At 40.7% G+C, this 45,120-nt stretch carries 40 protein-coding genes and 1 tRNA gene; 22 read left to right on the forward strand and 19 right to left on the reverse strand.

What is annotated here, in order from left to right; translation table 11 throughout:
* Positions 1-67: 67 nt before the first annotated feature.
* A complete protein-coding gene (locus A4S05_RS09895; protein WP_069069662.1) occupies positions 68-409 on the reverse strand; it encodes a hypothetical protein in 342 nt (113 codons plus the stop codon).
* A gap of 238 nt (positions 410-647) precedes the next feature.
* Here A4S05_RS09895 and A4S05_RS38750 point away from each other — a divergent pair, with 238 nt between their 5' ends.
* From A4S05_RS38750 to A4S05_RS41450, 3 genes are all read left to right on the forward strand, one after another.
* The gene (locus A4S05_RS38750; RefSeq protein ID WP_084227062.1) at positions 648-1,754 is read left to right on the forward strand and encodes an ATP-binding protein; all 1,107 of its coding nucleotides are present in this window, start codon (positions 648-650) and stop codon (positions 1,752-1,754) included.
* A 292-nt stretch (positions 1,755-2,046) separates the two neighbouring features.
* Positions 2,047-4,578 (forward strand): AAA family ATPase, encoded by a 2,532-nt coding sequence (locus tag A4S05_RS09910; RefSeq protein WP_069069664.1) that lies wholly within the window; start codon positions 2,047-2,049, stop codon positions 4,576-4,578.
* Positions 4,579-4,767: 189 nt separating this feature from the next.
* A complete protein-coding gene (locus A4S05_RS41450; RefSeq protein WP_176726961.1) occupies positions 4,768-4,947 on the forward strand; it encodes a hypothetical protein in 180 nt (59 codons plus the stop codon).
* A gap of 4 nt (positions 4,948-4,951) precedes the next feature.
* Here A4S05_RS41450 and A4S05_RS09915 read toward each other — a convergent pair whose 3' ends face one another.
* Positions 4,952-6,067 carry an ABC transporter permease gene (locus tag A4S05_RS09915; protein WP_069069665.1) on the reverse strand — a complete coding sequence of 372 codons (1,116 nt, stop codon included), beginning with the start codon at positions 6,065-6,067 and terminating at the stop codon, positions 4,952-4,954.
* Between the two features lie 120 nt (positions 6,068-6,187).
* On the reverse strand, positions 6,188-7,069 hold the full coding sequence (locus A4S05_RS09920; RefSeq protein ID WP_069069666.1) for an Npun_R2479 family HD domain-containing metalloprotein: 882 nt from the start codon (positions 7,067-7,069) through the stop codon (positions 6,188-6,190).
* Between the two features lie 546 nt (positions 7,070-7,615).
* Between A4S05_RS09920 and A4S05_RS43130 the strand changes: the two genes are divergently transcribed.
* Positions 7,616-7,738 carry a hypothetical protein gene (locus A4S05_RS43130; RefSeq protein WP_256090911.1) on the forward strand — a complete coding sequence of 41 codons (123 nt, stop codon included), beginning with the start codon at positions 7,616-7,618 and terminating at the stop codon, positions 7,736-7,738.
* A gap of 175 nt (positions 7,739-7,913) precedes the next feature.
* Here the strand turns inward: A4S05_RS43130 and A4S05_RS09925 are convergent, their stop codons facing one another.
* Positions 7,914-9,425 carry a calcium-binding protein gene (locus tag A4S05_RS09925; RefSeq protein ID WP_069069667.1) on the reverse strand — a complete coding sequence of 504 codons (1,512 nt, stop codon included), beginning with the start codon at positions 9,423-9,425 and terminating at the stop codon, positions 7,914-7,916.
* A 1,084-nt stretch (positions 9,426-10,509) separates the two neighbouring features.
* Here A4S05_RS09925 and A4S05_RS09930 point away from each other — a divergent pair.
* Positions 10,510-12,180 (forward strand): MBL fold metallo-hydrolase, encoded by a 1,671-nt coding sequence (locus A4S05_RS09930; protein ID WP_069069668.1) that lies wholly within the window; start codon positions 10,510-10,512, stop codon positions 12,178-12,180.
* A 64-nt stretch (positions 12,181-12,244) separates the two neighbouring features.
* Here the strand turns inward: A4S05_RS09930 and A4S05_RS09935 are convergent, their stop codons facing one another.
* From A4S05_RS09935 to A4S05_RS09985, 10 genes are all read right to left on the reverse strand, one after another.
* Entirely contained in the window at positions 12,245-12,556 is a 312-nt protein-coding gene (locus A4S05_RS09935) for a DUF6679 family protein (RefSeq protein ID WP_012408115.1), read from the reverse strand.
* Positions 12,557-13,389: 833 nt separating this feature from the next.
* Complete coding sequence (locus tag A4S05_RS09945) at positions 13,390-13,626, reverse strand: hypothetical protein (protein WP_069069670.1); 237 nt, start codon at positions 13,624-13,626, stop codon at positions 13,390-13,392.
* Positions 13,627-14,026: 400 nt separating this feature from the next.
* Entirely contained in the window at positions 14,027-14,815 is a 789-nt protein-coding gene (locus tag A4S05_RS09950) for a Nif3-like dinuclear metal center hexameric protein (RefSeq protein WP_069069671.1), read from the reverse strand.
* 32 nt (positions 14,816-14,847) lie between these two features.
* Positions 14,848-15,597: a hypothetical protein gene (locus A4S05_RS09955; RefSeq protein WP_069069672.1), complete on the reverse strand. Its 750-nt coding sequence runs from the start codon at positions 15,595-15,597 to the stop codon at positions 14,848-14,850.
* 285 nt (positions 15,598-15,882) lie between these two features.
* Positions 15,883-16,296, reverse strand: a complete 414-nt coding sequence (locus A4S05_RS09960) for a secondary thiamine-phosphate synthase enzyme YjbQ (protein ID WP_069069673.1) — start codon at positions 16,294-16,296, stop codon at positions 15,883-15,885.
* 43 nt (positions 16,297-16,339) lie between these two features.
* Positions 16,340-16,564, reverse strand: coding sequence for a hypothetical protein (locus A4S05_RS09965; RefSeq protein ID WP_069069674.1), 225 nt, complete (start codon positions 16,562-16,564; stop codon positions 16,340-16,342).
* On the reverse strand, positions 16,561-17,058 hold the full coding sequence (locus A4S05_RS09970; protein ID WP_069069675.1) for a hypothetical protein: 498 nt from the start codon (positions 17,056-17,058) through the stop codon (positions 16,561-16,563). Before A4S05_RS09970 ends, A4S05_RS09965 begins: the two co-directional genes overlap by 4 nt.
* Before the next feature lie 27 nt (positions 17,059-17,085).
* Positions 17,086-18,168, reverse strand: coding sequence for a glycosyltransferase family protein (locus A4S05_RS09975; protein ID WP_069069676.1), 1,083 nt, complete (start codon positions 18,166-18,168; stop codon positions 17,086-17,088).
* A gap of 137 nt (positions 18,169-18,305) precedes the next feature.
* A complete protein-coding gene (locus tag A4S05_RS09980; protein ID WP_069069677.1) occupies positions 18,306-19,499 on the reverse strand; it encodes an aminotransferase class V-fold PLP-dependent enzyme in 1,194 nt (397 codons plus the stop codon).
* Positions 19,500-19,602: 103 nt separating this feature from the next.
* A complete protein-coding gene (locus A4S05_RS09985) occupies positions 19,603-20,061 on the reverse strand; it encodes an HIT family protein (protein ID WP_141699684.1) in 459 nt (152 codons plus the stop codon).
* Positions 20,062-20,293: 232 nt separating this feature from the next.
* On the opposite strand from A4S05_RS09985, the gene A4S05_RS09990 reads away from it, so the two are divergent.
* The 8 genes from A4S05_RS09990 to ftsH2 all read left to right on the forward strand — a co-directional run bounded on the left by A4S05_RS09990 (position 20,294) and on the right by ftsH2 (position 31,667).
* Positions 20,294-21,754, forward strand: a complete 1,461-nt coding sequence (locus tag A4S05_RS09990) for a TM0106 family RecB-like putative nuclease (RefSeq protein ID WP_069069679.1) — start codon at positions 20,294-20,296, stop codon at positions 21,752-21,754.
* Between the two features lie 171 nt (positions 21,755-21,925).
* Complete coding sequence (locus tag A4S05_RS09995; protein WP_069069680.1) at positions 21,926-23,110, forward strand: esterase-like activity of phytase family protein; 1,185 nt, start codon at positions 21,926-21,928, stop codon at positions 23,108-23,110.
* 511 nt (positions 23,111-23,621) lie between these two features.
* A complete protein-coding gene (locus A4S05_RS10000) occupies positions 23,622-25,244 on the forward strand; it encodes a serine/threonine protein kinase (RefSeq protein ID WP_069069681.1) in 1,623 nt (540 codons plus the stop codon).
* Positions 25,245-25,345: 101 nt separating this feature from the next.
* The gene (locus A4S05_RS10005) at positions 25,346-26,869 is read left to right on the forward strand and encodes a serine/threonine protein kinase (protein ID WP_069069697.1); all 1,524 of its coding nucleotides are present in this window, start codon (positions 25,346-25,348) and stop codon (positions 26,867-26,869) included.
* Positions 26,870-26,979: 110 nt separating this feature from the next.
* A tRNA-Asp gene (locus A4S05_RS10010) sits at positions 26,980-27,053 on the forward strand.
* A 138-nt stretch (positions 27,054-27,191) separates the two neighbouring features.
* Positions 27,192-28,637 carry a glutamate--tRNA ligase gene (gene gltX, locus A4S05_RS10015; protein ID WP_069069682.1) on the forward strand — a complete coding sequence of 482 codons (1,446 nt, stop codon included), beginning with the start codon at positions 27,192-27,194 and terminating at the stop codon, positions 28,635-28,637.
* Between the two features lie 223 nt (positions 28,638-28,860).
* Complete coding sequence (locus A4S05_RS10020) at positions 28,861-29,361, forward strand: hypothetical protein (protein WP_084227064.1); 501 nt, start codon at positions 28,861-28,863, stop codon at positions 29,359-29,361.
* A 419-nt stretch (positions 29,362-29,780) separates the two neighbouring features.
* The gene (gene ftsH2 / locus A4S05_RS10025; RefSeq protein WP_069069684.1) at positions 29,781-31,667 is read left to right on the forward strand and encodes an ATP-dependent zinc metalloprotease FtsH2; all 1,887 of its coding nucleotides are present in this window, start codon (positions 29,781-29,783) and stop codon (positions 31,665-31,667) included.
* 149 nt (positions 31,668-31,816) lie between these two features.
* Here the strand turns inward: ftsH2 and rnc are convergent, their stop codons facing one another.
* From rnc to A4S05_RS10040, 3 genes are all read right to left on the reverse strand, one after another.
* Complete coding sequence (gene rnc, locus A4S05_RS44190) at positions 31,817-32,989, reverse strand: ribonuclease III (protein WP_176726962.1); 1,173 nt, start codon at positions 32,987-32,989, stop codon at positions 31,817-31,819.
* Between the two features lie 97 nt (positions 32,990-33,086).
* On the reverse strand, positions 33,087-33,695 hold the full coding sequence (locus A4S05_RS10035; RefSeq protein WP_069069685.1) for a hypothetical protein: 609 nt from the start codon (positions 33,693-33,695) through the stop codon (positions 33,087-33,089).
* 43 nt (positions 33,696-33,738) lie between these two features.
* Positions 33,739-34,326, reverse strand: coding sequence for a Uma2 family endonuclease (locus A4S05_RS10040; RefSeq protein ID WP_069069686.1), 588 nt, complete (start codon positions 34,324-34,326; stop codon positions 33,739-33,741).
* A gap of 91 nt (positions 34,327-34,417) precedes the next feature.
* On the opposite strand from A4S05_RS10040, the gene bchD reads away from it, so the two are divergent.
* Positions 34,418-36,451 (forward strand): magnesium chelatase ATPase subunit D, encoded by a 2,034-nt coding sequence (bchD, locus tag A4S05_RS10045; protein ID WP_069069687.1) that lies wholly within the window; start codon positions 34,418-34,420, stop codon positions 36,449-36,451.
* 61 nt (positions 36,452-36,512) lie between these two features.
* Here the strand turns inward: bchD and A4S05_RS10050 are convergent, their stop codons facing one another.
* Positions 36,513-37,298, reverse strand: coding sequence for an RNA polymerase sigma factor SigF (locus tag A4S05_RS10050; protein ID WP_069069688.1), 786 nt, complete (start codon positions 37,296-37,298; stop codon positions 36,513-36,515).
* Positions 37,299-37,856: 558 nt separating this feature from the next.
* Here A4S05_RS10050 and A4S05_RS10055 point away from each other — a divergent pair.
* A complete protein-coding gene (locus tag A4S05_RS10055; RefSeq protein ID WP_069069689.1) occupies positions 37,857-38,585 on the forward strand; it encodes a Bax inhibitor-1/YccA family protein in 729 nt (242 codons plus the stop codon).
* Between the two features lie 107 nt (positions 38,586-38,692).
* Here A4S05_RS10055 and A4S05_RS10060 read toward each other — a convergent pair whose 3' ends face one another.
* Positions 38,693-39,292 carry a DUF1802 family protein gene (locus A4S05_RS10060; RefSeq protein ID WP_069069690.1) on the reverse strand — a complete coding sequence of 200 codons (600 nt, stop codon included), beginning with the start codon at positions 39,290-39,292 and terminating at the stop codon, positions 38,693-38,695.
* A gap of 263 nt (positions 39,293-39,555) precedes the next feature.
* Here A4S05_RS10060 and A4S05_RS10065 point away from each other — a divergent pair, with 263 nt between their 5' ends.
* The 7 genes from A4S05_RS10065 (at position 39,556) to A4S05_RS10095 (ending at position 45,014) form a co-directional block, all read left to right on the forward strand.
* On the forward strand, positions 39,556-39,813 hold the full coding sequence (locus A4S05_RS10065) for a hypothetical protein (protein ID WP_370684419.1): 258 nt from the start codon (positions 39,556-39,558) through the stop codon (positions 39,811-39,813).
* 665 nt (positions 39,814-40,478) lie between these two features.
* The gene (locus A4S05_RS10070) at positions 40,479-41,192 is read left to right on the forward strand and encodes a hypothetical protein (protein WP_069069699.1); all 714 of its coding nucleotides are present in this window, start codon (positions 40,479-40,481) and stop codon (positions 41,190-41,192) included.
* A gap of 230 nt (positions 41,193-41,422) precedes the next feature.
* A complete protein-coding gene (locus A4S05_RS41460; protein WP_176726963.1) occupies positions 41,423-41,569 on the forward strand; it encodes a hypothetical protein in 147 nt (48 codons plus the stop codon).
* An 845-nt stretch (positions 41,570-42,414) separates the two neighbouring features.
* Positions 42,415-42,600 (forward strand): TLTLP motif-containing protein, encoded by a 186-nt coding sequence (locus tag A4S05_RS10075; protein WP_069069692.1) that lies wholly within the window; start codon positions 42,415-42,417, stop codon positions 42,598-42,600.
* Positions 42,601-43,071: 471 nt separating this feature from the next.
* Positions 43,072-43,584, forward strand: a complete 513-nt coding sequence (locus A4S05_RS10085) for an inorganic diphosphatase (protein WP_069069694.1) — start codon at positions 43,072-43,074, stop codon at positions 43,582-43,584.
* A gap of 132 nt (positions 43,585-43,716) precedes the next feature.
* Complete coding sequence (gene panD / locus A4S05_RS10090; protein WP_069069695.1) at positions 43,717-44,100, forward strand: aspartate 1-decarboxylase; 384 nt, start codon at positions 43,717-43,719, stop codon at positions 44,098-44,100.
* A gap of 11 nt (positions 44,101-44,111) precedes the next feature.
* Complete coding sequence (locus A4S05_RS10095; protein WP_069069696.1) at positions 44,112-45,014, forward strand: MBL fold metallo-hydrolase; 903 nt, start codon at positions 44,112-44,114, stop codon at positions 45,012-45,014.
* Positions 45,015-45,120 lie beyond the last annotated feature (106 nt).

A 45,120-nucleotide genomic window follows, 5' to 3' on the forward strand; every position in this document is an offset into this window, starting at 1 on the left:
TTTTAGTCCAAACTCCAGAAATAAAATGTAGGTTGGGTTAAGCAAATCGCAACCCAACACAAAACTATCATTTTGTCTGGGAACTATTATGGATTGGAGTTATATGACCCAGAGATACCTTTACAGCTAAGATTGGTATAGCCGTAGCTGCAATAAGAACAGCAGTAGCCAGGATAATTGCAACTGGTTTACCACCATATTGAACTAAGACTTTAAAAATATTTTCTGCTGTTTGACCTCCAGCTTGAACTAATTCTACTGTCTCTGATTTGTTTAAAGCAGCAGTAATGTTTTCAGCAATATCGAGAAGTTGTTCTGTATTGTTTGTCTGGCTGGGAATATCTAGAGATTTATCTGTTGGCTGTTGCTGCACGGGTAAATTTTCATTTTCAGCATAGTAAGTAGACATCGTTTTGCACTCCTCTCTTGTTGGGATGTCTCTATACTCGCCTGTAGTCCATAGTTATACGTAGGATGTAGGTAAATGTAGGATTAGGTCATAAATACAAAGAATGTCTACATAGACGTAGGATTACGTCATAAATACAAAGAATGTCTACATAGACGTAGGATTACGTAGGTTTTGCTGTAAAATACTAAGCTTATATCCAGGTTTTAACTTTACTCTACCAACTTAACCAGATTAAATGGAAGCTGAAGAAGCATTAGAATCTATTAAGCAAATATTTGAGGAGAGGAAAAGAAAAGTAGTATCGCTGAGTAAGTTAGAAGAAAAAGTTTTTCTCCTAAGTTGGAAAGGTATGAATTATGGTCAAATGCCTTCTAAAATAGATAAGTCTAATCCTACTTCCAAACCATATACAGAACAGTATTTAAAAGAAATAGGCAAAAAATTAATTGATAAGATTAAAACAGTTTTAGATATATACGATCTTGATAAAAGAAATTTGAGGGAAGAACTTGAAAACTTTTTTGAGAGAAATTACAATTATCATACTAAAAAACTATCTTATACCACTGCGACAGAACCAAATTATACTACTTCTCCAGAGTTACCTAATAATACTGTATCTGGGCTAAATAAAAATCCCTTCATTCCTTTTAGTGGCAGAGTAGAAGAAAAGGATCTATTCTTTGACCGAGAGCGCGAGATCTGGCGAGTATTTGAGGTACTGAATAGTGGTAGTAGTATCGTTTTAATTGGGGAAGAGGGAATCGGCAAATCTTCGCTGCTATGGATGATTAACCAACAGGCTAAAAATTTTCTCAAAAGTGAACGTCAGCCAGTTTTCTTAGACCTGAATTTACTTCATAATGAAAGTCAATTTTATAGTGAATTGTGCCACGAGATCGGTATACCTGACAGTAAAGACTATCAGTTAACCCGCAATTTGCGAAGTTGTAAAATACTACTGGCTATAGACAATGTAGGAAAGCTTACAAGCGAAGGTTTTACTCGCAATATAAGGGATTATTTGCGCGGTTTAGCCGAAGGAAGTAATGCTCCGTTGAAGCTGATTTTAGCTGCCACCGAACCTTTGAACGACCTTTTTAAGGATAGTCAGGAGCAAGGTAATACTTCTCCGTTGGCAGGTATTTGCCAAGAGGAACACATTCATCCTTGGGATGAAGCTACTATGCGTGCTTTTATTACCAACCGTTTGGCTAGAACTTCTATGAGTTTTACTGAAGAAGAAATCATCCAACTCATCCAAGAAAGTGGCGGACATCCTCGCAAACTGATGCAATTGTGTTATCGAACTTATTCGCGGTATGTGGAGAGTTTGCAATGAATGACACCGCTTTGACCTCTCCCCTACAAGGGGCTACGGTGTACACACAAGTTATCGAATTACCCCACCCTAACCCTCCCCTTGGAAAGGGGAGGGAACTAGATTTTCTTGTTTCCCCCCTTTATAAGGGGGGATTAAGGGGGGTAAAACCCGGATCTCAAAGTAACTCCGATTTGTATGTACGCCTTAGCCTCGGAGGGGAGGGGAATAAGATTACTCCTACTCTCCCTTCCGTCATAAACAAGGGGGCTGGGGAATTAGGTTCTTCAGAGGTGATAATGGAGGTTGAATAATGACCCCTGTACCCCGCCTAGACTTAGCGCCCAAGTTGAAGCGTCCCCTCTCTTTGTGGAACCCCTTAGATTATCTGCGCCTTTTGTATTGGGTGTTTTTCTTTCCGCAAGCTTTGCGGTGGTATGTGGACAGATTCGGGGGTGGGTATATTCCTGAAGGGGAAATGAATTGGCGGAATGGATGGGAGTTATTGCGTCAAAATGCTATCCAAGGTCAGTTACTTTTTCAAGGATTAGTTTTAACAGTAATTACACCTGTAGCTATAAATTTAATTTTTCAGCCAATAAACATTCCCGTTGACTGGTTCAGCGTGGCGTTCAGCGTGGCGTTCTTCGTGGCGTTTTGCGTGGCGTTTGGCGTAGCGGTAGGCGTAGTGGTAGGCGTGGTGGGAGGTGTGGTGGGAGGCGTGGCGGTAGGCGTGGCGGGAGGCGTGGCGCTAGGCGTGGCGTTCGGCGTGGCGGGAGGCGTGGTGGGAGGCGTGGCGGTGGCGTCGTTCGGCGTGGCGCTAGGCGTGGCTTTCGGCGTGGCAGTACTGCGTCCAGAAACTTGGCTTATTGGCTCACCTTTAAACTTGCGAATAATTCAAAACAATAGTTGGCTACTCCCCCGCATTACTCCGCTTCCCCTTCCTAATCTTGTTTGGCGCTTGCAAAATTGGTTGCAAAATGATTGGGAAATAGGTTTACATAATATCAATGAACTGCTGGCATATACCCTACAATTCATTCCTGTTGTCCAAGCAGTCAATAGAGTACTTGCCAAAATCCCCTTAGAGCAACTTATTTGGACTGTCTCTCGACTGGCGGCAAATCCTTTTGATTGGAATATAGTACGTTTTGCTTCAGCTTCTCTAGATGAAACCCTAAAGTCAAAATTTATCGAAGATTTTTTCTCCCTTTACTTTTTCTTCCCTCGTTCTTGGGAAGAAGGTTTACAGGCTCGTCTTAACACAGATACTCGCTTAAATACTCCTGCTCGTGCTGCTGCCGCTGGCTTCTGGTATCTGCATGAATATGAGCCAGAGAAAGCAATGGAGGCTTTTACTGTAGTGCGTTCTCTTCTCTATGGCGACGAAATGTATACCCTTGCTCAAACTCTAGCGACGTTTGATCAAGCTCAAAAACCAGCTTATATTGCAGCTATCCAAGTTCCTCCTTTTCCTCAGGAACCGCTTTTACGTCCAATTACTTGGAAAGTCCTTGCTAATCTGCGTCGAGTTGTTGAAGATGTGCAGTTTGTTAACCGCAGCGTCTCACGTTCAGCCAGGTCTTTAGCTCTCAATCGAGCATTAGGCGAACTGACAAAAATCCTAAATCAAGCCGACACCTTGCCGCAAGCAGAGCAAGGGTTAATCATAGATATCGCTCAAACTTGGAAAGAAAGCCTTTTACAAATCACTGGTGAAGTGGGAGAAATTTCCATCACCAAGCCTGTGGTTAATCCTTATGTTGTAGGCGACCCCGTTCAAGGTCATCTCTTTGTTGGGCGAGAAGATATCATCAGACAGTTAGAAGAACTCTGGGTGATGGGTCATCAACTCCAGTCTATAGTTCTCTACGGTCACAGGCGCATGGGCAAAACTTCTATTCTGCTTAATGCTGCTAACTGTTTAGGCTCACAAATTCAGCTAGCATACGTCAACTTGCTACGTTTGGGAGATAGCCCCCAAGGTGTAGGTGAGGTGCTGATGGCAATTTGTGATGAAATTTCTCAAACTGTAAAACTTCCACCACCAGCTGACGCTGATTTACTTAATCTTCCCTACCGGACTTTTGAACGCTATTTAAAACAGGTGGAAGCAAAGCTAGACGGTGGCTTGATCATCGCCTTAGACGAATTTGAGAAAATTGAAGATTTAATTGAAGCGAAAAAAATCCCTATCGATTTTATGGGTTTTCTGCGCGGTTTGGTGCAAATGAGTTCTAAAATCGCCTTTGCCTTTGCTGGTTTGCACACTTTAGAAGAAATGACAGCAGATTATTTTCAACCCTTCTTTGCCAGCGTCATTCCTATTCATGTAGGCTTTCAAGAACGTGCAGCTACTCGCCAAATTCTTGCTAACCCAGATAATGAAGACTTCCTCCTCGACTACATCCCGGAAGCTTTAGATGAAATTTATGCTTTGACACACGGCCAACCATATTTAGTGCAACTACTGGGTTTTCAGCTAGTGCGTGGCTACAATGACTTTGTTTTTGAGCAAGGGCGATCGCGTGACCCAGTTTTCACAATAAAAGATGTGGAAGCAGTTATCAATGACCCTGAGTTTTTCAAGCGGGGACGCTACTACTTTGATGGGGTTTGGGGTCAGGCGGCGCGGGGTGCTGAGGGTCAACAAGCAATAATACAACTACTTGCACCTCACCCAGAAGGGCTAAGTCTGGATGCCTTAGCTCAGTCTACAGGGATGAATGACGCTGATTTACAGGAAGCGCTGAATACTCTGAAGCGTCATGATGTCGTTGAGGAAATTCAGGGAAGTTGGCGGATTATGGTAGAACTTTTTCGCAGTTGGGTTTTGCAGCAGTAGATTAGAGCGATGCCTACGCATTTGTTATTTCGGAGTTCGCATTTGTTATTTCGGAGTTCGCATTTGCTACTTCTGCGATCGCATTTGTTACTTCGGAGTACGCATTTGCTATTTCGGGGTTCGCATTTGCTATTTCAGCGATCGCATTCGTTATTTTAGCGATCGCATTTGTTATTTCGGAGTTCGCATTTGCTATATCGGGGTTCGCATTTGCTATATCGGCGATCGCATTTGTTACTTCGGCGATCGCATTTGCTATTTCGGAGTTCGCATTTGCTATTTTGGCGATCGCATTTGTTATTTTGGCGATCGCATTTGCTATTTTGGCGATCGCATTTGCTATTTTGGCGATCGCATTTGCTATTCTAAACGCTTATCTCCTCAAACTGCGCGGGTCAAGTGCATCTCTCAGCCCATCACCGAGTAAGTTGAATGCCAGCACTGTGAGAATAATCAGCACAGCCGGCGGCCAGATTAACCAAGGTTGCAATACCAAAATGGAAGCATTGCTAGCCAGAGAAAGCATATTTCCCCAAGATGGGTCTGGTTGCTGAATGCCCAAGCCGATGAGACTCAATATCGCCTCTGCACCAATAAAGCTGGGAATTGCAAGAGTCGCAGAGATAACTACATAACTAGCTGTTTGCGGCAAAACGTGGCGGAGGATGATATAAAGTGGGTTCGCACCCATTGCCCGCGCTGCTTGGACAAATTCTCGCTCTTTAAGTGATAATACCTGTCCGCGAATGACCCGTGCTAAACCAGCCCAGCTAATAACCGAAGTAATCACCACAATTAGCAAAAAGCGCTGGGTACTACTTAAACCCGCTGGTAAGACTGCGCCCAATGTCACCAAAAGATAAATACTAGGGAAAGTCATTAGCACTTCTGCCAAGCGCATAATCAGGCTATCAGTTACACCGCCGAAATAGCCAGAAATTCCCCCGATGAGCAAACCAAGGGGATAGGTAATGATAATGCCAAAAATCCCGATAAACATACTGATGCGACCGCCATGCAGGAGGCGACTGAATTGGTCACGCCCTTGGTCATCAGTGCCCAATATGTTGACTTTTGTGCCACTTGTTGTCCCAAATAAATGCCAATTTAAGGGGATACCAGGAAAGATCGTGACTTCATCCCACTTCGGCGGTAATGGCAAACTCATCTGTAACAATCGGTATTCTGGCCCGGAGACAAATAGACGCAGAGGTGATGGATTTTTGAAGTCTACAATGAGTTTGCGATCGCCTGTTTCTAAATTAGTATCTCCCTGAGTCGTCGGAAAAACATGGGGCCCGATAAACTGCCCTGACTGAGAAACCCAGTGGATCTTAGTTGGTGGTAGCAGTGAACCATTAGGCTGTGAAGCGTAGGGGTCATAAGGAGCTACGAAATCAGCTGCAATTACTGCTATGTAAAAAATTAACAGCAAAATTGCCCCAAATCGTGCCAAAGGATTTTTCTTAAGTCGTCTCCACCAATCCATAGTAGTTAGGAGTTATAAGTTATGAGTTATGAGTTATTAAAGTTTTATCTTAGTTCATAACTCATCATTAATAATTTTCAACTCCCAACTCTTGTACAGACGCGATTAATCGCGTCTCTCCTAACTCTTAACTGCTAACTTCTCCAAATACCTCTGCTGTTCTTCCTGTTGTTTTTCATGTTCCACAACAAACACGTTTGAGTAGAGATTAGCGAGAATTTGTTTTCCCTGCTGTGTCAGTGATAGGTAATGCAGTCCCTCTTGGATATAGGGATAGACGCCATTCCAGTAAAACTTAGCGTAGTTATTACGTAAATCGGCAGGAGTTTTATAGCCCAAAACTTTATTTACACCAGTTTCTTCAAATTCGTAAAATAAAGACGTAATTTTCTTTAGGTAACGTGGGTCACTTAGTTGACCAATCAAATCAGCCGCACGTACTAATCCTGCAAAGCATTTTGTATCTTGATGATCTTCTGCCGCAGGTACGGGAAATCGAGTTAATTCAATATTGCTCTTAATTGCCTCAGCATCTATTAACTTGTGACCTCCAAAACGCTCATCAATAAAGAGCTTGGCTCTATCAACATGATAGGGTGTCAGACTAGCATCAGAAGCGCCAGGAGCTACAGAAATCATTTTGCCATTTTTACCTGTGGCATATAAGCCTGCTGCTTCTCGGTCTTGTCGGCAAACTCCCTTAACGTAGCCAATATCATGACTCACTAAAGAAATGATACAATGTAACCAATCTTCACTGGAAACACCACCTTCCCTAATGTGTTTGCCACGTAAGATTTCTTGCCCTACTAGGGTGACAAGGACAGTGTGTTCAACATTGTGGTAAAGAGCATCGCTATTGGCGATATTTTCCAAAGCCATGTTACCAGCCCAGGCGATAATGTCTTGATAATCATTTTTGAAGCAGCCATAAGTGCGACGGTAACCATCTCGAATTTCATTTACAAAGGCATCAATTAAAATTTCAGTGGCATTGAACATATCTGGTTACTCTGGTAAATACCAATTATTTATTGATTTGATTGATTTAAAAATTCCATAATCAGGGCCACCCTTACTGGAATTTAGAGCAATGGAGTTTGCTCCTTTGTAACTCACGTGTAGCTGTGGACGCTAGCTTAACCTATACCTGGATTACATGGTAATAGATGACTTTCTGGCAACACAAAGGCTGTAGAGTAATTATGGGTTGCGTATAAAAAATAATCTTCTCGTGTAGAAAAGCACATAAATATTTTAGATTTTAATTAGATAAATCTAGATTCGCTTTATCAGTTTTTCATATCTAAGCCTTGGTTGGCGGTGATCTAAATACATCTAGTGTGTGACCTAGAGTAGCTTAATCTACATAAAATTTTGAAGCTTTTTTTGTTAGTAATTACTCTTAGTAGAATCGTAGTATTCTATACAATTGCATCTGAAAGAGTTTACTATTAAATGCCTCATAGTTGATAGAAGTAAATAAACTTCAAGTTTTCTTAAGAAAAAACCAAGATTGATATGCATAGACAGAGTGGAGGTGGAACTGTGAGTGATAAAAATGTTTCATGTGAAAACCGCCAATTATGGGCGGTTTTCACAACTACCACCCTGCTGAGACTGGTGATAGTACCAGTAAAATTTAGCTACATCGACAACTTCCAAACTTAGATTATGTATGGATGACTGCGCTATGGCTTTGGTAAAGAACCACCGCACCCATAATAAATATCTCGTGGAGTTAATTATGCGTTACCTGAAATCCTTGTAGAGACGTAGCAGTGCTAAGTCTCTACATTCTTTTTTACCAGATGTCTATTACAGTAAACTTCCAAATTTAAGTGTTTTAGACAAATTGAATATCGCTCAGGCTATAGTTATTGGCGAGGATTGTGATCACATCAAAACGAGGTAAAATCACAGAAGAGTCAGTGCTGTTTTCTGTTGTATCTAACGAAACACCAAGACTCAAGGAATTTTTAGAGCCATTGTTTTTAATAATCTCGTTAACAGTCGACTCTAACTGAGGGTCGTTTATGTCTTCACTGCTCAATGTATCGTTCGTGATTGACCCAAATGGAGAGCCAATAGCAATGTAGTTGCTACCAAAAATATAGTTTTCAAGTTTTTTCAGTTGGATTTTATCTTGTCCTGTCTGAAAATCTCCGATAAAAGCAAAGTCATTAAGACCGAAAAATCCTCCACCTCCCACATAGTAAGGATTTTTTTCATCTCCAATCACAAATGTGTCTGGATCTGCACCACCTGTTAGGATATCTATCTCCTTTATCCCTGGTTGAACACTTGCAGTATCAACACCAACTAAAGTATCTTTACCATCAAGACCTGAGAGTTGGTCATTACCCTTTCCACCTCTGAGTAAGTTATTGGCTAAATTACCGATAATGGCGTCATTTTGTGAAGTGCCAGTGACGTTGACAAAGTTCTGAACTTTAAAAGCCAAAGTACCCAATCCTGGAACACCATTGACAATCAGACTATTGGTTGACAGGTTGACATTCAATGATGTTGTTGCTGTGCCTATAGAACCATCAATAGCATTGGCTTGTCCTTTTGCCCCAATGATAGTTTCAATCTTGACGAGTTGATCTTTCCCAGATATACCTTCCTTATTCACGATACCAACGGCTTCGAGGCTAATAGCATTACCCAATCCGCTATAGTCAGCCGTATCAATTCCGATACCTCCATCTATGAGGTCATTACCAGTTCCTCCAATTAAGATGTCATCACCGCTACCACCTTCTACAATATCGTTCCCATCTCCAAGGCGAGAGGCAAAGATAACACCTTTGCTGCCTCCACCAATCACATCATTACCATCACCACCGCGTACAGTATCATTGCCATTACCTCCCAAGATTTCATCATTGCCCTTTCCACCTTCGAGCAAATTATTGGCTGAATCACCGATAATGGTGTCATTTTGTGAAGTGCCAGTGACGTTGACAAAGTTCTGAACTTTAAAAGCCAAAGTACCCAATCCTGGAACACCATTGACAATCAGACTATTGGTTGACAGGTTGACATTCAATGATGTTGTTGCTGTGCCTATAGAACCATCAATAGCATTGGCTTGTCCTTTTGCCCCAATGATAGTCTCTATCTCTAATAGCTGATCTTTACCAGATTTACCTTTGTTGACAACACCAGCAGCTTCTAGAGTCACAGCCTGACCCAATTCGCTGTAGTCAGCTGTATCTGTTTCAGATCCTCCTACAAGTGTGTCATTGCCGATGCTACCGATAATGCGATCATTTCCCGCAAGACCAAGCACAATATCATCCAAAGAAGTACCAGTTAGGACATCATCAAAGCGAGTACCAACAATTAACATATATTAATGATGCTGAAGTTTTTATGACTTTAGCAGAAGTAGGTTATTGAATAAGCTTAGAGCGGGTTAAGGGTTATAAAATTGTTTACTTAAATGTCTATTCCCTCATTTTTTGACATCTAGTTTAATTAGCAGAAATAATTTATTGAATAAGTTTATATTGGGTTAAGAATTATAAAATTATTTATTAAATTGTCCGTTCACTCATTTTTTGACATCTAATTGAATAAGTTTGGGGTTCGGATGCCGAAGGAGAGTGAGTATCTCACGGTTTTTCCTTTTTCGATTGAGCAGACCTAGACATAGGAGTGGAAACCCTTGTAGAAAACTTAAATGTAAGGTTTCTACAAGAGTTTCAGGTAACGCATCATTATTTTCTGGTGACGCCTATTCTAGATGAGGATTTTTACGGACTGTAGAGGATTGCGTAGGCGTAGCCCGTTGTAGACATCGCTGTTATATTGCTTCACATCTAGATGGATAGACAGGTGAACCGAAAGGTTCTACAATCTGACTGATTGCGGTAAATTTACCTATTGTCCAATCCACATAAGCATAGTAAAGATTTTCTAGTGATTCCGTTTGATTGCGGAAGCACTAAATTAATATAGGAAAGTCTTGAGTAAGGGGCGGCAAACAAATGGATGTAAAGCTGATTCTAGCTGGATTAACAGTTATCTTCACGCTTTCGTGCTTATTTTTTGGTACGAAAAATGGATTTTATGATTCAGATAACTATCACGGCAATGGCTCCGCACATTGAGATAAATCTGTAGGCGCTTGGGCGACTTCCCAAAGGGAGAGTTGGCTGAAAGCGCTCTTTTCTTGCAAAGGGAAAATACACAAGAGGCAAACTCCTGTAGCTCCTAGTTTGATGGCTCCTAGTTTGATGGCTTCTCGTTAGCCCACCTTTCCGAACCAGTGCGGGTTCGGTGGAGGCGTCCTCCCCAATCAAAAATCTGTATTCTCAGGGTGTAGGGGCGCACGATAAAACTTACCCCTAAGTCACAAAACCAAAATTTGTGTATGTAACTTTTGGCTTTTGGGATATGTCCATGATGATGAGGTTTGAGGGGAGGAGAGCATGAGGGATAATCTGTCGGCATCCTCTCGCGTAGATGCTGCGGAAGCGGGTAGTGAATTAGAATGTTTCCCCTATAGTGTCCAGCATGACAATGAGGGCGTGTGTTTATTGGTGAAAATGGGCCCACACCGCATTCTGTTGGATTGTGGTTTGGAAGATATTTCATCGCTGGCTAAGGGGCTTAATAAGTCAGTACGTGGAGCTAATTCGCCCTTACCAGCGGATTTAGTTTTGATTAGTCATGCCCACCCAGATCACTCTAGAGGCTTACTGGCACTGCATAAAGCTTTTCCCAAGTTACCTATTTATGGTAGTGAGGTGACTAGCAAGTTACTGCCGTTGAATTGGCTAGACCAAGATCCTCAAGAAATTTCCCAATTTTGTCATGCCTTGCCGTTGCGATCGCCTGTAGAATTCCAAGAAGGTCTGGTGGCAGAATTATTTCCCGCAGGGCATCTACCAGGGGCAGTGGCAATTCTACTTACCTACACCACTCAGCAGCGTATTTACAAGCTACTCTATACAGGGGACTTTTTCCTGTCCAACTCCCGCCTGGTAGAAGGTTTGCGTTTAGAGGAACTGCGGGGCTTAGACTTGGATGTGCTAATCATTGAAGGTAGTTATGGCACATCCCGTCATCCTCACCGCCGTAACCAAGAAAATCAACTAGCAGAGCGAATTAATCGGGCGATCGCTGATCATTGTTCTGTAATCCTTCCCACCCCGGCTTTAGGATTGGGTCAAGAATTATTAATGCTTTTGCGATCGCATCACCATTTCACCGGACGAGATTTAGATATCTGGGTAGATGGTGCTGTTGCTACTGGGTGTGATGCCTACCTAGAACTACTACCCCACCTTCCCCCATCGGTGCAGAACTTCGCCCGCCATCAACCCTTGTTTTGGGATGAACGGGTACGTCCCCGCGTGCGTCGTTTACAACCGGAACATCGTCCCACTGTGGGCAAGTCACCTTGTATAGTCCTCACTGACTCTACATCTGATTTAGGTGAACATTGCCAACTAGACACCGGGCCTTGGCTGATCCTATTACCAGAAAAAATTGATATAAAAGTTAACAAAGAATATTTAGCACCCACCACTGTCGAAACCTATCTTTTAGCTCAACATAGTGATGGCCCTGGTACTACGCAGCTAATTCATAACTTGCGACCCCAGCACGTGATTTTTGTCCACGGTTCTCCTGCTTATTTAGCAGACCTGACTAGCTTAGAAGAGTTGCAAAACCGTTACCATGTACATTCACCAGCAGCTAACACTTTAGTAGAATTGCTTATTGGCGATACATTTTTGCAACCGGCAGCGCCAGAAACTAACTACGAAGGCGAACTGACGGAGTTGGGAACAGTAATCACAATCACCCTACCTGATGTGATTACTGCTGATCCGCGTTGGCGGCAATTTGCTGATACTGGGTTAATCGAAGCTCGTTGGCAAGGGGAAGAACTAGTATTAAGGGGATTGTCTCAACGAGAACTACTCAGCCAAAACAGCGATCGCTATACATGGACAGATGTAGACTGTTGTGGTACTTGCCGACACCAAAGAGGGCAGCGGTGTTGGAACCCAGCTTCCCCGCTGTTTAACTTCAAGGTAACTCTTGAAGGTTACTGTCCTGCCTTTGAACGTTTATCTAGTCCTGAGTCCTGAGTTGTGAATTCTGAGTTAGGATTTATTACTCAGCACTCGGCCCTCAGCACTCAGCACTGATTATTTATTCTGGATTCGAGTCAGTGTAGCGGTTATGAATGCGTTCAGCTTCGGGACAATCTTCAGTCATCAAAGGTTCCACATTCCCGCGTGGTACTGAAGCCAATTTTTGCGTTACAGCACCAATGCTCTCGAGGCGAACCATTTCTTCCCAAGAACAAACTTCGTCTTCTTCTTCTGTTTCATAGCGTAGGGTCACTAAATCTCCCTCTATGTCTATGATGCGGGCGCGTTCAATCCAGCGTTGCTGGTCCCGCAAGAAAACACATACCTCGCGCCCATCGCAACACAGTTGATAAATCTTGCGGTGTAGCATGTATTGTTTCTGCCTTTTTAAACAACGTAGTTAAACCTGTCAAAATCTGGGTTCTACCCCATTACATTACACCTTTAAGAGGTTAATTTCACTGTTGAGAACAACAAGTAGAGTTTATGACCTAATCCCAAGACTTGCTTGTAGTTGTCAAAATATCGGGAAATCTTTGGTCATCAATCAATGGTTGTTTTCGCAATGAACTTAATCTCCCTTTGGCTGATTTTAGGGAATGTCTGCTTCATAGAAGTCAAACAATTCGGCACCTGTCCTAACCAGGTTCATATTTGTTGGTGAGTCATTCCTACCATTATGTAATAAAGAATACTCCAAAACAATCGTTGATTGCGGTTGTTTAATTTGCCTACTTTTAGTCATTGGCATTACTGGGAAGTCCGGGGACTTGGTTTTACTTTTACCCACTTGTATCTGATCTTAACTCATTCTCTTGCTGACCTTGATGCTTTTCAACAACAACACTCAAAGAGTTTTGAGTTTTTAAGATTTTTGCCCGATTATAACTAAGAAAAAGGCAACGGAGTCGGAGGAAAGGCAGATAGACAAATGGAGATAAGGGGCAGAGGGTAAGTACTCTGAGAAGATTCCCCTCTGTTTCTTTTGTGGGAGTATCAGCAAGATTTATCAAGAAAGGCAGTTCTTGCTGCAATACGGTTCGGTTAAGGTTTTTTAATGAAAATTCTAGATCCAAAGACGCGATAAATCGCCGTCTCTACAAGGATTAATCTTTCGTCTTGATGGCGATTTATCGCGTCTCTTGCCTGGAACCCTATTGCGTCCTGCCTTCTGCCGACGCTCGCGGACTCGCTACTGCTGCGCTATTCTGTCTCCTGCCTCCTGCCTCTTTCAACCGATAGAGGAAATTCCATCAGCACGCTCGACGAAGACGCTTCTCGTTTAATTTGACCTGCGCGAACTGCATTATATAGGGCTGCAAGGAAAGGCAAATCCTCTGACTGATAGCATTTAGTAGACAGTACTTGCTGGAGTAAACCCTCAGATTCAACACTAAGATATCCAGTTTCAAAAGCAGATTCAATGAGTGTGCGAATCATCTTGATTAGGGCAGAGTAAACAATTTGTTACGTCAAGTGTGGAACATTTTCCTCTGGTACTAGTTGATATGGAACATGAATATCATGTGATTATAATTACAAGTAATTAGTGATTTTTATCACAAGAATGGTTAAAAATAGAACTTTGTCTGCGTTTATTTATATATTCACTAGTATAAATATTTGCAAACTATCTCAACATTAATACAAGAAAGTCACATGATTTAAGAATATTAAAATTGAAGAAGAATTCAGAAGTCAGAATTCAGAATAAAGACGCTCGTTCGCGTAGCGTGTCGTAGACAAGACTCGCTTTCCGCTACGCTATCCGCCAGTCATACAGAAAACATTGCTGAATTCTGACTCCTGAATTCTGTTCGATAAAAATTTTTAGAAATGATCAAGCAAAAAACTGCCGGAAGTCTTCATCGTTTTTACTTAATTGCGTCCAGTCTAAATTTAAGCCTTGGAATTTTTGCACTAAGCGATCGCAAGCCGGACGTTCGGTAGCGTAATGCCCAGCATCGATTAAAATGAGATTGCGATCGCGGCTTTCTTGAAACTGATGGAATTTACAGTCAGAAGTCAGATAAGCTTGAGCGCCAGTTTTGACGACGGCTGAAATGTAACTAGCTCCCGAACCACCCAAAACGGCAACTCGTGAAATTGTTTGCTGTAAATCAGCGGTTGGAGAAAAAATCAAATTAGGTGGAGCAAGTCTGGTTTGAATGGCTGCGAGTAGTTCCTGTAATGTCAGAAATGGCTCTAGCAAACCAACACGGCCATATCCTAATCCTCCTTGTGTAGGTACTATGGGAGTAACTTCTTTGAGTTCTAAAATCTGAGCCAAAACGTCAGCCGTACCATCCTGCACTTGGTCGAAATTCGTGTGAGCAGTGTAAATACCAATATTGTGGGTAAAGGCTAACCGTACCATTTCTGCGATCGCTTCACCAGTGCGTAAAGATTTGAGAGGATTAAAAATCAAGGGGTGATGGGCGAATATCAGATTAGCATTAAGAGCGATCGCTTCTTGCATTACCGCTAAAGTCGGTGTTAAACAGACCAAAACCCGTGCTTTTTCCTGCAAAACTCCCGGCTCAATCTGCCAGCCACAATTATCCCAACTTTCACACCAAGCTGGATTTGCCCATGTTTCAAACCAAGTAATTAAATCAGCAATTTTCATATTATAGTTATTCAGCAATTTTGAATTGCTAATCAATGTCTCTGTGGTTGAATGTTTAATTTTAATGCTAATTGCTGGCGCATTTCTTGGAAAGGTTTGTTCCATACAGGACTAGCATTCCAATTCCATGCTGCTACTGGAATAAGTTGTTCTTTTGCTAAATAAGTTAGCAGACGATATTCATCTTCTGGTTCACGAGAAAAGGTAAAGGGGTTACGGTAGCCTGTTTCACACAGTTTATAAGATATTACTTGATCATGATTAATACGTTGTAAAAGTTCCTTACCTTTAGCGAGTAAATAATCAAAAAAAACCAGACTAAAAGGTTCTATATGTGAGCGTTTTTGTGGTTCTTTTTTTACCCATCTTGCCCAATCAAATCCATACATAAAATCATGAACATAACGAAACCGCATTTCCGTTTTATTCCCGAACATTTCCGTCAAACAAACCATCTTTTCATCAAAAACTTTTAAGAATGGAACAGCGCCCTCTTCTGCGGTTAAAGCCTGTCTAAGCATACTACTTACCAGAAAATCAAAATCCCAGAAGATGTTTTCTGGGAAGTTTTGCAACTGAGTACAGACTATGCTTTCGAGAGTTTCTTGAAGGGTTGTAAGAATTTGAATGTCGGTGTTTTGTTCAGTAATCAAATTTCCCAATTCTGCAAAATTAGTAATTAATGTCTTGTGCGGATTAAGTGACAATAAGTTAACCGACTGCTGGGCAAGAATTTCATCAAGAAATTGAAAATTAGGATTTGGTTTTAGTTCTTTTTTCATATTAATTGAAGTTGCCCAGACAGCTTACACTAAAATATTAGTGTATATTAAAATAAATATATTATTAAATAATCATAAATAAACTTAATTTTTAAATTAACAAATTGACATATATTACTTGGTATGTATCTGGTTTCATTTTTATGAATAAAGCTATTACGGCAAGAATTATGTAATAAATATTGCCGCATAGATCATAATATTATACCATACTGATTCGCAGTATAAACAGAGTATTTAAACTCTATAAAATGACACTTCAAATCAACGAGAATTGAGAAGTATCTATCCAGAAATGTGAACAACCAATTCTCTTGAATGACTGCGTTGGCGGTGTTCCCAAATATAAATTCCCTGCCAAGTTCCCAGTACAAGATGACCTCGATTAATGGGAATATGTTCAGAAGTGTGGGTGAGTGCGGTACGGATGTGTGCCGGCATATCATCGGGGCCTTCTGCATTATGGATATATTTGCCTGATTCTGGAACAAGTTTTGCCATAAAATCAGCTAGATCCACAAGAACATCAGGATCGGCATTTTCTTGGATAACTAAACTGGCTGAAGTGTGGCGTAAAAATAAAGTACAAAGACCAATATCAACACCTGATTCTGCAACTATGGATTCAATTTTTGCAGTGATATTGTAAAAAGATTTACCCGTAGTAGAAATTCTCAGTAACTTTTGGTAGTGGCTCATTTAAAACAGTAATTATTGATGACAGTAAAATCTAATTAGCAGTTCAATCTGCTTGATTTGGTTGTTGTTCTCTCGTTGGTTGATCGCTTGACTTAGTATGTCTTTTTCTAAAGAGGCTTAACACCGCATTTACAGACTCTTTTATGACATCGGGGATGATAGGCGTATTAGGTAGATTGTGAGATAAAGCTGTAATGTTAGCCGGATCTGGCTCTGGCAGTTGTAAACCATTTTTAGAAGATGTTGTATCATCTTGGTTGGTATTCATATTTTTTGTAGTTCAGGAATAAAATAAACTGTTACTTGATGTAACAAGGCAACAAAAGCAATTCCGGCAGTTACAAAAGTAGCATACGTCAGAGATTGAGAAATATCCTCTACTTGTTTCTGATTTTCATTATAAGTCTCTCTCAAGTTAACTAACATCTGTGACTGGTATTCTTGAGGTGAAAATTTCAAATATTTATTCTGAAAATCGTCAGTTTCTAGGTTGGGACTGACAAAAAATTTGCGTGGCAATAAAGCCCGTATTAGTAGCATAAAGTTGAAAAGCAGTAACAATATTTCTAGTACACTAAAAAGACTAAATATTGTAATCAGCCTGGATATTGTTAAAAAACTTAATAATGCGGTGTTTGTGACAAATAATATGTTCATCTGAGTGATTAAAATCTGCCGTTCTTCCTTTTGCCTTTCAATCACTCGTCGGACATCTTGGGCGGCCAATTCTAAAGTTTCTTTATCTATTGTTGGAGATTCCATTCTTAATTGATTTTATTTTGAATAACTTTATTTCGTCTGCAAATAATTAATAACAGCTTTAGCGATCGCTTCATTCCCATCCTTAGCAATTGCTTGAGATTGCTTTGGTGGTTGAGGAAACTCATGGAGAAAATCCCAAGTCCCTTGAAAAAACTCAGATGGGGTAATGATTTGATGCTGATTATAATTAGTTATGCCTTCTACTAGAAAAGCTGCTTCGGCAAAATCCTCACGCGGTATAGTAACAATCGGTACTCCTAATAATGTGGCTTCAGAAAAAGTACTGTAACCAGGTTTAGAGACGACTCGCGCACAAATAGGCATAAAATCTACAGGGCGGTATTTGCGGTCATCAATTTTCACTAAATTAGGTAAATCAGGGGCAGATTGATCAAAGACGATAAATTGCCAATCTGGGAATCGCCGCAGGTTATCGTAGGGGATTTGCTGTAAACCCAAACCACCAAAGGTCAATAAAATAGTTTTTTCGACTGGTGTAGTTATTCCCCAAAGAGAACGTAAATCATCAGCAGAGTAACGAGGGGAACCGCCTGTTAAGCCTACATCTGTGATATTGTTAAAAGCCTGCATTGGTTCATGGAAGGGAAGACGAAACAAGCGATCGCACTTTGAGTACCCATCACTAATCCAATCTGCAATTGCGGTAAATTCGCCTCCCCAATCTCGGTAGATAAAGTCCCAGCCAAAGTTACTCATCATCCAGCAGGGAATATTTGCAGCTTTGGCAAATCCAGGAGCGAGGAAGGGAATATCTGCCAAAATGAGATTAACGCGATTTTGGCGGATAAAATTCACTTCTGAAGCAATCAGCGAGTTCTGATGCTTCTTAATATCCAGCAACTTTTCTAAAGTCGCTGCTTTATCCATTGTCAAACTATCCGTTTGCACCACACCCAAATCAAATGCACGGGGACGATAGATAAAATCGCCTTGTATGTAGCACTCTAGCAACCAGCGTGGGGCAGTACTCACCAGAATTAGTAGAACTTCTGGGCATAATTTTTGAATTGTCGCGGCTATAGATGCGGTGCGAGTAGCATGACCAAAGCCGTGGTTAGTGATAGCTAAGTATAAGATTGGGCGTTCCATTTTCAAGTTAGAAATTATTTACATTTTGGATTTTAGATTTTAGATTTTAGATTTTTACTTCAATCCAAAATCTAAAATTGGCAGAGTTAGGAGTGAAAATTCTAATTTTCACTCTGAGAATTTATAACTCCTAACCTTTAATTAATCTTGCTAAAACTTTGAATTGCCTCAACCAATAGGTCGATTTCCGATTCTAAAGTAAAGTAATGGACGGTAACGCGTATACAGCTAGGATCGGCAATTGTCCGAGTTAATATCCTTTGTGAGTCTAAAAATTGCACCAACTTCAAATTAGCTTGGGGCTGATTATTTCCAAGTTGGAAGGAGATTATGCCGCTTTCGGGTGGGGAAGTTCGCAAACATTTAATATCAGGTAACGCTGTCAATTGTCGCCAGAGGTACTCACTGTTGTGGCAAATTTGCTCGTAACGTTCCTGTGACGTTCCCCATTGCTGATGAATTGCGATCGCTTCCTTTAACCCAAGATACAACGGATAAGCTAATGTAGACACTTCGTATCGTCGCCCATCTGGAAGCCAATCCACAGGCTGAGATTGACTATCCACAACAATGCCATTCAAGCCAATAAATGTAGGTTTCAAACTTTCTCGTGCTTCTGGTCGAACATACAAACCACCAGCACCCGCAGGGCCACATAACCATTTGTGACCAGTGAAAGCATAAAAATCTACTCCCAATTCAGTCAAGTTTAAAGGCAACAAACCAGCAGATTGAGCAGCATCTATTAATAGTGCAGAATTATTATTCCTACATACTTCGGCAATTTTATCAAGAGGTAAAACTTGACCAGTATTCCAGAAAACATGACTCAATATCACTAGGCGGGTATTAGAGCGCAAGTGCTGGGCAATTACTGTTACAGGGTCGCCCTCATTTAAAGTCGCTTTTAGGGGACAGGTAGTAACCTCTACAGCGAATCTGCGTGAGATTTCTTGCGCTGTCGCAATTACACCTGGATGTTCGCAGTCTGAGAGCAGCATGTGGTCGCCAGCTTGCCACTCAATGCCCCACATAGCGATATTACAGCCAACAGTGACATTTTGAGTGAGAGTAATTGTTTGGCTTGGTGCATTTAACTCCAAAGCGATCGCTTCTCTTGCGGCTTGAGTTTGGGGTGCTATCCAGCTATACGCCTCATTCCCAAAGGGGCCGATTTTTTGAACATAAGCTTGAGTTTGGGCCATAGCATCCATTGCTTTTTGGGGCATCGGCCCTTGTCCCCCATAGTTGAAATAAGTCTTATTTGCTAAAGCTGGAAATTGCTCTCGATGGCGATGCAGCTTGATTGGTGATGCAGAAATACTAGTCATAATTCACAAGGGATATCTGCTGTTTACAGGTTATTGAGATTTAGAGGAATTTGTACTTTGTGGTAGGAGCAATGAAATTAATTTAAGCCCTCGCTGCCAAATTTCATCTCGTAATCAGTAACGATAAATGCTCTGTGACTTTTTCTCTTAGATTCTGGGCTGTTTGAGAACTAATCAGATGATGTTTGAACTCTGATACATTACGCCACGGATTAGTCTTGCGATCTGGATCAGACTCGTAACGGGGGAAGAGATGCCAATGAATATGTGGCTCACCATTTCCATAACAGGCATAATTCATTTTCCACGGACTAAAAGCGTTAACAATAGCTTGTCCTGCCAACATCACCTCTTGAAATAAGGCGGACTGGATAAGTGGGGGAAGTTCATGCAACTCTCTAATATGTTTTTTTAGAAGGATGAGAGAGTATCCGCGATGAAACTGATGATCGCCAATCACAAAGATTGAATGCTCGAATTCGTGGATAAAGTAGGGATTCTGACCGTTTCTCCAGAGTGTGACACGCTCACAGATGAGACACGGCTCATGTTTTTCTGTCATGTACCCTTGTAATAATGGATAAACCGTGATTATGTTACTCTCTTGCAGTTGTAATTTGGCAAAAAAGCAAACGCTTATGCTGTTTAAACCAATAGCTAGCTCTTGACAGTATAAAATAAACGGCAAATTAAGTGTGGATGCGTTGGCGTAGCCCACCAAAGGTATCGCTACTTCCAGATTTTAGTTGTCTAATTTACTCCCAGAGTGTACTAATTCTTGTTAACTTATAAAGATGCTAATTAATGCTGAACTCCTACTGCAATATCAACGCTGTAAACGCCGGCCTTTTCTAGATACTCACGGTGACAAAAGTCAGCGCGATGCTCCCAATGAGTTGCTACGGAAACTGCAACAGGACAAAATCGCTCATCAGCTGAGTGCTTTGGCACAAAAGACTTATCACCAACCAGATTATTCTTATGGAAACTGGGAAAGGGGAGAGAAAGAAACTTTAGAATTGATGCAGCGTGGGGTTGAATACATATATAAAGGAGTACTGTTAGCAACTTATTCTGAAGCATACACCCTCCTAAGTCGTCCAGATTTACTTGTGAAACAGCCAGGAAAATCCCATTTTGGGGATTGGATATACGTCCCAGCTAATATTGAACTGGGTAAGCGTCCTAAGCAAGAATATCAAGTTGTCGCTGCATTTCATGCTCAAGTATTGGCGACAGTGCAAAGAGTTCCAGCTGAAACAGCTTCGCTCATATTGCGAAGCAAAAATACAAACTATGCGGTGGATTTGTTCAAATGGACGCCACGGATGCAGGAGATTCTGGAGGAGTTTATTCAAGTTTTAGAGTTACCGAATCCGCCAGAAGTGTTTATTTCTCGGCAAAAGTGTAATCTTTGCCATTGGTATAGTGAATGTTATGCGATCGCTCAATCTGAAAAACATCTCTCATTATTACCAGGTGTAACACCCATTCGCTACACTCAACTCCAAGCCTTAGATATCACCACACTGGAATCTCTCGCTAACACCAGTCCCAGCATTTTAGAAAACTTACTTGGTTTTGACAGAGAAATAGCGCCCAAGTTGGTAGTGCAAGCTCAATCTGCACTAGAAAAACGACCTCTAATTTTACCCTACCCGTTACCAATAGAAGATATTACATTTACAGCACCCATAGAGATTTACTTTGATATTGAAGCACAGCCAGATTTGGATTTAAATTATCTCTTGGGGGTTTTAGTTGTTGATAGAGTTGCCAATACAGAACAGTTTTATTCGTTTTTAGCAGACAAACCAGAAGACGAAGAATTAGTTTGGCAGCAATTTTTGGATTTGGTTTGGCAATATCCCGAAGCGCCAATTTATCATTTTTGTGTCTACGAGTTTGATACAGTCAAACGGATGGCAAAGCTGTACCACACTCCTTACTCTTTAGTGCGTCCTGTCCTGAATCGATTTGTGGATGTGTATGAACAATTAACCGAAAGTGTAGCATTGCCCGTAGAAAGCTATGCCCTCAAAGCGATCGCTCGTTGGCTAGGATTTGAGTGGCGGGAAAAGGAAGCTAGTGGTGCCAAATGTATTTACTGGTATGATCAGTGGCTAGAAACAGGCGATCGCACCTTACTAGAAATTATCCAAAGCTACAACGAAGATGATTGCCGCGCTACCCGCAGAGTCAAAGATTGGCTTGTTAACTTTTTTCAGGATGAATATGATTTGCGACTTGCTTAATTAGCGCTGAGTACTTCGCATACTCCAGTATAGTTTTGTTCTTTTCAGATAAGATCAAAACACTTGTAGAGACGGCGATTTATCGCGTCTAAAAAACCCACAATTTTGTACAATTAGCCCTTAACTCAAGCGTATTGGTTTATAATTTTCAAAATTTAGCAATAGCTCTCCATGCAGTTCATTAAAAAACTCTTCATATTCCCGCGAATTATTTACTTTTTTATCCCGATTATAATTATCATTTTCTTCTTTATAGTTTTACATACAAATGCTGTTGAAATCAGTAGTATAGAATTTATTGGGGAAGCCACTCTACCGAAAGGTTTAATATTTCAGAAAACTGAAGTTGGAGGCTTATCTGGAATTACATATAATGTAAAAGACAACCTTTACTATGCTATTTCCGATGACCGTGGACAAAAAGCTAATGCCCGTTTATACACTCTTAAAATCGACTTGAGTAAAGGTTCCCTACAAAAAGATGGAGTTATCCCAGTTAGTGTAACTACATTATTAAATCAAAATAGTCAAACATTCCGCCCCAGTGAAACTGATACAGAAGGTATTGCATTAACTAATAAAGCAACTGTGTTTATTTCTTCTGAAGGCGATGTTGCAAAATTAATTGATCCTTTTATTAAAGAGTTCTCACTATCTTCTGGTAGAGAAATTACAACACTTCCCATACCAAACAAATTTTTGCCAGATAAAACTAATCAACAAGGTATCCGCAACAACTTAGCTTTTGAAAGCCTCACCATCACACCTGATAAAAAGCATTTATTCACAGCTACCGAAAATGCTCTAATTCAAGATGGTGTTGCAGCTAAACCTAATATAGGTAGTCCTTGCCGAATTTTGCAATACAACTTGCTCAACAAGCAGCCAGAAAAGGAATTTCTTTACCAAACAGAACCAGTTGCACCATTTTTGAATTTAATTGGCAAATTCGCTAGTGGATTGCCCGATTTACTTGCTCTCGACAATCAAGGACACTTCCTAAGTTTAGAACGGTCATTCACTGGTTTAGGATTTGCTATTTCCCTGTTTCAGGTTTCTTTAGAAGGAGCCGATGATATTCATAATATTGATAGCCTTTTAGCAGTTGATGCCAAAAATATTAAACCAGTTCAGAAACGACTGCTATTAGATTTGAGAAAACTAGATGTACTGCTAGACAACATCGAAGGCTTAACTCTTGGCCCTAAACTACCCAATGGACAACAATCATTAATTCTCATCAGTGATAACAATTTCAACTCCCTACAACGCACCCAGATACTAGCCTTTCAAATTCAAATTGAAACTCCGCTAATTAGATTCTTACGCCGTTTACTGCCAAGCTTAAACAATTAGCTGTATAGAGATAAAGGTGTGTAGGCGTAGCTCGTCGTAGACATCGAGGCTTTACTGCTATTTATTTATCGAACAGAATTCAGCAATGTTTTCTGTATGGCTGGCGGATGAATAATCGGCGTTTTTGCACCCCCACCGAATTGAAAATTTGGTGGTCTTCAAGACGTTCCAGGATGAGCTAACGCTGCGCTATCAGTCGGGGATTCAGACCCGCAACTGATTTATTCTGACTCCTGAATTCTGACTTCTGAATTCTTCTTCAATACTGTGTATTCACGGAATCTACTAGGTAACTTTATCTAGCCTATTTAGAGTTTCCGTGTAATTTCTCAGCCGTAATCCTTAATAAATATGTTACACAATATTTAGGAGCTTTTGCAGAGAAATTAACCATAATTAAAGCTTGTAGTTAGTTATCTCAAAATAATGATATTTTTTTAAGATTTAAATTTAATAAATAGCTAGAATCTTTAAAGTATTTTGCCAACAATATTTTTCAAAAATGATTTTCATGAAACAAAATAAAATTGAGAATATGGTAGGGCAAAAATCAGAATTAGACGATTACATTGGGCAATGTTTAAATAATCGCTATTTAATCAGAGATTTGATTGGCAAAGGGGGGATGGGTAGAGTTTATCTAGCTGAAGATACTGCCAAAGGTGGTATGCCGATCGCAGTCAAAATATTATCACTTAATTTAGCGAACCAACAAATGTCTCAACGCTTTGCCAGAGAGATTTTTATTGGCGCTCAATTGGGTCGCAAAAGTAAACATATTGTTCGCATTTTAAGTTATGGCGTTACTGAAGATAAAACTCCTTTTTATGTAATGGAATACCTCCAGGGAAAAAACCTCAAACAAATTCTCAAAATTCAGCCCTTAACAATATCGAAGTTTTTGCAGATTTGTAATCAAATTTGTTTAGGTTTACAATGTGCCCACCAAGGCATCAGCCTTAAAGGAGAGATTTATCCTATCGTTCACAGGGATATCAAACCAGAAAATATATTCATTAGTGAAGATAGTAAACAAGGAGAAATTGTCAAAATACTCGACTTTGGCATTGCCAAATTTTTAACAGAACGAAGTGGGATGACCCTGACAGATTCTTTTATTGGCAGTTTGCCTTACTGTTCTCCAGAACACATGGAAGGGCGCAAACTGCTAGATGTTCGCTCTGATATCTACAGTTTGGGAGTACTAATGTTTGAGATGCTGACAGGAAAGCATCCATTTCAAACAAAAAGTAACTCTTTTGGTACTTGGTATCAAGCGCATCGCTTTCAAATGCCACCTACAGTTGAAGAAGTTAATCCACAAGTCAAAGTTCCGCAGATATTAGAAAAACTATTGATGAGTTGTTTAGCTAAAGAAGTAAGCGATCGCCCTCAGAATATGAACAAAATATTAGAAGATTTAGAAAAGGTTAGTATTCAGCTTAATGATGTTATTCCTAGTAATAGTATTAGCAATGTGAATCTCTCATTTCCGGTTCAGTTAGTACCCGCAACTTTATTATCAGAACAAGAGTGTTTGCAGAAAAATTGGCCTAAAAATAAACCAATTGCCCCAATCGGTTTTCCTCATTTACTCCATACTACCCAAAGACCTATACCAACTTTTTGGGCAATGTTGCCTAAACAAGAGATTACAAGATTTTTAGATAAAATACATGGTACTGAATTTATTAGTAAAATGAATGTCTACCCGATGCTATTGTGGATAACAGTACTATACGATGCCGAACCTTCTATGACTAAATGGCTACCTTATTTTCTAGATTTAAAAGATAATAAAGGGCAGAATATAGCGCGTAGTTTAGCGGAAGTAGGCTACTATCATCTACTATTTTTCACTCTAGAAGATCCAACCCGTTGCTCTCATGTAACAACTTTAAACCTCACCGCCAGCCAGCGCCAGCAACTTGTAGATTGGTTAGATATTAGTCAACAGCCAAAAGAATTAATTTCACCTAATCAAGCCAAAAATATTCTCAAAACAGAGTATGAAAAGCTGAAGTTAGACATCTTACAAAATTTAGCCATACATCAAAAAAATGAGAAAGAAAGCTTAAGAAATTGGATGAATAAATTTTTGGAGATTTTTTTTAAGTTTGTATTACGTTATTGAAAGCCTGCCATCAAAATGTTTCCCTCTATTCCCTAAAAGCCTTCTCTTAATTATGTGTGTATTGCTAACTTTAAATGTACTCAGCAATGGAGGTTAATAAAGTGAATCAGAGCTTATTTACATCTCCAAATAGTACGGGCTTGCTTGCCAATCGTTATCAACTCAAGCAATTAATTGGTAGCGGTGGTATGGGTGAAGTTTTTTTAGCAAATGATATTTTGTTAGGAGGCATACCAGTTGCTATCAAGTTTTTGACTCAAACTGTTGTCGATACTAAGATGCAACAAGACTTTGCTCGTGAAGCTTTAATGAGTGCAGCTTTAAGTCAAAAGAGCATACACATAGTACGGGCGTATGATTATGGTGTGAATGAGAAAGGTAAACCATACTACGTTATGGAATATTTATGTGGCAAGAGTTTAAAGGATTTAATTCCGCTATCTCTGCCCATCTTTTTAACTATCTCTCGGCAAATTTGTTTAGGGTTAGAATCCGCTCATCAAGGTATTAATATTGATGGCAAAATTTGTCCCTTGGTTCATAGAGATATAAAACCTGCCAATATATTAGTTATTCCCGATCCGATATTGGGTCAGTTAGTTAAAATTCTCGATTTTGGGATTGCTAGATTTTTAAATTATGCATCAACAGCTAGTACAAGTAGGGGATTTAATGGCACTTTACCCTACTGTTCTCCAGAACAACTAGATGGGGAAAAATTAGATAGTCGATCTGATATTTATAGCCTCGGTGTGATGATGTTTGAGATGCTCACAGGGAAAAAACCTTGGCAACCAGAAACAGACTATTTTGGTGCTTGGTATAAAGCACATCACTTTGAACAACCAAAAGCGATCGCAGATGTTAAACCCTCTCTTAAATTACCTCAAAAACTAAATAATTTAATCATGTCTTGTCTTGCTAAAAAAGCAAGCGATCGACCACAAAATATCGCTCAAGTTTTGCAAGTCTTAAATAGTTTAGAACAGTCTAGTTGTCCCAGCTTACCTACAACTTTAGGCTCTAATTCTATCCTTAGCCGTCCCTTAGATTCTGGATTACCAATCACAGTAGAACAAAGTTATCGGCAACTTTTGTGGCCTCAAAATAAACCAATTCAAGAAATTGTTTTTCCTCAGCTTCTAGATACCCCACAAGGATCTATGACAGCGCTATGGTTGATGTTGTCTAAACAAGAAATCAAAAACTATGCAGTTTCTAGCCGTTACAACCAGTTTATCTTTATGACATCCCCTCACCCAATGCTATTGTGGGTAACTGTACTCTACAATCGGCAATTGGCTCCTAAGTGGCTACCGTGCTACTTAGATATGCAAAATCCCCAAAATCTTCGGTTGGTAAGTTTACTGGCTGAAAATGAGCAGTATCCGTTGATTTTCTTTACTCTGGAAGCGCCAAATTCTTGCATCAAAGTTCTTAGCAGTCGCATCGAGCCAACTCAGCGGCAAATGTTGAAAACCTGGGTGCAACAGAGTCATAGTCTACCACCCACTTCTCAACCCCAGTTGAGCAAACAGCTATTAAAGCAGCAGTATAAACAAATGCAATGCCGAATATTGCAGCATCTCGAATCAGAACCACAGGTTGTATTATCAAGGTTTTAACGAAAAATTTCCACCTTGAAGAGATGAGACAAAAATAATTTCTAATTTCCAACTCCAAAACACTTGACAAGTAAAAAAAAAATAGTGATAATAGCAAAGTTGCCAAACAAGGGACTGTAGTTCAATTGGTTAGAGCACCGCCCTGTCACGGCGGAAGTTGCGGGTTCGAGCCCCGTCAGTCCCGTTCTAAATTTATGAGTAGTGAATCACCGGAGTTAAGTTCGGTGATTTTGAATTTTGAATTACCCAAAGGGATTGGCTCAGAATTCAGGGTTTGAATATAAGCTACATTTATCATGCTTTGCGAAAGAGAGAATTAACTGTGACTGTTAGAGTCCGAATTGCGCCGAGTCCAACCGGAAATTTACATATTGGTACAGCTAGAACGGCTGTATTTAACTGGTTATTTGCCCGTCACCACGGCGGGAAATTTATACTGCGAATAGAAGACACAGATTTAGAGCGATCGCGTCCCGAATACACCGACAATATTCTTGAAGGACTGCGCTGGCTAGGGCTTAACTGGGATGAAGGGCCATTTTTCCAATCCCAACGCCTGGATCTTTATAAAGGAGAAGTACAAAAACTACTAGAGCGAGGATTAGCCTATCGCTGCTACACCACCTCAGAAGAATTAGAAACTCTCCGAGAAGCCCAAAAAGCTAGAGGCGAAGCTCCTCGCTATGACAATCGTCACCGCAACCTTACACCAGAACAACGCGCCGCTTTTGAAGCAGAAGGTCGTTCTTCTGTAATTCGTTTCAAAATCGAAGATGAGCGCGAAATCGTCTGGAATGACCTAGTAAGGGGAAAAATGTCTTGGCGAGGTAGCGATTTAGGTGGTGATATGGTCATCGCCCGCGCTTCAGACGAGGGTAGCGGTCAACCTTTATACAACTTTGTCGTTGTAGTGGATGACATAGATATGCAAATCACCCATGTCATCCGGGGAGAAGACCATATCGCCAACACCGCCAAGCAAATTCTGTTGTATGAAGCAATGGGTGCAAAAATCCCAGAGTTTTCCCACACACCGCTGATTTTGAACATGGAAGGACGCAAGCTTTCCAAGCGGGATGGCGTCACTTCCATTTCTGACTTTCAGAAAATGGGCTTTACTGCTGAAGGCTTGGTGAATTACATGACATTGCTGGGTTGGTCGCCACCAGACTCGACGCAAGAAATATTTACCTTAGAATCAGCAGCCAAAGAATTTGGCTTTGAGCGTGTAAATAAAGCAGGTGCAAAGTTTGACTGGGATAAGCTGGACTGGTTGAACAGCCAGTATATCCACAAAACGCCAGTAGATAAACTTACAGATTTACTCATCCCCTATTGGCAAGCGGCTGGGTATAAATTTGATGGTGGAAGAGAACGCCCTTGGTTAGAACAGCTAGTAACTTTAATTAGTCAGAGTTTGACTCGTTTAGTAGATGGAGTAGCTCAAAGCCAACTGTTTTTTACTGACACAGTTGAATTTAGCGACGAAGGTAGCACACAACTGAAACAAGAAGGTTCTGCTGCTGTCCTTGAGGCGATTGTCACAGCTTTGGAAAACCAGCCGCAACTATCGGAAGCCGCCGCCCAGGATATTATCAAACAAGTGGTGAAAGAGCAAAAAGTCAAAAAAGGCTTAGTAATGCGATCGCTCCGAGCAGCCTTAACTGGAGATGTTCATGGGCCTGATCTGATTCAATCTTGGTTGCTACTAAATCAGATTGGTTTAGATAAATCGCGCTTGAGTAAAGCAATAACGGCAGTGAATTAGCGATTACTTCCGGATTTTAGAAATATTTTAGATTTTAGGGGCGCACAAACGTGCGCCCCTATCCATAAGGTAGAGCAACTATAAGAACCAAAAATCATTGACTAATTACTCATGAATTATCCCCAATTTCAAATCTAAAATAGGTAGTCAATTCTCCTCACGTTGGGAACTTGGTGTGTAAAATTAATGTCTTCAAAAACACTTAGAAGCGAACGTAATTACAATGCCGACACAAGCGCTCAATAGAGGGATGAGATTATCGTTCATGATAGTTACACTCTTCATCATATCGACGGTTAACCCTGTTACTGATGCTGATGCTCAGGAAGCACCAACGATATTTGGAGATGTCACTATTAGCCCTCAGTTTTCCCCAGACCCTTTGACAGTTCGCGGGATGAGTGGTGGTTCAATATCTGGGAATCAAGTAGCTGGGAGAAGTGAAACAGCCACCGGCCCTTGTAACGGATTTGTTGATCAAACCCCAGACCACACATTAGCGCTAACAAGTAAATTTGACTACCTAAAGCTACAAGTGCAAAGTCCTGAAGACACCACCATAACTATCAAGGGGCCCGGTGGTACTTGGTGCAATGACGATTTTGATGGCAAAAATGCCGGCATTGTTGGTGAATGGCTACCTGGAAGTTACCAAATTTGGGTTGGTTCCTACGAAAAAGGCAAATATCTTCCTTACACTTTACAAATTACAGAAGCTAAGTAGGGGATTGGGGATTGGGTACTGGGGATTAGGGATTAGGTATTGACAATTAGATTAAAAATTAGGGTTCAACTAATTTTTACCAGTCCCCAGTCCCCAGTTTCCCAGTCCCCAGTTCCCCAGAATGATGATTGAGAAGGGCTTAAACAACACGAGGAGTATTCTGGAGAAATTCTCCGTGTCTTTGCATCCCGTTGCGCTCCTTTTTCTCGTGCGATTTTGTATTAAAATTAAGTTAACTTTGATTAAGATTCTTGTTGGCATCGCCATAATGCTCTAATCGCTTTATAGCAATGCATATAAGAGATCAAATTAAACAAAATGGATTTATAGACATCCGTTTAACAGCTTAAAGTAACAGAGTGATGAACATTCCGTTGCTAAGGCTGATGAGTTGTATAGGCATCTAAAGGCAAATTAAGATGAAATTCTCTTGGAAAGTCGCAGTACTCTGGACATTGCCAGCTTTGGTAATTGGCTTTTTCTTCTGGCAAGGGGCTTTTGCAGGCGCTCCTACTGACATGAGTAAGAATGCAGCCAATACCCGCATGACCTATGGTCGCTTTCTAGAATACCTGGACGGCGATCGCGTCAGCAGCGTGGATCTTTACGAAGGCGGTAGGACAGCAATTATAGAAGCCCGCGATCCAGACATCGAAAATCGTGTCCAAAGGTGGCGTGTGGATTTGCCTATTAACGCTCCTGAGTTAATTAGCAAGCTCAAAGAGAAAGCCATTAGTTTTGATGCTCACCCCATGCGGAATGATGGCGCAATTTGGGGATTGTTGGGCAATCTCATCTTTCCAGTTTTATTGATTACCGGGCTGTTCTTTTTGTTCCGGCGTTCTAGCAACCTTCCCGGCGGGCCAGGTCAAGCGATGAACTTCGGCAAATCCAAAGCGCGTTTCCAAATGGAAGCAAAAACCGGAGTCAAATTTGACGACGTAGCTGGGATTGAAGAAGCTAAAGAAGAATTGCAAGAAGTTGTCACCTTCCTGAAGCAGCCAGAAAGATTTACCGCTGTGGGCGCACGGATTCCCAAGGGAGTGCTGTTAGTTGGGCCTCCTGGAACTGGTAAAACTTTACTAGCAAAAGCGATCGCTGGTGAAGCAGGTGTACCTTTCTTCAGTATTTCCGGCTCAGAATTTGTGGAAATGTTCGTTGGTGTGGGTGCATCCCGCGTCCGCGATTTGTTTAAGAAAGCTAAAGACAACGCCCCCTGTATCATCTTCATCGATGAAATCGACGCCGTTGGACGCCAACGGGGTGCTGGTATCGGTGGTGGTAACGACGAGAGAGAGCAAACCCTCAACCAATTGCTCACCGAAATGGACGGGTTTGAAGGTAACACAGGCATCATTATTATTGCTGCTACCAACCGTCCCGATGTACTAGACTCAGCCTTGTTGCGTCCCGGTCGCTTTGACCGCCAAGTAACAGTCGATGCACCCGATATCAAAGGGCGTTTGGAAATCTTACAAGTCCATGCGCGGAACAAGAAACTAGACACTAGCGTATCCTTAGATGCGATCGCTCGTCGTACTCCTGGATTCACTGGTGCTGACTTAGCTAACTTACTCAACGAAGCAGCAATTCTCACTGCGAGAAGACGCAAAGAAGCGATCACTCTCCGCGAAATTGATGATGCAGTGGATCGCGTAGTTGCAGGGATGGAAGGTACTCCATTGGTAGATAGCAAGAGCAAGCGCTTAATTGCCTACCACGAAATTGGACACGCCTTAGTGGGGACTTTGTTAAAAGACCATGACCCAGTACAGAAAGTTACCCTAATTCCACGGGGACAAGCACAGGGTTTAACTTGGTTTACACCCAATGAAGAACAAGGATTAATTTCCCGTTCTCAGTTGAAAGCCAGAATTACTGGTGCTTTGGGTGGTCGCGCCGCTGAAGAGGTGATTTTTGGGGCTGCGGAAGTCACAACTGGCGCTGGTGGAGACTTGCAGCAATTATCGGGAATGGCACGGCAGATGGTGACTCGGTTCGGGATGTCCGACTTAGGCCCACTGTCCTTAGAAAGCCAGCAGGGAGAAGTATTCTTGGGTCGTGATTGGACAACCCGATCTGAGTATTCCGAATCCATTGCTTCTCGCATTGATGCTCAAGTCAGAGAAATTGTTGAGCAGTGCTACGACAATGCTAAGAATATCATCCGTGACCATCGCACTGTCACCGATCGCTTAGTAGATTTGCTCATCGAAAAAGAAACCATTGACGGCGAAGAATTCCGCCAGATTGTAGCTGAGTATGCTGAAGTACCAGAGAAGCAACAGTATGTACCGCAACTGTAATAGTTGACTCTTTTCCGGCTACTATCTGGAAATGAGTAAAGTAACAAAAAGTAAAATGAGGATGGTATACTCCACCCTCATTTTTTTGCGTTTTTTCAGTGTTAGAAAGCTTATAATTTTAAAATTCTCAAAATTTATGAACCCATAAACTATAACAAACCTTGTTTTTTCAACTTAGCTAGTGCATCTTCAGCAGCAGCTTTTTCTGCATCTCTTTTATTACGTCCGTTGCCTTCGCCGTAAATTTTTCCATCTACCAATACTTTTGCAATAAATTCTGGTGCGTGAGGAGAACCTCCTATTTGTTCTGTGAAATATTTGGGAGGAGTTGGAGTAACGCTGCGTTGCACCCATTCTTGAAAGCGATTTTTGGAGTCTACAAAATTCTTGGAGTTGCTATCAGATTTATGAGGAACAGGTGAGTTTTCAACTATTGCTGAATCAAACAATGGTTCCACAAAATCTCGGACTGAATCAACTCCAGAATCTAGAAAATAAGCACCAATAATAGCTTCAAAAGTGTTACTGAGCAAGCTAGATTGTGTTCGTCCTCCATCTTTTGCTGCACCCCTACCTAGCCGCATCCATCGACCCAAGTCTAAACTAACAGCAAACTTTGCTAACTGCGGTTTATCTACCAACCGAGAACGTAAAGGTGTTAAATCGCCCTCTTTTGTGTCTGGATAACGACGATATAGATACTCGCCACTCAGGAAATTTAGTAAGGCATCACCCAAAAACTCCAGTCGTTCATTATCTTCACCTGAATTAGGGTTTTCATGCATATATGATGTGTGGGTTAGCGCACGAAGTAGGAGAGAAGCATCTTGAAAGGGGAGGTTTTTTAATATTTCATCTAAACTTTCTCTTATACGGACTTCTTCAGCCTGTTTTGGAGAAAGAAGTCGTAGAACTTCTTGTTTTTGTTTTTCTATAATATCTGCTTCTGATGCTGAGATGGCTTTAAGGAGTCTAACAATACTATCAAGTGCCCGATAAGTATCTTCATAAGAGAAATGCTTTACATTTTGATGTGCCTGTTTGTTGCGGACTTCAATAATTTCACTCACTAAAGCACGTTCACCATAACTCAGCTTTCTTTTGAAGACTTTATCCCACTGCTTGCTCATTACTTTCAGCAAGACAGAAACATCATCGTCTATGTTGTGCTTTACTGTTTGCTCATCGGATATACAAGATGTTGCTACTATCAACCAGCGCTCACCGTGGACTTTCTGCATTTCCCTCTCAAAATAAGGGTATAACCCCTGATGTAAAATAGTTAAGGCTCTGCCAACTCGTTCGTTATTGCTAATAGCCATTTAGATATTTTTAGATCACTTGTTTAATTAAATATTTATTTTAAACACTTATTTGAAATTTGTCACAAAGATAAATTCAAAGTTTACAACAATCAATTTAAGACTTACTTTGGGCGATCGCACCATACAAAATACCTAAAATTTTCTTAATATCCTTAATATAATATTCACTCAAATCAATAGAAACTACATTGCCTTCAAGCTTGAGAAATTGCCAGATAGTGCCGATAGTAACAGCACCATATATAGCTTTTATTTGATTTCCACCTCTTTCGTTAAATAACTGAGCAGCTACCATTTCGGCAATACATTGGGCTAAATCAGACCTCAAATTCTCATTTTTACTTTCTACTAAGACAATCACCGGACTACGGACAAGCAACTGCTCCGAAGAAAGACTCAAAATAAAATCACAAAAGCCATTTAATCCTCGCTGGCTATCAACAGTAAAATCAACTCCCGAAAAAAAGCTTATTTCATAATTAAATTTGCGTCTAATTTCTAATAAAATTGGACTGATTATCATTTCACTTCGAGCTTTTTCCGAACTTATCGCTACTGCTAAATCAACATTTTCCCTAAGAAGAGTAGATAACAAATCGCTACATTCTTGCTCCTGCACATTTGCGAATAGTCCAGATGATTCGTGGATAACTAACCCAAAAGAATCAATAACTTCAATAAGTTTAAAATCACTATAAGCCATAAAACTTAATCCTTTGTCTTATGACTGAATCCTATAACAAAGTTTAAAAATTTCGCTTTGGCGGAAAAACCTTAGCTAAATCAAGATATAAATCAGGGAAGCAGGGAAAAGTTATTATCTCATCTGACAGTAAAATTCGCTTATTTGAATAACCATATCTGCCTTGATTATCCTGATATGGTTCACTGTAAGCTTCCAAATAATTATCGAATAAATTGAATATCCAATAATCAGTAATACCTCCTTTAGCATAGAGAGGTATTTTAACGTCTTGGTCATAGGCCAAAGAAGAATCTGAAACCTCCATTACTAAAAACACATCAGCCGCTTTAGGATGACCCGACAGATAATCATCAGCACGGTTTTGAACAATCGCAAAATCAGGCTCAGGTTCGCTATTAGGTGGCAAAGCAATCGGCGCTTGTGATTGCAAAGTAGCCTTGTCTCCCAGTATTTTGGGGAGTTCCTTCCACAGTTTTCTTAAACAAGTTTCATGAGCTGTACCTTTAGATGCCATTTCAATAATTTCCCCGTTGATTAATTCAATGTGGTCATCTTCATGAAAAAAGCCCAATTCTCCAAGCCTGTGGTATTCATCCAGTGTGAAGCGTTTCGCCTGAGCAATACTCATAACCTTACCTTTCTCTCATTGCCATAATACTTATTCTAAATGTGTCAGAAATTGGTATGCTAAAGGCCGAGACTCGCTATATAAGCAAACAATGCCTGCGCCTACTATCAATCCCACAATCACTGCTTTTCCCTTGACAGCCGTAGTCGGTCAAGAAGCAATTAAATTAGCCTTACTGTTAGCCGCAGTTGATCCTGGTTTGGGAGGAGTAGCGATCGCAGGTCGTCGCGGTACGGCAAAATCTGTAATGGCTCGTGCTATCCACGCTCTACTACCGCCCATTGAAGTTGTCAAAGGTTCAATCAGCAATTGTGACCCCAACCATCCAGAAGAATGGGACGATCAATTATTGGCGGAGTACGCAGATAAAAATATTCAAGATGTTCCCGTCGAAATCATCCCTGCGCCTTTTTTGCAAATTCCTCTAGGTATCACAGAAGACCGACTCCTAGGTTCAGTGGATGTGGAAAAGTCGGTAAAACAAGGTGATACGATTTTTCAGCCCGGTTTACTCGCTACAGCCAACCGGGGTGTACTGTACGTAGATGAAATTAATTTATTAGATGACCAAATATCAAATCAGCTTTTAACAGTATTATCTGAGGGACGCAACCAGATCGAACGGGAAGGGATTAGTTTTCAGCATCCGTGCAAATCCCTATTTATTGCGACTTACAATCCAGAAGAAGGCGGATTACGGGAGCATTTGTTAGATAGAATTGCGATCGCACTCTCTGCTGACGGTGTACTCGGCTTAGATCAAAGAGTAGAAGCAGTAGAAGTTGCGATCGCTTATTCTAAATCTCCCCAAGACTTTCTCCAACAGTACAACGAAGATTTAGACTCCCTCAAAACCCAAATCATCTTGGCGCGGGAATGGTTGAAAGAAGTAATCATCACCCACGAACAAATTGCCTACTTAGTGGATGAAGCTATTCGTGGCGGAGTTCAGGGACATCGCGCCGAGTTATTCGCCACGCGGGTTGCCAAAGCTGCCGCGGCTTTAGAGGGACGAACAACAGTTAATGCCGAAGATTTGCGCCGTGCAGTGGAATTGGTAATTGTACCACGCGCCACGGTTGTGCAGACACCACCACCAGATCAAGCACCGCCACCCCCTCCACCGCCGCCGCAACAGAATCAAGAAGAACCCCAGGACGAATCAGAAGAGGAACAAGAAGAACAAGAAGAACAAGAAGAAAATCAAGAACAAGAACCCCCCGATATTCCGGAAGAGTTTATCTTTGATCCAGAAGGGGTAATTCTTGATGACAGCGTGCTTTACTTTACTCAAACAGCGAAGCGGCAAGGTAAATCTGGTAGTCGAAGTATCATCTTTTCCGATGACAGGGGACGCTATATTAAGCCAATGTTACCCAAAGGGAAAGCGCGACGCATTGCAGTAGATGCTACCTTGAGAGCTGCGGCTCCTTATCAAAAAGCACGCAGAGAAAGACAACCAGATAGAAAAGTTATTGTCGAACAGCCCGATATTCGCTCGAAACGCCTGGTACGTAAAGCCGGAGCGTTGGTAGTATTTGTGGTAGATGCTTCTGGCTCAATGGCCCTGAATCGAATGCAATCGGCTAAAGGTGCAGTGATGCAACTGTTGACTGAAGCTTATCAAAACCGCGACCAAATAGCATTAATTCCCTTCCGAGGAGAACAAGCGGAGGTATTATTGCCTCCAACACGTTCTATTGCTTTGGCGCGTAACCGTTTGGAAAGGTTGCCCTGTGGTGGGGGTTCACCTTTAGCACATGGTTTAACTCAAGCTGTGCGCGTCGGCTTAAATGCTCAGATGAGTGGAGATATTGGGCAAGTTGTCCTTGTCGCAATCACCGATGGGCGGGGTAATATTCCTTTAGCGCGTTCTTTGGGCGAACAGCTAGAACCAGGAGAAAAGTCAGATATCAAAGGAGAATTATTAGAAATTGCTGCCAGAATCCGTTCTTTGGGGATGCAACTATTAGTAATTGATACAGAAAGTAAATTTGTGTCTACTGGCTTTGCCAAAGAATTATCGCAAACAGCAGGCGGTAAATATTATCATTTGCCGAAAGCTACAGATCAAGCTATTGCTGCTATGACCAAAGGTGCGATCGCTGATTTAAAATCTCGATAATTAGTTTATTAGTTATTTGTCAGTTGCTTTTCTACCAACCACTGACCATTGACTAATGACATCAAGATCCAGTGGGCATTACCTGCGGTTGCAAATAACAAATCAAATCTTGAATTCCCTTTTGCAGATAGCGAGTTACAGTCATTGGACTAGTACCAATGTTTTTAGCAGCATCCTTGCGAGAAAGTTCCTTCAAGAATACCATTTCAACTGCCATGCGGGGTTTTTCTTCCAACATATTGATTGCACCTTGGAGTTGTTGGCGTTCTTCTTCTTGTTGCAGAAGCACATGAGAACGAGGACAAGGAAGTGCTTCACCCAAGGTTATTTGGCAATCAACATAGTTAACTGCGGTTGCATCTAAACTCAAAGGCATCCGGTTTTGAGCAGCTAATTTGGTTTCTTGCCATTCTTGCACAGATACCCGAAGTTGGCTGGCAATTTCAGCATCCTTGGGCTGACGACCTAAAGACATTGCCAAGTCCTTGCGAATCTTTTGCCCTTCATTGTATAATTCTTGCCAACGACGGGGAATTTTTAATAGAGTACTGCGATCGCGCAAAAAGTGCAGCATTTCACCGCGAATATATGGCACTGCAAAGGAACTAAAAGCATATCCTTGGCTAGGGTCGAAACGCTCAATAGCCCTAATCAAACCAAAATACCCAATTTGTTCTAAATCTTCATAAGGTTCATTACATTGATGGCTGAATTTATGAGCCATCTTCCGCACTAAGCCAGTATGTAACTGTACAAGTTTATTACGAAGTTTAATAGAAGGATTCTGGTGGTACAAGTGCAATAATTCTATACCATCAGTTCGTAAAGAGGACTCACTTGTTGCCATATACATTCCCTTGTTGTAACTCCTATTCCTGAGAAAATGGAGTTGCGTATATTTTCTTCTAAGCTGTTATTATTTTGCTGAGTCAGGGAAGAATAAGCCATCGTCGTTTCACTGAACTTGTTAGGGGTCGAACTCCACAATTCAGTATTTGTACGCATGATTTTGCGAACCTCTCTGTTACAAGTTATTTTTGCTTTTTATATAACTCTTGAATGGTAAATAATCTTTAGCTTTTGCAACAAAAACTAGCTATTTATGCTGAAAAATGCATGACTGACTTAATACTTATCTGTCATATTGAGTGCAATTTGATCGGCACTGAATTAATTGCAAATTTATCGAAACAGAATTCAGGGGTCAGGAGTCAGAATTCAGTATGAATTCTGTAGGAGTGGCGGATAGCGTAGCGGTAGCGAGTCCACGTTCGCTTTTAGCCGTCTTGATTCAGGAGTCAGGAGTCAGAATTCTGACTCCTGACTCCTGAATTCTGACTTCTTCTTCAAATATTGGTAAGAATAGTAATAAGCAGAACGTTTTCCTAAACAACAGTTTTTCAATATGAGCAATACCAGTAATTTTCGTGAAGCTATCCGTGAGGCTAAGTCTCATGCCCTCGTTGGCCCAAATGTGATTGCCAACGCCCTCCCCTACGTTGGTGGTGGATTGGTGCTAACAGCATTAGGAACTTACGGTGGTTTGGGAGTTATCCGTACTAACCCCGAAATATTCTTTCCCACCTTCATTGGTGCGGTGATTTTGGAATTAATTTTGTTCTTTGTTGCCCAAAATGTTGCCCAAAAAGGTAATAAGGGACTTGCACTACCCTTGTTGGCAACCTACAGCCTCTTATCTGGATATACTCTCAGTGGCTTGGTATTTGTCGCTTTGAGATCCCAAGGTGTTGGCATTCAAGGCATTGGGTTGGCTGCTCTGGGTTGCGGCGTCACTTTTATTTTCGCCCGTCAAATAGGTTCAAATCTTTCTGAACAAGATGGCATGGCTTTGACAAAAACCATCAATCTCGGCGTTATCGCCTTGGTGGTTGTCTGTCTAGCCCAATTCGGATTTGCTATGTTTGGTGTTTACACACCAAATTGGTTAGAAATCGCCATCTCCGGTTTAGGAGTATTTCTATTTGTTGGGGTTTCTGTTGTCGATTTTTATATCTTGCCCCGCACTTACAGCGATGACCAATATCTTCCTGCTGCTTTATCGATGTATTTAACTTACATCAACTTGTTCGTCTTTATCTTGCGGTTGCTAATTGCCATAAATGGCCGCGATTAATTGTCTGTAGACACTAACAAAAGTAAAGTTTTATAAAGCAAAAACCGTGGTTAAATTTTCAGCAACCACGGTTTTTTCATCGTTTTAATTGTCGAATATGTTGGTCATTAGAAGGATGGAGCATACAACTTATCGCCAACAATCTCGCGAATTGTCTCTACTAGTTGGATGTATGTGAAGTTAGATAAAACTGGTTTTGCTGCTTGTAACTGAATTGGTTCATCTAAATCAATCCATGACTTACAGCCAGAGTATTTGGCGTAATAGGAAATTTCTTGCTCTTGGGGTAGTTTATACGTCCGCAGAAGAAGAATATAAAGCGGTTGACGTGGTTTCCATTTGAGGCGATCGCTAATAAAATGCTCGTTCCAAATATGGAAGGGAAGCAAGGTGTTGACAATAGACTCGTCACTAACTGGCAAAATATCCGTAATTTCAGCCCAACTGCCGATGCGAACTGTTTCAGGATGCCAGCCTGATGTCACTGGATAAACACCATTGGCATACTCAGCTTTCAGCATGAAAGCTTGTTGATGTTCATAGGTAGGGTAAAGCAAAACTTGCTTGTGGGCAACTTGGAAGTGTCCATTTCGTTCATGGATACCGCCTTTGCGGAGCAACATAATTGTTTTGCCATCTTCCAAGGCATTTACGGCCACTGCCCATTCTTTGAGGGCATGAAAAGTTGTAGTCAATTCCATCAGCATCTATTGTAATTCTGATTTAATTTCAAGCTAAAACCAATAAAGTATGAACTGTCCAAGGGAATGAATTAGGAAGCAGTTATGGAAAAGCGATGTCTACGAAGGGCTTCTCCATGAGAGGCTACGCCAACGCCTACGCTAGGTACTTCTGATGTGCAAATCACACCCATCTTGATGAGAACTTGGCAAGCTGGTAAAAGAATGTGGGTGGAAATTGAGGATGCAGACTCGATTAAAAGTATCAGAGCCTAGGGAAACTGCGTCCTATAGCCCTTCTTCATAATTGTACTCTTGCTCAGTTAGCTTTGGCGTGGTTAATTGCTCAACCCCAAACAAATGCTATCGCCGGAGCGCGTTATGTCCAACAAGCGCGAGACAACGCATTAGCCGCCCAATTGGCAGAAATTGACGCCATTGACGTACTTTTACCGACTATCTGGATGATAATCAAATTATGTGGAATTGGTGACAATGCAGTTGCGTTAGCCATGCTTATCTATCCAAGATCCCTTGAACTTTCATAAAGAGAAAGTTAGGGATCAAATCTTATAGCTCTAGATTGCAAAATCTAACAAAAGGTCAACTTTAGTAAACCAAGGGTTGCAATTTAGAAGCTAAGTGCTAATTTAAATAGTAGGACACCAAAACAAAATAAAACCAAACAAAAGGGTAAATGACTTAGTGTCCCCGTGTCATCAACCCAAGCAAATTTCAGCATATCAAATGTGAGAAAAGTGGCAAAAAGCCTAATGTAGAAGGCAAAGCCAAATCCTAAAGCGGAAAAACGCAAGAATGCTGAGTTTGTTAGTTTTTCAGTCCACCTTAGTTATGAATTTTCAATTACTTAATTAGTTTAACAATTTGAAAACTGTGAACTCAAGAAAACCTGGTCAACCTCGACCAGGTTTTTGGTATTTTATTCTGATATAATTTTCTCAGTACAGCAGAGAGTGCCGAAATTAAAGCTTGAGGAGCTAGTCGTGAGATTAAAATAACATTAACAAAAGACAGTTAATGTGCCCAAAAAGCTAAAATCTTTTGGTTAGAGTACTTCAATTATTTTTGTTAGAAAAACAAGCCCACTTCTGTTGCTCGTTTTGTAAAATATAAACTCAAATTAAGACACTGGCTAATTTTCCAGCAGGGAATAAAATAAGACAACAACGTATCCTGCGAGAAGAATTTGATGATGAGAGTTTATAGCTTTTTAAATAAAATTACTACAGCGATTATTATTGCGACCCTTTCTTTCTCTTGTAAGTCTTCTGTTAGCAGCAAAACAGAACAGGCAAAAGCAACTGACAAACCAAACTCCCAACAAAATATTGTCTATGGCGATTTAATCATTAAAGAACAATCAGATTATCTAATGATTCCCGTCACTGTTGCAGAGCAGAATGAAGATAAAGGAATTGATTTAAAACTTTCACGTTCTTATGAAAGAAATAACCAATTGTATAACATCATCTTTTATAGGAAACAAGATGGTGAAGCTCATCTTTTATTAAATAAAAAAGCCATTATTACCTCCTTTGATTTATTGGAGGTAAAAGCAGCAAACAAGCCAACTACAAGATTTTGGTTGTATAGAATTGTTGACCAAGACACCAATACAGATAAAAAACTCAGCAGCGAAGATGCTACTATCGGTTATCTTTCTGATTTATCAGGTAAGAACCTCCAGCAAATTACCCCAAATAATACTCGAATAATCAGTTGGGTTGTTGTTCCAAGTCAAAATGCAATTTTCCTAAAAATTATCAAAGACTCTGATAATAATAAAAAATTTACAGCCGAAGACAAAACAAACTTTGTTAGAGTCAACCTCGATAAACCCAGTATGGGAACTGAGATTATTAGTGAGCAAATAGAGCAAGAAATTAAATCCTACGTTTTTAAATAATTAAATAAGTGTTTTCAACTCTACAGGGCAAAGTTTAGCTGATAGTGCAGTATCAGCTAAAATCGTTTTGGTCTTTAGATATATCCTTTCTGCAATGCGGTGGGTTTGTTCATATCTAGATGGCCATCAACAAAAGTTTCCAAGACCTAAATGATTCCTAAAATAGAGAATGATTCGGGAATTACGTGTAATGTTAACAACATAGACCTCACTAAGCCAAATACAAGGTAATGTCTGAGGAAAACTATGTAAGTAGCTTTTGGCGATCGCAAAACTTTCGTTTGGAGCCGTGGGGAAATGACTACGAGCCGCCAATTCAAATCAGCGAAGAGCTTTCATTGTCTGAAAGTGATGTTAATTTTAACAGTGGAAACTGAGAATTGGGAATGTTTTGAGTCTCCCCAGGCGCGATCGCTACCTAATCGCCTCATGGTAATTTTCTTCTACCCCCCTCTGAACGCTTACAAAGAATTATCCAGACAAATTGAGGATCTAGAAATTGGGATTAAGTATTTTTTTCAGAGATGAGCAAAGTTTGACATAACCATCTACGCTACTTTCTCAAAACATTTTTTACTCTACCTATATATAGATTGACAAAAATACTGTGATATTAAATAGATTTGAAACTTTAAATTCTTAAATAATTCTTGAGTGATATCACTGAATCTATGCTGCCTAATACAGTTGATATATCTGTATTTATTCGGTAGCTATCACTGGTTACAAAAATCATTCCTACCCATTTCTTCTCTGGTGTCAAATATTTTTGCGTATGACAATCAAAAGTACTGCTTGTTTATCAGTGCAATTGCTGTTTTGTATTCTGTATCACAAATTATCAATTCTAGTAAAATGACCTTATCAAAGGCATTGTAGGATGTTATAATCATGAAGTATCGGACAAATATGTTTTGCTAATTAATCTTTAAGCAGCGAAAAAATGTAATTTATGATGCTGTCAAAGTTGGTTTTGCGTATGCGAACCGTTACACCATACAGGGAAACATCTGAAAATATTAATTACAAAATAAAACATGATTGGTTTAGTTGTAAGTTTGTATTAAGAAGTCCATGTATAAAAATGCTATTATGACAGTTTTAGAACTGGTTTAAGTTGTAGAATGCTACACATTTTACAGTTTAAAAATAGCTAAAATAGAATTGAGACTCTCAATCAGAGAGTAGACCTACACAGTGTTACGAAGAACTTCAATTTTGTATGAATTCAAATAGCCAGTCTGCCAATGCCGACACATATTCCCAACGTTTGGCAGACATTGTGGGAACTGCGATCGCTCTGTTGACTCTTGTCCTACCCGTATTTGTCATCGCCCACTATTCTTCAACTGATGTTCAAAATAACCAGCAACCCCTGATCCAAAACCTACAAGGCAGCAAAGATTGATAAAGCTTCCCACTAGTATTCCACCGGTAGGAAAGCTACAAAAAGAAGAAAACTGATTTTGAGACAGCCTTTGTAGATGTAGATGTCGTTCATCGGGAATAAGCTGAATCTGTATTGTGTGACTCCAGATTTCAGTTGTCTTGACAGAATAGGGGCAGAAATCCCTCTGACAGTAATCAAGGGCAGAGGATATCCATAAATACCCTCTTGGAAAAAGCGTTACGAATAAACTTCGTAACGCTTTTCCCATTTTTTGGAGCGAAGATGATCATTAGATTCTTCCTCCCCCGCGCAAGATCCCCCTTCTTGCCAAAGCAATGGGATATTTTTTTTAGTTGGAAGTCCCTTTCCCCGAACCCCGTGTTGTGGAATGAATACCTTGGGAAGAGATCCATATTGCCTTAAAATTCTACACGGGGAGCGAAGCTGACTGAGTGCCCCCATGATTCACTGTTATCAGAGGAGTTTTTTGTGGATTTATCTCGTATTCCTGCCCAACCGAAACCGGGTCTAATCAACGTTTTGATCGAAATTGCTGGCGGAAGTAAAAATAAATACGAATACGACAAGGAACTAGAAGCTTTTGCTCTAGACCGAGTACTTTATTCCTCGGTAAAGTATCCTTATGATTACGGCTTTGTACCCAATACTTTAGCTGATGATGGCGATCCCCTAGATGGTATGGTCATAATTGACGAGCCGACCTTTCCAGGTTGTGTTATTGCTGCACGACCGATTGGCTTTTTGGAGATGATTGACGGTGGCGATCGCGATGAGAAAATCCTTTGTGTTCCTGACAAAGATCCACGCTACACTCAAGTAAAATCTTTGAAAGACGTAGCGCCACACCGCTTAGATGAAATTGCTGAATTTTTCCGTAGTTATAAAAATTTGGAAAAAAAGGTGACTGAAATTCTTGGTTGGCAAGATGTGGATAAGGTTGCAGCTTTAGTAGAAAAATCCGTCAAAGCTTATAGAGGATAATAGAGGAGTTAGGAGTTAGGAGTTAAGAGTTATGAATTTTTATTCCTAACTCCTCACTCCTAATTCCTCACTTCACTTTGCTAACTTTCCCTTGTTACGGATTTTAAAATCTGCCACCAACCCCAAACCAAAATGCAGCGTACTCTCCTTTTGGCAAAAATTCATAACTGCACCCTCACAGGGGCCAATATCAACTATGTAGGTAGTATCAGCATCGATGAAATGCTTTTAGAAAAAGCTGGTATCTTACCCTACGAGCAGGTGCAAGTAGTTAATAATGCCAACGGCCAGCGCTTTATTACTTATGCGATCCCGGCTCCAGCCAATTCAGGAGTAATTGAATTAAATGGAGGTGCGGCACGTCTAGGCATTATTGGCGATCGCTTGATTATAATGACTTACGGGCAGTTCACTTCAGAAGAGTTAAAAAGTTACTCTCCTACGGTAGTCATTGTGGACGAAAAAAACAGGCTGTTGGAAGTACGGCGCTACGATGACCTGCTCAGTAAGGTCTAATTTCAAGAAAAATGTCAAATTTTGAGTCGTCGGGTTCCCAAAGCTACATACCTGAAAAGTCAGCTACCCTGCCAAGCAGTCCATCAGGTGAATTTCTCGTGCAATTCTGGGGTGTGAGAGGTTTGATTCCCACTCCAAGTAGCAACACCAATCGTTATGGCGGTAATACCGCTTGTCTAGAAATGCAGGTCGCTGGGAAACGCTTGATTTTTGATGGCGGTACTGGCTTACGTATACTAGGTAAAACTTGGCAAGAACTACAACAGCCACTAGAAGCCCATTTATTTTTTACCAACTGCCAATCAAATCGTATTCAAGGGTTTCCCTTTTTTGCTCCAGCATTTATTGTGGAAAATTGCTTCCACATTTATGGCACAGCTGCCTCAAATGGAGCTTCCATCAAACAATGTCTGTACGATCAGATGCTCCAGCCACACTTTCCTTACCCTTTACAGGTAATGCAGTCGGAATTGCAGTTTTATAATCTCACTCCAGACAGTGAGGTGAAGTTAGATGATGTCACCATTACAACTGCATTAATTAATCAAACCCAGCGGTCAGTTGGCTACCGAGTTACTTGGCAAGAGTATAGTGTTGCTTACATCACGGATTTGCACCAAAATGCTGAACAAGTGGAGCGAGAGCGAATTTTAGAATTTATTAAAGGCGTTGATTTGCTGATTGCCAATGCTACTTACACTCCCCCTACATCTCACAACCATGACTCTGCTGATTTACTTTGGCAAGCTGCGGTGAATACAGCTCTTGGTGCTGGCGTCCAACGGCTAGCTATTTCTCACCATCACCCAGATGACCATGATGATTTTCTTGATCAGGTTCAGGTCGATATTAAATCTGCTTTTCCTCAGGCAATAATAGCCCATGAAGGTCTAGTATTAAGTGTTGGTAAGTAATTTAGACTTCTTATAGCATTTCTCAGTCTGGTGAAGTACAGTAACAAGAATGGGTAAACCAATTATAAATATCAGTTAACGAGACTTGAGTAAAAGCAGTTTCAAT

The organism is Nostoc sp. KVJ20, assembly GCF_001712795.1.
In the GTDB taxonomy this organism is placed as follows: Bacteria; Cyanobacteriota; Cyanobacteriia; order Cyanobacteriales; family Nostocaceae; genus Nostoc.

What these genes read in the sequence shown, in the direction of transcription:
- A4S05_RS09895 (WP_069069662.1), bottom strand. Translation starts at nt 409, where the DNA reads ATGTCTACTTACTATGCTGAAAATGAAAATTTACCCGTGCAGCAACAG.
- A4S05_RS38750 (WP_084227062.1), top strand. Translation starts at nt 648, where the DNA reads ATGGAAGCTGAAGAAGCATTAGAATCTATTAAGCAAATATTTGAGGAG.
- A4S05_RS09910 (WP_069069664.1), top strand. Translation starts at nt 2,047, where the DNA reads ATGACCCCTGTACCCCGCCTAGACTTAGCGCCCAAGTTGAAGCGTCCC.
- A4S05_RS09915 (WP_069069665.1), bottom strand. Translation starts at nt 6,067, where the DNA reads ATGGATTGGTGGAGACGACTTAAGAAAAATCCTTTGGCACGATTTGGG.
- A4S05_RS09920 (WP_069069666.1), bottom strand. Translation starts at nt 7,069, where the DNA reads ATGTTCAATGCCACTGAAATTTTAATTGATGCCTTTGTAAATGAAATT.
- A4S05_RS09925 (WP_069069667.1), bottom strand. Translation starts at nt 9,425, where the DNA reads ATGTTAATTGTTGGTACTCGCTTTGATGATGTCCTAACTGGTACTTCT.
- A4S05_RS09930 (WP_069069668.1), top strand. Translation starts at nt 10,510, where the DNA reads ATGAGGGATAATCTGTCGGCATCCTCTCGCGTAGATGCTGCGGAAGCG.
- A4S05_RS09935 (WP_012408115.1), bottom strand. Translation starts at nt 12,556, where the DNA reads ATGCTACACCGCAAGATTTATCAACTGTGTTGCGATGGGCGCGAGGTA.
- A4S05_RS09945 (WP_069069670.1), bottom strand. Translation starts at nt 13,626, where the DNA reads ATGATTCGCACACTCATTGAATCTGCTTTTGAAACTGGATATCTTAGT.
- A4S05_RS09950 (WP_069069671.1), bottom strand. Translation starts at nt 14,815, where the DNA reads ATGAAAATTGCTGATTTAATTACTTGGTTTGAAACATGGGCAAATCCA.
- A4S05_RS09955 (WP_069069672.1), bottom strand. Translation starts at nt 15,597, where the DNA reads ATGAAAAAAGAACTAAAACCAAATCCTAATTTTCAATTTCTTGATGAA.
- A4S05_RS09960 (WP_069069673.1), bottom strand. Translation starts at nt 16,296, where the DNA reads ATGAGCCACTACCAAAAGTTACTGAGAATTTCTACTACGGGTAAATCT.
- A4S05_RS09965 (WP_069069674.1), bottom strand. Translation starts at nt 16,564, where the DNA reads ATGAATACCAACCAAGATGATACAACATCTTCTAAAAATGGTTTACAA.
- A4S05_RS09970 (WP_069069675.1), bottom strand. Translation starts at nt 17,058, where the DNA reads ATGGAATCTCCAACAATAGATAAAGAAACTTTAGAATTGGCCGCCCAA.
- A4S05_RS09975 (WP_069069676.1), bottom strand. Translation starts at nt 18,168, where the DNA reads ATGGAACGCCCAATCTTATACTTAGCTATCACTAACCACGGCTTTGGT.
- A4S05_RS09980 (WP_069069677.1), bottom strand. Translation starts at nt 19,499, where the DNA reads ATGACTAGTATTTCTGCATCACCAATCAAGCTGCATCGCCATCGAGAG.
- A4S05_RS09985 (WP_141699684.1), bottom strand. Translation starts at nt 20,061, where the DNA reads ATGACAGAAAAACATGAGCCGTGTCTCATCTGTGAGCGTGTCACACTC.
- A4S05_RS09990 (WP_069069679.1), top strand. Translation starts at nt 20,294, where the DNA reads ATGCTAATTAATGCTGAACTCCTACTGCAATATCAACGCTGTAAACGC.
- A4S05_RS09995 (WP_069069680.1), top strand. Translation starts at nt 21,926, where the DNA reads ATGCAGTTCATTAAAAAACTCTTCATATTCCCGCGAATTATTTACTTT.
- A4S05_RS10000 (WP_069069681.1), top strand. Translation starts at nt 23,622, where the DNA reads ATGAAACAAAATAAAATTGAGAATATGGTAGGGCAAAAATCAGAATTA.
- A4S05_RS10020 (WP_084227064.1), top strand. Translation starts at nt 28,861, where the DNA reads ATGCCGACACAAGCGCTCAATAGAGGGATGAGATTATCGTTCATGATA.
- ftsH2 (WP_069069684.1), top strand. Translation starts at nt 29,781, where the DNA reads ATGAAATTCTCTTGGAAAGTCGCAGTACTCTGGACATTGCCAGCTTTG.
- rnc (WP_176726962.1), bottom strand. Translation starts at nt 32,989, where the DNA reads ATGGCTATTAGCAATAACGAACGAGTTGGCAGAGCCTTAACTATTTTA.
- A4S05_RS10035 (WP_069069685.1), bottom strand. Translation starts at nt 33,695, where the DNA reads ATGGCTTATAGTGATTTTAAACTTATTGAAGTTATTGATTCTTTTGGG.
- A4S05_RS10040 (WP_069069686.1), bottom strand. Translation starts at nt 34,326, where the DNA reads ATGAGTATTGCTCAGGCGAAACGCTTCACACTGGATGAATACCACAGG.
- bchD (WP_069069687.1), top strand. Translation starts at nt 34,418, where the DNA reads ATGCCTGCGCCTACTATCAATCCCACAATCACTGCTTTTCCCTTGACA.
- A4S05_RS10050 (WP_069069688.1), bottom strand. Translation starts at nt 37,298, where the DNA reads ATGGCAACAAGTGAGTCCTCTTTACGAACTGATGGTATAGAATTATTG.
- A4S05_RS10055 (WP_069069689.1), top strand. Translation starts at nt 37,857, where the DNA reads ATGAGCAATACCAGTAATTTTCGTGAAGCTATCCGTGAGGCTAAGTCT.
- A4S05_RS10060 (WP_069069690.1), bottom strand. Translation starts at nt 39,292, where the DNA reads ATGCTGATGGAATTGACTACAACTTTTCATGCCCTCAAAGAATGGGCA.
- A4S05_RS10070 (WP_069069699.1), top strand. Translation starts at nt 40,479, where the DNA reads ATGAGAGTTTATAGCTTTTTAAATAAAATTACTACAGCGATTATTATT.
- A4S05_RS41460 (WP_176726963.1), top strand. Translation starts at nt 41,423, where the DNA reads ATGTCTGAGGAAAACTATGTAAGTAGCTTTTGGCGATCGCAAAACTTT.
- A4S05_RS10075 (WP_069069692.1), top strand. Translation starts at nt 42,415, where the DNA reads ATGAATTCAAATAGCCAGTCTGCCAATGCCGACACATATTCCCAACGT.
- panD (WP_069069695.1), top strand. Translation starts at nt 43,717, where the DNA reads ATGCAGCGTACTCTCCTTTTGGCAAAAATTCATAACTGCACCCTCACA.
- A4S05_RS10095 (WP_069069696.1), top strand. Translation starts at nt 44,112, where the DNA reads ATGTCAAATTTTGAGTCGTCGGGTTCCCAAAGCTACATACCTGAAAAG.